At 57.3% G+C, this 57,671-nt stretch carries 47 protein-coding genes, 2 pseudogenes and 1 riboswitch (1 of these 50 running past the window's edge); of the genes and pseudogenes, 26 read left to right on the top strand and 23 right to left on the bottom strand.

What is annotated here, in order from left to right; all coding sequences use genetic code 11:
• The 8 genes from gtdA to ascB form a co-directional block, all read left to right on the top strand.
• On the top strand, positions 1-20 hold the 3' portion of the coding sequence (gene gtdA, locus ABLU80_RS11425; protein WP_348849985.1) for a gentisate 1,2-dioxygenase. Its footprint begins 1,018 nt before the window's first position; 20 of the gene's 1,038 nt are visible here — the last part of the coding sequence; the start codon falls outside the window, past its left edge; its stop codon occupies positions 18-20.
• 17 nt (positions 21-37) lie between these two features.
• The gene (locus ABLU80_RS11420; RefSeq protein WP_015365722.1) at positions 38-739 is read left to right on the top strand and encodes a fumarylacetoacetate hydrolase family protein; all 702 of its coding nucleotides are present in this window, start codon (positions 38-40) and stop codon (positions 737-739) included.
• Positions 740-747: 8 nt separating this feature from the next.
• Complete coding sequence (gene maiA, locus ABLU80_RS11415) at positions 748-1,392, top strand: maleylacetoacetate isomerase (protein WP_015706104.1); 645 nt, start codon at positions 748-750, stop codon at positions 1,390-1,392.
• A gap of 12 nt (positions 1,393-1,404) precedes the next feature.
• Positions 1,405-2,598, top strand: a complete 1,194-nt coding sequence (locus ABLU80_RS11410; RefSeq protein WP_348849984.1) for a 3-hydroxybenzoate 6-monooxygenase — start codon at positions 1,405-1,407, stop codon at positions 2,596-2,598.
• A gap of 74 nt (positions 2,599-2,672) precedes the next feature.
• The gene (gene dusC, locus ABLU80_RS11405; protein WP_032712036.1) at positions 2,673-3,605 is read left to right on the top strand and encodes a tRNA dihydrouridine(16) synthase DusC; all 933 of its coding nucleotides are present in this window, start codon (positions 2,673-2,675) and stop codon (positions 3,603-3,605) included.
• A 210-nt stretch (positions 3,606-3,815) separates the two neighbouring features.
• The gene (gene bglG / locus ABLU80_RS11400) at positions 3,816-4,649 is read left to right on the top strand and encodes a transcriptional antiterminator BglG (protein WP_032712035.1); all 834 of its coding nucleotides are present in this window, start codon (positions 3,816-3,818) and stop codon (positions 4,647-4,649) included.
• Positions 4,650-4,677: 28 nt separating this feature from the next.
• Positions 4,678-6,645, top strand: a complete 1,968-nt coding sequence (gene bglF / locus ABLU80_RS11395) for a PTS beta-glucoside transporter subunit IIABC (protein ID WP_196796937.1) — start codon at positions 4,678-4,680, stop codon at positions 6,643-6,645.
• Positions 6,646-6,660: 15 nt separating this feature from the next.
• A complete protein-coding gene (ascB, locus tag ABLU80_RS11390) occupies positions 6,661-8,055 on the top strand; it encodes a 6-phospho-beta-glucosidase (protein ID WP_020078295.1) in 1,395 nt (464 codons plus the stop codon).
• Between the two features lie 38 nt (positions 8,056-8,093).
• Here ascB and ABLU80_RS11385 read toward each other — a convergent pair whose 3' ends face one another.
• The gene (locus ABLU80_RS11385; protein ID WP_032712033.1) at positions 8,094-8,828 is read right to left on the bottom strand and encodes a class I SAM-dependent methyltransferase; all 735 of its coding nucleotides are present in this window, start codon (positions 8,826-8,828) and stop codon (positions 8,094-8,096) included.
• 124 nt (positions 8,829-8,952) lie between these two features.
• Between ABLU80_RS11385 and mdtQ the strand changes: the two genes are divergently transcribed.
• On the top strand, positions 8,953-10,392 hold the full coding sequence (mdtQ, locus tag ABLU80_RS11380) for a multidrug resistance outer membrane protein MdtQ (protein WP_049052209.1): 1,440 nt from the start codon (positions 8,953-8,955) through the stop codon (positions 10,390-10,392).
• A 27-nt stretch (positions 10,393-10,419) separates the two neighbouring features.
• Here mdtQ and ABLU80_RS11375 read toward each other — a convergent pair whose 3' ends face one another.
• Entirely contained in the window at positions 10,420-11,013 is a 594-nt protein-coding gene (locus ABLU80_RS11375) for a DedA family protein (RefSeq protein WP_015365732.1), read from the bottom strand.
• A gap of 154 nt (positions 11,014-11,167) precedes the next feature.
• On the opposite strand from ABLU80_RS11375, the gene ABLU80_RS11370 reads away from it, so the two are divergent.
• Positions 11,168-11,755 (top strand): Yip1 family protein, encoded by a 588-nt coding sequence (locus ABLU80_RS11370; protein WP_015365733.1) that lies wholly within the window; start codon positions 11,168-11,170, stop codon positions 11,753-11,755.
• A gap of 174 nt (positions 11,756-11,929) precedes the next feature.
• A complete protein-coding gene (gene pbpG, locus ABLU80_RS11365) occupies positions 11,930-12,880 on the top strand; it encodes a D-alanyl-D-alanine endopeptidase (protein ID WP_161798740.1) in 951 nt (316 codons plus the stop codon).
• A 44-nt stretch (positions 12,881-12,924) separates the two neighbouring features.
• Here the strand turns inward: pbpG and ABLU80_RS11360 are convergent, their stop codons facing one another.
• Both ABLU80_RS11360 and dld read right to left on the bottom strand, forming a co-directional pair.
• The gene (locus ABLU80_RS11360; RefSeq protein WP_015365736.1) at positions 12,925-13,479 is read right to left on the bottom strand and encodes a GNAT family N-acetyltransferase; all 555 of its coding nucleotides are present in this window, start codon (positions 13,477-13,479) and stop codon (positions 12,925-12,927) included.
• 92 nt (positions 13,480-13,571) lie between these two features.
• Positions 13,572-15,305 (bottom strand): D-lactate dehydrogenase, encoded by a 1,734-nt coding sequence (gene dld, locus ABLU80_RS11355; protein ID WP_032712031.1) that lies wholly within the window; start codon positions 15,303-15,305, stop codon positions 13,572-13,574.
• Between the two features lie 201 nt (positions 15,306-15,506).
• Here dld and bglX point away from each other — a divergent pair, with 201 nt between their 5' ends.
• The 5 genes from bglX (at position 15,507) to ABLU80_RS11330 (ending at position 21,691) form a co-directional block, all read left to right on the top strand.
• The gene (bglX, locus tag ABLU80_RS11350) at positions 15,507-17,804 is read left to right on the top strand and encodes a beta-glucosidase BglX (protein ID WP_015706093.1); all 2,298 of its coding nucleotides are present in this window, start codon (positions 15,507-15,509) and stop codon (positions 17,802-17,804) included.
• Positions 17,805-17,950: 146 nt separating this feature from the next.
• Complete coding sequence (locus ABLU80_RS11345; protein WP_348849983.1) at positions 17,951-18,865, top strand: ABC transporter substrate-binding protein; 915 nt, start codon at positions 17,951-17,953, stop codon at positions 18,863-18,865.
• 6 nt (positions 18,866-18,871) lie between these two features.
• Positions 18,872-20,029, top strand: coding sequence for an ABC transporter permease (locus ABLU80_RS11340; protein ID WP_348849982.1), 1,158 nt, complete (start codon positions 18,872-18,874; stop codon positions 20,027-20,029).
• Positions 20,022-20,957 (top strand): ABC transporter ATP-binding protein, encoded by a 936-nt coding sequence (locus tag ABLU80_RS11335; RefSeq protein WP_015706091.1) that lies wholly within the window; start codon positions 20,022-20,024, stop codon positions 20,955-20,957. The genes ABLU80_RS11340 and ABLU80_RS11335 overlap by 8 nt, the downstream gene beginning before the upstream one ends.
• Entirely contained in the window at positions 20,954-21,691 is a 738-nt protein-coding gene (locus ABLU80_RS11330; protein WP_047056714.1) for an ABC transporter permease, read from the top strand. Before ABLU80_RS11335 ends, ABLU80_RS11330 begins: the two co-directional genes overlap by 4 nt.
• Here the strand turns inward: ABLU80_RS11330 and ABLU80_RS11325 are convergent.
• Complete coding sequence (locus ABLU80_RS11325; RefSeq protein ID WP_015365743.1) at positions 21,666-21,779, bottom strand: protein YohO; 114 nt, start codon at positions 21,777-21,779, stop codon at positions 21,666-21,668. The two genes, ABLU80_RS11330 and ABLU80_RS11325, sit on opposite strands and share 26 nt — an antisense overlap.
• A gap of 59 nt (positions 21,780-21,838) precedes the next feature.
• On the bottom strand, positions 21,839-22,570 hold the full coding sequence (locus ABLU80_RS11320; RefSeq protein WP_015365744.1) for a MerR family transcriptional regulator: 732 nt from the start codon (positions 22,568-22,570) through the stop codon (positions 21,839-21,841).
• 199 nt (positions 22,571-22,769) lie between these two features.
• On the opposite strand from ABLU80_RS11320, the gene ABLU80_RS11315 reads away from it, so the two are divergent.
• Genes ABLU80_RS11315 through ABLU80_RS11305 form a run of 3 tightly spaced genes read left to right on the top strand, consistent with a single transcriptional unit; the run spans position 22,770 to position 25,692 of the window.
• On the top strand, positions 22,770-24,458 hold the full coding sequence (locus ABLU80_RS11315) for a sensor histidine kinase (protein WP_015365745.1): 1,689 nt from the start codon (positions 22,770-22,772) through the stop codon (positions 24,456-24,458).
• Entirely contained in the window at positions 24,452-25,171 is a 720-nt protein-coding gene (gene btsR, locus ABLU80_RS11310) for a two-component system response regulator BtsR (protein ID WP_015365746.1), read from the top strand. Before ABLU80_RS11315 ends, btsR begins: the two co-directional genes overlap by 7 nt.
• A 53-nt stretch (positions 25,172-25,224) precedes the next feature.
• Positions 25,225-25,692, top strand: coding sequence for a DUF1456 family protein (locus ABLU80_RS11305; RefSeq protein WP_015706088.1), 468 nt, complete (start codon positions 25,225-25,227; stop codon positions 25,690-25,692).
• Positions 25,693-25,735: 43 nt separating this feature from the next.
• Here the strand turns inward: ABLU80_RS11305 and ABLU80_RS11300 are convergent, their stop codons facing one another.
• From ABLU80_RS11300 to metG, 8 genes and pseudogenes are all read right to left on the bottom strand, one after another.
• Positions 25,736-26,200 carry a YehR family lipoprotein gene (locus tag ABLU80_RS11300; protein WP_015365748.1) on the bottom strand — a complete coding sequence of 155 codons (465 nt, stop codon included), beginning with the start codon at positions 26,198-26,200 and terminating at the stop codon, positions 25,736-25,738.
• A 92-nt stretch (positions 26,201-26,292) separates the two neighbouring features.
• Complete coding sequence (locus tag ABLU80_RS11295; RefSeq protein WP_348849981.1) at positions 26,293-28,293, bottom strand: SWIM zinc finger family protein; 2,001 nt, start codon at positions 28,291-28,293, stop codon at positions 26,293-26,295.
• On the bottom strand, positions 28,290-29,426 hold the full coding sequence (locus ABLU80_RS11290) for a VWA domain-containing protein (RefSeq protein WP_348849980.1): 1,137 nt from the start codon (positions 29,424-29,426) through the stop codon (positions 28,290-28,292). The genes ABLU80_RS11295 and ABLU80_RS11290 overlap by 4 nt, the downstream gene beginning before the upstream one ends.
• On the bottom strand, positions 29,426-31,705 hold the full coding sequence (locus tag ABLU80_RS11285; RefSeq protein ID WP_348849979.1) for a DUF5682 family protein: 2,280 nt from the start codon (positions 31,703-31,705) through the stop codon (positions 29,426-29,428). The genes ABLU80_RS11290 and ABLU80_RS11285 overlap by 1 nt, the downstream gene beginning before the upstream one ends.
• Before the next feature lie 10 nt (positions 31,706-31,715).
• Positions 31,716-32,804 (bottom strand): MoxR family ATPase, encoded by a 1,089-nt coding sequence (locus ABLU80_RS11280; RefSeq protein ID WP_213796102.1) that lies wholly within the window; start codon positions 32,802-32,804, stop codon positions 31,716-31,718.
• Positions 32,805-32,829: 25 nt separating this feature from the next.
• Positions 32,830-35,184, bottom strand: coding sequence for a DUF4132 domain-containing protein (locus tag ABLU80_RS11275; protein ID WP_348849978.1), 2,355 nt, complete (start codon positions 35,182-35,184; stop codon positions 32,830-32,832).
• A gap of 15 nt (positions 35,185-35,199) precedes the next feature.
• Positions 35,200-38,580, bottom strand: a pseudogene (locus tag ABLU80_RS11270) (DUF4132 domain-containing protein); the annotation flags it as partial.
• Positions 38,581-38,809: 229 nt separating this feature from the next.
• Complete coding sequence (gene metG / locus ABLU80_RS11265) at positions 38,810-40,843, bottom strand: methionine--tRNA ligase (RefSeq protein WP_047080766.1); 2,034 nt, start codon at positions 40,841-40,843, stop codon at positions 38,810-38,812.
• A gap of 151 nt (positions 40,844-40,994) precedes the next feature.
• On the opposite strand from metG, the gene apbC reads away from it, so the two are divergent.
• Positions 40,995-42,104: an iron-sulfur cluster carrier protein ApbC gene (gene apbC / locus ABLU80_RS11260; RefSeq protein WP_015365751.1), complete on the top strand. Its 1,110-nt coding sequence runs from the start codon at positions 40,995-40,997 to the stop codon at positions 42,102-42,104.
• Here the strand turns inward: apbC and ABLU80_RS11255 are convergent.
• Positions 42,101-42,574 carry a GNAT family N-acetyltransferase gene (locus ABLU80_RS11255; protein ID WP_348849977.1) on the bottom strand — a complete coding sequence of 158 codons (474 nt, stop codon included), beginning with the start codon at positions 42,572-42,574 and terminating at the stop codon, positions 42,101-42,103. The genes apbC and ABLU80_RS11255 overlap by 4 nt on opposite strands.
• Positions 42,546-42,863, bottom strand: coding sequence for an RcnB family protein (locus ABLU80_RS11250; protein ID WP_015365753.1), 318 nt, complete (start codon positions 42,861-42,863; stop codon positions 42,546-42,548). The genes ABLU80_RS11255 and ABLU80_RS11250 overlap by 29 nt, the downstream gene beginning before the upstream one ends.
• A gap of 183 nt (positions 42,864-43,046) precedes the next feature.
• On the opposite strand from ABLU80_RS11250, the gene ABLU80_RS11245 reads away from it, so the two are divergent.
• Positions 43,047-43,946 (top strand): LysR family transcriptional regulator, encoded by a 900-nt coding sequence (locus tag ABLU80_RS11245; protein ID WP_047080681.1) that lies wholly within the window; start codon positions 43,047-43,049, stop codon positions 43,944-43,946.
• Here the strand turns inward: ABLU80_RS11245 and ABLU80_RS11240 are convergent.
• Complete coding sequence (locus tag ABLU80_RS11240; RefSeq protein ID WP_032708742.1) at positions 43,936-45,279, bottom strand: NCS2 family permease; 1,344 nt, start codon at positions 45,277-45,279, stop codon at positions 43,936-43,938. The genes ABLU80_RS11245 and ABLU80_RS11240 overlap by 11 nt on opposite strands.
• A gap of 2 nt (positions 45,280-45,281) precedes the next feature.
• Positions 45,282-47,093, bottom strand: coding sequence for an adenine deaminase C-terminal domain-containing protein (locus tag ABLU80_RS11235; protein WP_348849976.1), 1,812 nt, complete (start codon positions 47,091-47,093; stop codon positions 45,282-45,284).
• 124 nt (positions 47,094-47,217) lie between these two features.
• On the opposite strand from ABLU80_RS11235, the gene ABLU80_RS11230 reads away from it, so the two are divergent.
• Entirely contained in the window at positions 47,218-48,129 is a 912-nt protein-coding gene (locus ABLU80_RS11230) for a LysR family transcriptional regulator (protein WP_032712026.1), read from the top strand.
• Here the strand turns inward: ABLU80_RS11230 and ABLU80_RS11225 are convergent.
• Positions 48,126-48,548 carry a universal stress protein gene (locus ABLU80_RS11225; RefSeq protein WP_015365758.1) on the bottom strand — a complete coding sequence of 141 codons (423 nt, stop codon included), beginning with the start codon at positions 48,546-48,548 and terminating at the stop codon, positions 48,126-48,128. The genes ABLU80_RS11230 and ABLU80_RS11225 overlap by 4 nt on opposite strands.
• A gap of 141 nt (positions 48,549-48,689) precedes the next feature.
• Positions 48,690-50,666 (bottom strand): alkyl sulfatase dimerization domain-containing protein, encoded by a 1,977-nt coding sequence (locus tag ABLU80_RS11220; protein WP_015365759.1) that lies wholly within the window; start codon positions 50,664-50,666, stop codon positions 48,690-48,692.
• 215 nt (positions 50,667-50,881) lie between these two features.
• Here ABLU80_RS11220 and ABLU80_RS11215 point away from each other — a divergent pair, with 215 nt between their 5' ends.
• Positions 50,882-51,517 carry a helix-turn-helix domain-containing protein gene (locus ABLU80_RS11215; RefSeq protein ID WP_313902842.1) on the top strand — a complete coding sequence of 212 codons (636 nt, stop codon included), beginning with the start codon at positions 50,882-50,884 and terminating at the stop codon, positions 51,515-51,517.
• Positions 51,518-51,562: 45 nt separating this feature from the next.
• On the opposite strand, the gene ABLU80_RS11210 is transcribed toward ABLU80_RS11215, so the two are convergent.
• Positions 51,563-53,539 carry an alkyl sulfatase dimerization domain-containing protein gene (locus ABLU80_RS11210; RefSeq protein ID WP_047058055.1) on the bottom strand — a complete coding sequence of 659 codons (1,977 nt, stop codon included), beginning with the start codon at positions 53,537-53,539 and terminating at the stop codon, positions 51,563-51,565.
• A 285-nt stretch (positions 53,540-53,824) separates the two neighbouring features.
• Positions 53,825-54,250 carry a hypothetical protein gene (locus ABLU80_RS11205; RefSeq protein ID WP_348850014.1) on the bottom strand — a complete coding sequence of 142 codons (426 nt, stop codon included), beginning with the start codon at positions 54,248-54,250 and terminating at the stop codon, positions 53,825-53,827.
• 291 nt (positions 54,251-54,541) lie between these two features.
• Positions 54,542-54,638: riboswitch (TPP riboswitch) on the top strand.
• A 34-nt stretch (positions 54,639-54,672) separates the two neighbouring features.
• Between ABLU80_RS11205 and thiM the strand changes: the two genes are divergently transcribed.
• The 3 genes from thiM to fbaB all read left to right on the top strand — a co-directional run bounded on the left by thiM (position 54,673) and on the right by fbaB (position 57,444).
• A complete protein-coding gene (gene thiM / locus ABLU80_RS11200; RefSeq protein ID WP_015365766.1) occupies positions 54,673-55,446 on the top strand; it encodes a hydroxyethylthiazole kinase in 774 nt (257 codons plus the stop codon).
• The gene (thiD, locus tag ABLU80_RS11195; RefSeq protein ID WP_015706078.1) at positions 55,443-56,243 is read left to right on the top strand and encodes a bifunctional hydroxymethylpyrimidine kinase/phosphomethylpyrimidine kinase; all 801 of its coding nucleotides are present in this window, start codon (positions 55,443-55,445) and stop codon (positions 56,241-56,243) included. Before thiM ends, thiD begins: the two co-directional genes overlap by 4 nt.
• Before the next feature lie 148 nt (positions 56,244-56,391).
• Positions 56,392-57,444 carry a class I fructose-bisphosphate aldolase gene (gene fbaB, locus ABLU80_RS11190; protein WP_015365768.1) on the top strand — a complete coding sequence of 351 codons (1,053 nt, stop codon included), beginning with the start codon at positions 56,392-56,394 and terminating at the stop codon, positions 57,442-57,444.
• A 63-nt stretch (positions 57,445-57,507) separates the two neighbouring features.
• Here the strand turns inward: fbaB and ABLU80_RS11185 are convergent.
• A pseudogene (locus tag ABLU80_RS11185) lies at positions 57,508-57,671 on the bottom strand (cytochrome C biogenesis protein CcdA); the annotation flags it as partial.

Genomic DNA, 57,671 nt, shown 5'->3' with positions numbered 1-57,671 from the left:
TCCGCGAAGCGCGTTATTAATAAGAAGGAAAACCATCATGACTCAATATGTTTTTGCACCCCAGGCGCCGATTAGCATCCCGGTTGTTGGCAGCGATGAGCAGTTCCCGGTACGCCGCGTTTACTGTGTTGGCCGTAACTATGCCGCCCACGCTCGTGAAATGGGCTTCGATCCGGATCGCGAACCGCCGTTCTTCTTTTGCAAACCGGCGGATGCGGTTGTGCCGGTGGCGGCTGGCGAAACGCTGGATCTGCCGTATCCGGCGCAGACCGACAACTATCACTACGAGATTGAGCTGGTGGTCGCCATCGGCAAGGCGGGACGCGACATCCCGCTGGAGCAGGCGCAGGAATATATCTGGGGCTATGCCACCGGACTCGATATGACCCGCCGCGACCGCCAGATGGAGATGCGCCAGATGGGGCGCCCGTGGGAGATAGGTAAAGCGTTCGATCTTTCTGCTCCTGTCGCGCCGCTGCATAAAGCCGCCGAGGCGCGCGAGGTGAATCAGGCGGGAATCTGGCTGCAGGTGAATGGTGAAGATCATCAGCGTAGCGATATACGCCACCTCATCTGGTCGGTAAATGAAACTATCAGCTATCTCTCGGGCTTTTTTGAACTACAGCCCGGCGATCTGATTTTCACCGGCACGCCGGAGGGCGTCGGCGCGGTGGTAAAGGGGGATGTGATTACCGGCAACGTAGACGGACTGACGCCTATCGCCGTTCGCGTGGTGTGAGGTGAACAATGAAGCTGTACAGTTTTTTTAATAGCTCTGCCTCATATCGGGTGCGCATCGCGCTGGCCCTCAAGGGCATCGATTATCAGAGCGTTGGGGTGAATATCCGCATCGGGGCGCAGAATGCGCTGGAGTACCGGCGGCTCAATCCGGTTGGGCTGGTGCCGACGCTTATCACCGATGACGGTGAATCGCTGGGTCAGTCGCTGGCGATTGTTGACTGGCTTGACCGCCACTACCCACAAATGCCGCTGCTGCCGCAGGAGGATCCCGCGCGGATGCGGGTGCTGGAGATGGTCTACGCCATCGCCTGCGATATTCATCCGATTAATAACATGCGGGTCTTGCGCTACCTTAGCGATGAGTTGAAGGTCAGCGAAGCGGACAAAAAACGCTGGTACGCCCACTGGATCCAGCAGGGGCTGAGCGCGCTGGAGCAACTGCTGCGACAATCGAAATCCGGCGCTTTCTGCGTCGGCGATAGACCAACGCTCGCCGACTGTTGTCTGGTGCCGCAATGGGCCAACGCGCAGCGGATGGGGTGTGATTTGAGCCATTATCCGCGCTGCCAGGCGGTTTACGACGCCTGTACCCGGCTACCGGCCTTTATTGCCGCCGCGCCGGAAAATCAACAAGACAAAATTCCGGCCTAGGGAGGAGGGAAAATGGCGAAAGTGACGCGAGCAATTATCGTTGGCGGCGGCATTGGCGGCGCGGCGACGGCGCTCTCTCTGGCGCGCCAGGGGATCAAAGTGATGCTGCTGGAAAAGGCGCATGAAATCGGCGAAATCGGCGCCGGTATTCAACTGGGGCCGAATGCGTTTTCAGCGCTGGATAGTCTGGGCGTCGGCGAAGTGGCGCGCCAGCGTGCGGTGTTTACCGACCATATCACGATGATGGATGCGGTGAATGGGGAAGAGGTGGTGCGTATCGAGACCGGGCAGGCCTTCCGTGACCATTTCGGCGGCCCGTATGCGGTGATCCATCGGGTGGACATTCACGCCACCGTCTGGGAAGCCGCGCTGACCCATCCCGGCGTGGAATACCGGACTTCAACTCAGGTGGTGGATATCCGCCAGACCGCCGATGACGTGACGGTCTTTGATGACAAAGGCAACAGCTGGACCGCCGATATTCTGCTGGGCTGCGACGGCGTGAAGTCAGTGGTGCGCCAGAGTCTGCTCGGCGATGCGCCGCGGGTCACCGGCCACGTGGTGTACCGCGCGGTGATAGAGGCCGCCGACATGCCGGAAGACCTGCGTATTAACGCGCCGGTACTGTGGGCCGGGCCGCATTGTCATTTGGTGCATTATCCGCTGCGCGGCGGCAAACAGTACAACCTTGTGGTCACCTTCCATAGCCGCGAAAGCGAAGAGTGGGGCGTGCGCGACGGTAGTAAAGAAGAGGTGCTCTCTTACTTTAAAGGGATTCATCCGCGCCCGTGGCAGATGCTCGACAAGCCGACTTCCTGGCGCCGCTGGTCCACCGCCGACCGCGAGCCGGTTGCAAAGTGGGGCAACGATCGTATTACCCTGGTCGGGGATGCCGCCCATCCGGTGGCGCAATATATGGCGCAGGGCGCCTGCATGGCGCTGGAAGATGCGGTAACGATAGGTAAAGCGCTGCAGCAGTGCGACGGCGACGCCGCTCGTGCCTTCGCGCTGTACGAGTCGGTGCGTATTCCGCGTACCGCGCGAATTGTCTGGTCAACCCGTGAAATGGGGCGGATTTATCACGCGGCGGGGGTCGAACGTCAGGTACGTAATCTTCTCTGGAAGGGCAAAACGCAGGATGAATTTTACCGCGGTATCGAGTGGCTTTACGGCTGGAAAGAGGATAACTGCCTCGAACCACGCTAAGGTCTGGTACTGAGGTCTTTCAACCGACGCACAGAGGCGCTACCATAGCGCCTCTTTTTTTTCCGGGTAACGATATGCGTGTATTACTGGCGCCAATGGAAGGCGTGCTCGATTCGCTGGTGCGCGAGCTGCTGACCGAGGTTAACGATTACGATCTGTGCATCACCGAATTTCTGCGCGTGGTGGACCAACTGCTGCCGGTTAAATCGTTCTATAGACTGTGCCCGGAACTGCACCATCAAAGCCGTACTCCGTCCGGCACCCGCGTGCGCGTGCAATTGTTGGGGCAATACCCGCAATGGCTGGCGGAAAACGCCGCCCGCGCGGTGGAGCTTGGCTCTTGGGGCGTGGATTTAAACTGCGGCTGCCCATCGAAGCTGGTGAACGGCAGCGGCGGCGGCGCGACGTTACTGAAAGATCCCGAGCTTATCTATCGCGGGGCGAAAGCCATGCGCGAAGCGGTTCCCGATCACCTGCCGGTGACGGTGAAAGTTCGCCTCGGCTGGGACAGCGGCGAACGGCGCTTTGAAATCGCCGACGCGGTACAGCAGGCGGGCGCCAGCGAGCTGGTGGTGCATGGCCGCACGAAAGAGGATGGTTACAAAGCTGAACGCATCAACTGGCAGGCCATCGGCGAAATCCGCCAGCGCCTGACTATTCCGGTGGTTGCTAACGGCGAAATCTGGGACTGGCAAAGCGCGCAGGAGTGTATGGCCGTCACCGGCTGCGATTCAGTGATGATTGGCCGCGGCGCGCTCAACGTGCCGAATCTCAGCCGGGTAATTAAATACAATGAACCGCGTATGCCGTGGCCGCAGGTTGTTGAGTTACTCAAAAAATATACCCAGCTGGAAAAGCAGGGGGATACCGGTTTATATCACGTGGCGCGCATTAAGCAGTGGCTGGGCTATTTACGCAAAGAATATAGTGAAGCGCTTGGCGTCTTTAATGAAATTCGTACCTTGCAAACCTCAGCAGAGATAGCGAACGCCATTGCACGTTATTAGATAAGGTGGTGTTATTCCGTACGCACTTTATTAATTAGCACTCATTCCTGCACGATACGACGCGAGCTGTATCACGTTTTTATTCCCTCGCGCTTGAGTCGTCACAAGAAGTTGATACAGTGCAATAGTTGGATTGCTACTGCTTCGGCAGGCGAAACCTGATTACCTGGCATTTGTCGGGGGTCAGGTTTTTTTGTTTCTGGGGTTCATATGCTAATCGCCAAAGTACTTAATAATAACGTGGTGGTAGTGGTCAACGAGCAGCAGCGCGAACAGGTGGTGATGGGGCGAGGGCTGGCCTTTCAAAAGCGCGTGGGCGACTCGTTGGACGAAAGTAAAATTGAAAAAGTCTTCGCCTTACAAAGCGATGAACTGGTTGGCCGCTTAGGCGAATTACTCAGTCAGATACCGTTAGAAGTGATGACCACCTGCGATCGTATCATCGAGCTGGCCCGCGGGCGGTTGGGAAAGTTACAGGAAAGTTTGTACATCACATTAACTGACCACTGTCACTTTGCCATCGAGCGGCAGAAAAACGGCGTCGCGATTCGCAACGTGCTGCTGTGGGAGATTAAACGGCTGTATCCGAAGGAGTTCGAACTGGGTCAGGAGGCGAGGGCCATTATCGCCCGCCGGCTGGGCGTCGAGCTTGCCGAGGATGAAGCCGGGTTTATCGCTTTGCATCTGGTGACGGCGCAGCTCAACAGCGAAATGCCGGAAGTGATGCACGTGACGCGGGTGATGCAGGAGATCCTGCAACTGGTGAAGTATCAACTGCAGCTTAACTATGACGAAGAGTCGCTCAGCTACCAGCGCTTTGTGACCCATCTGAAGTTTTTCGCCCAGCGCATGTTAACGCGAACGGTAGTGCAGGATGACGACGTCACGCTGCACAGCGCGGTGAAAGATAACTACGCCAAAGCGTGGAAGTGCGCGGAAACGGTGGCGAAGCACTTGCAAAAGAATTATCAACGGGCGCTGACCACCGAAGAGATTATGTTTCTTGCCATTCATATTGAACGGGTAAGAAAAGAGGGGCGTTAATTCCCCCACAAAACTGGATTGTTACTGCATGATGCAGGCAAAACCTGAGCGCGACGCCAACCGGCGTGGTTCTCGGGTTTTTTTATTTTTAATACTCAGTCGCCGGTTGTCTGCGGGCAGCGGCAGTAAGGAAAAGAGCATGGAATATAAAGCACTCGCGCAGGATATTCTTCACCGCGTCGGCGGCAAAGAGAATATTGTGAGTCTGGTTCACTGCGCGACACGTCTGCGTTTCAAATTGAAGGATAATGCGAAGGCCGATGCCGAAGGGCTGAAGGCGAACCCCGGTGTGATCATGGTGGTAGAAAGCGGCGGCCAGTTTCAGGTGGTCATCGGTAACCATGTTCACGATGTCTGGCTGGCAGTGCGCCAGCAGGCGGGGTTAAGCGACGACAGCGAACCGGTAACACAGGAGAAAGCGGCAAAAAGCTCGGTATTAAGTCAACTCATCGACATCATCTCCGGCATCTTTACCCCTTTTATTGGCGTGATGGCGGCGACGGGGCTGCTGAAAGGTCTGCTGGCGCTGGCGCTAACCTGCGGATGGCTCACGCCGCAGCAGGGGACCTATAAAATCTGGTTTGCCGCCAGCGATGCGCTGTTCTTTTTCTTCCCGCTGTTTCTTGGCTACACCGCTGGCAAAAAGTTTGGCGGCAACCCGTTTATCTCAATGGTGATCGGCGGGGCATTAACCCACCCGCTGATGATTCAGGCCTTTGAAGCCAGTCAGACGGGGGCGCCCGTGGAGCACTTCCTCGGTATACCGGTGACCTATATCAATTATAGCTCCTCGGTGATCCCGATTATCCTCGCCTCCTGGGTCTGCTGCTGGCTGGAACGGAAGAGTAACGCGGTGCTGCCGTCCGCGATGAAGAACTTTTTTACCCCGGCAATCTGCCTGGCGGTGGTCGTGCCGCTGACCTTTCTGGTGATAGGCCCGCTGGCGACCTGGCTGAGCCACATGATTGCCAATGGCTATCAGGTTATCTACGTTTTTGCCCCATGGCTGGCAGGCGCAGTGCTGGGCGCGCTATGGCAGGTATGCGTTATTTTCGGCCTGCACTGGGGGCTGATACCGTTGATGATCAATAACATGACCGTGTTGGGGCATGATTCTATGCTGCCAATTATTCTGCCGGCGGTGATAGCCCAGGTGGGCGCCGTGCTGGGGATACTGCTGGCCACGCGCGATTCGCGTCAGCGGATGCTGGCCGGTTCCGCGTTTTCCGCCGGGCTGTTTGGCATCACGGAGCCTGCCATTTATGGCCTGACGCTGCCGTTACGTCGCCCGTTTATCTTCGGGTGTATCGCCGGCGCGATTGGCGGCGCGATCACCGCCTTCAGTAATAGCTACGCCTATTCCTTTGGGGTGCCGAACATTTTCTTTCCGGCGCAGATGATCCCGCCCGGCGGTATTGATTTTAGCGTGTGGGGCGGATTAATCGGCACCGGTGTGGCTTTCATTCTCGCCTGCGTATTGACCTTCTTCGCCGGCATGCCGCGCAGCCAGGCTGAACAGGCGATCGTCGTCGCGCCTGCGGCGGAAAACGATATTCTGGCGCCGATGTCCGGCAGCGTACTGGCCCTCGACCAGGTGCCGGATAGCACCTTCGCCAGCGGACTGCTGGGTAAAGGCGTGGCCATTATTCCAGCGGTGGGCAAGGTCATTGCCCCGTTTTCTGGCGAGGTCGCCTCGCTGTTTCAGACTAAACACGCCATCGGCCTGCTGAGCGACAGCGGCATTGAGCTACTGATCCATGTCGGCATTGATACCGTCAAACTCGACGGCGTACCGTTTACCGCCCATGTCAAAGAAGGGGATAAAGTTCAGGCCGGCGATTTGCTGCTGGAGTTCGACCGTCAGGCTATTCTGGACGCCGGTTACGACCTGGCGACCCCAATTATTATCAGCAACAGCGATGATTACCGTAGCGTTGAAATTGTATCCACGAGCGTCGTGGATGCCGGCCAGCCGCTGTTGTCCGTCAGCCATTAATCACAGGAGAGAGCGATGAAAACATTCCCACAGGGCTTTTTATGGGGCGGCGCCACCGCGGCAAATCAGGTCGAAGGGGCGTATCTGGAAGATGGCAAAGGTTTATCCACCTCCGACGTGCAGCCGCAGGGGGTATTCGGCGACGTCGTGGAGCGCGTTGCGGGCGACAGCGGTATTAAAGATGTGGCGATCGATTTTTACCATCGTTACCCGCAGGATATCGCGCTGTTCGCTGAGATGGGCTTCAACTGTCTGCGGGTATCGATCGCCTGGACGCGTATCTTCCCGAACGGTGATGACGCCGAGCCGAACGAAGCCGGGCTGGCCTTCTACGACAAGCTGTTTGCCGAGATGGCCGCGCATAATATCACTCCGCTGGTGACGCTATCGCACTATGAGATGCCGTGGGCGCTGGTAAAAAACTATGGCGGCTGGGGCAGTCGCAAGGTGATTGGCTTTTTCGAACGCTATGCCAGGACGGTATTCAGCCGCTATAAAAATCAGGTCAAACTGTGGCTCACCTTTAACGAAATTAATATGTCGCTACATGCGCCAATGACCGGCGTCGGCCTGCCGGCCGGTAGCAGCAAAGGCGAAGTTTATCAGGCTATCCACCACCAGCTGGTGGCCAGCGCGCTGGCGGTCAAAGCCTGTCATGAACTGGTACCGCAAGGGAAGATTGGCAATATGCTGCTCGGCGGGCTGATGTATCCGCTGAGCTGCAAGCCGGAAGATGTCTTTGAAACGCTGCAGCAAAACCGCAGCTGGCAGTTCTTCGGCGATGTGCAGTGCCGTGGCGCCTATCCGGGCTACATGCAGCGCTATTTCCGCGAAAACGATATTACGCTGACCATCACCGACGGTGACCGGGAAGCGCTGAAAGAGACCGTCGATTTTATCTCCTTTAGCTACTATATGACCGGCTGCGTCACCGCCGATGAAGCGCTGAACCAGCAGGCGCGCGGTAACATTCTCAGCATGGTGCCGAATCCGCATCTGGCAAGCTCGGAGTGGGGCTGGCAGATAGACCCGCTGGGGCTGCGTACCCTGTTAAACGTCCTGTGGGACCGCTATCAGAAGCCGTTGTTTATCGTTGAAAATGGTCTGGGGGCGAAAGATAAAATCGAAGCCGACGGCAGCATCAACGATGACTATCGCATCAGCTATCTCAACGATCACCTGGTGCAGGCGCGCGAAGCCATTGCTGACGGCGTTGAACTGATGGGCTTTACCAGTTGGGGGCCAATCGATCTGGTTAGCGCATCGAAGGCCGAGATGTCCAAGCGCTACGGTTTTATCTATGTCGATCGTGACGATCGCGGGCAGGGAACGCTTGAACGGCGTAAGAAGAAAAGCTTCGCCTGGTATCAGGCGGTGATTGCCAGTAACGGCGGTAGCCTGCAGGAATAAGCTGTTCGGCGGCCCGGTTTTCCGGGGCGGCATGCCGTTTAAGCCGGTTTACCGGCGCGTAGTAAAAAGATCATCGGACGCTCTTTCTCTTCCTCCAGCGCCGGTTGGGCGGCGATTTGCTCGGCGCTCGGGCCCCACTCATCAAGCTGCTCCAGCACAAAACCGGCGGCGATGAGCGCGTTAATCCAGCTTGAGAGTTTGCGATGCTGTTTAATCACCCCCTCGGCAAACCAGTTGCTGATACGTTCGCCTTCCTGCTGATAGTGGCTGACCGGCCAGCGTTTCTGCCCCTGTTCATCCACCTGCCAGCCCTGCTGCAGCGGTGCGGTATAGATGGGATGTTCGGCGGAGAAGACCAGCGTACCGCCGGGAACCAGCGCCTGGTAGAGCGTGGCGAACAGCGGCGCGATATCCGGCAGATAGTGCAGCGCCAGCGAACTGTAGACCAGATCGCAGCTATCGGCGGGCAGCGTCAGGGTTTGCAGGTCGGCGCAGCGATATTCGATAGTTTCGCCGGTGGTCATCTCACGCGCCCGCTCCAGCATCCGGCTGGAGAGATCGAAACCGATTATCTGTTTTGCCCCCTGTTGCTGCGCCCAGCGGCAAAACCAGCCGTATCCGCAGCCGAGATCGACTACTCGCAGGCCGTCTAACGCTGGCAGCAGGCGCTGAATTGCCGGCCACTCCGGCGCGCCGTCAAGCCCCTTCACCGAACGATCAAGGGTGGCGTAACCGGCAAAGAAACCGGGATCGTCATAAATGTTCTGACTCATTGCAACTCCAATAATAACTTTGTTTATTTTTAGCTGACTCATTGTCAATGCACACGCTTTACTTAACGAACGTCATTCAATTAATTTATGATGACCAACCTTTATAAGTAACCCGACCTGAAGAATGAACCTTACACTGAGCAAAAGCGTGCTGGCGGCACTGCCACTGGCCATCGCGCTGGCTGGCTGCGCGCCATCCCATGACATTGGCGGCCCTTTAAAGCAGCAAACCCCGGCATCTCATGTTTCTATGGATCTTCCCGCCGCCGTAAAAAATGGCTGGCCGCACACCGACTGGTGGAAAGACTACCACGATGCCCAGCTGGATAATCTGATTCAGCGCGCGTTAGCCAATGCCCCGGACATGCAAATTGCCGCGCAGCGCATCAAACTGGCCGAAGCGCAGGCGCGAATGTCGCAGGCGAATCTTGGTCCGGAGATGGATTTCTCCGCCGATATCGAACGGCAGAAAATGTCCGCGGAAGGCCTGATGGGACCGTTCGCTACCGATACCGACGGCAACACCGGGCCCTGGTACACCAATGGTACCTTTGGCCTGACTGCCGGTTGGGATCTGGATCTGTGGGGGAAAAACCGTGCGTTGGTGAAAGCGCGTATCGGCGAAGTGAAAGCCCAGGTCGCCGAGCAGGCGCAGACCCGCGAGCTGCTGGCCAGCAGCGTGGCGCGCCTGTACTGGCAGTGGCAGACCGAAGCAGCGGTGAAAACGGTGCTGCAGCAGGTCAAAAGCGAACAGAATAATATTGTTAGCGTCGATACCGCGCTCTATCAGCGTGGTATCACCAACTCTGCCGAAGGGGCGGAGAACGACATTAACGTCAGCAAAACCGATCAGCAGCTGGCCGACGTGGCGGGTAATATGAAAGAGATTGAAGCGCGGCTGATGGCGTTAACCAACAGCCAGAGCCAGTCGCTCAATCTGCGAGCGGCGCCGCTGCCCGCGGTCAGCGCGCAGATGCCGAGCGAACTGGGTTATGAACTGCTGGCCCGCCGTCCGGATCTGCAGGAAGCCCACTGGTATATTGAATCCTCGCTAAGCGAAATTGATGCGGCGAAAGCGGCGTTTTATCCGGATATCAACCTGATGGCGTTCCTGCAACAGGATGCGCTGCATTTAAGCGATCTGTTCCGCCATTCGGCGCAGCAGATGGGCGTCACCGCCGGGCTGACGCTGCCTATCTTTGATAGCGGCAGGCTGAATGCCAATCTCGACATCGCCAGCGCGCAGAACGGCCTGTCGATCGCTAAATACAACAAAGCCGTGGTCGATGCGGTGAACCAGGTAGCGAAAACCGCAAGCCAGGTAGAGACGCTGATGGAGAAAAACCAGCAGCAGCAGCAGGTGGAGAAAGACGCGCAGCGGGTGGTCAATCTCGCCCAGGCGCGGATGAATGCGGGAATCTTATCCGGTTCCCGTGTGAGCATGGCGAAGCTGCCTGCGCTACAGGAGCGAATCACCGCCCTGCGTCTGCACGGCCAATGGCTGGATGCCAGCATTCAGCTGACTTCCGCACTGGGCGGCGGTTATCACCAGACGACAAAATAACGGCATCAATAGCGGCGCGCGGCGCCGCTATTGATTATCATCTTCTGTATCTTCCTCTTTTCTTTTCGCTTCCCGGCGTTTCAGCCACAGATGAACCCCGACCACCAGCGCCACTACGAGGATCAGCCAGATCCAGTGTTTAACGTGCTGATCGAGATGGTGCAGCCACGGGCCGATCGCCTCGCCGCCAAGATAGCCAAGGGTAGTAAAAATCAGCGCCCAAACGATGGCGCCAAAAATATTCAGCGGTAGAAATATTTTTGGCGGCAAGCGGCTGGCGCCGATCAAGACCGGGCCGATAACCCGAAAGCCGTACATAAAGCGGGTGCCGATAACGAACAGATAGGGATGGCGCTGAATCAGGCGCTGCGCTTTACGGATGCGCGCCTTCTGCCGCGAGAAGCGGCGCAGTAGCTTACCGCCGAACTGACGTCCAAGGAAATACAACAGCTGATCGCCGATCATGCCGCCTAAGGCCACGGCGATGACCACCAAAGGAAACTTCAATAGACCCTGATGTGCCGCCACGCCGCCAAGGATGGTGATGGTTTCACCTTCTGCGATGCTGCCAATAACCAGCGCCGCGTAGCCGTATTGGGAAATCAGGTGATTGATATCCATATAAACATAAACTCCTACTCTTACCAGTCCCTTAATCATACACCCTGATGATTAAAACGCGCTGAAGCGGATTTTTATCGCTGTACACAAAATAATCTACAGAGTGAATTATACTTGGATCAGTGCTGTACGAAGCCGTGACAAGGGGGACGCTATGAACCATGTCTGGGGACTCTTCGCTCATCCTAATCAAGAGATGAGCGTGATCAAGAGTGAAAATGAGACCGTTTCGCACCACTACACGCACCATGTGCTGGTGATGGCGGCGGTTCCGGTTATCTGCGCCTTTATCGGTACGACGCAGCTCGGCTGGAACTTCGGCGACGGTACGGTGATTAAGCTCTCGCTGATGACCGGGTTGGTATTAGCGGTACTGTTTTACGCCGTGATGTTAGCGGGGGTGGCGGTGATGGGGCGGGTGATCTGGTGGATGGCCAGAAGCTATCCGCAGCAGCCGTCGCTGAAACGCTGTATGGTCTTTGCCGGCTACGTCGCGACGCCGCTATTTTTAAGCGGGATCGTGGCGCTCTATCCGCTGGTATGGCTGTGCGCGCTGATAGGCACCATCGCGCTGTTTTACACCGGTTATCTGTTGTATCTGGGTATTCCGACCTTCCTGAGTATTAATAAGGAAGAGGGGCTCAGCTTCGCCAGCTCAACCCTGGCTATCGGGGTGCTGGTGCTGGAAGTGCTGCTGGCGATCACCGTCGTGCTGTGGGGCTACGGGTACCGACTCTTCTAATCAAATGCATTGCCGGCAGAAATGAATAATTATGTCGGCAATGCAGCATTTACTCACGATTCTTATTGGCCTCAGGGCGTTATGACGCGGTATGATGGCGTTTGCCAGCGGCGTAGCTCACTTTACGCCGCGGCGTACGTTCTATAACGTGCAAAAATACTTTTCAGAATGCCCATGATGCCGAATTTTCGAATTTCTTTGCTCAGCCTGACTTTGCTGCTGGCTGTGCCTTTTGCGCCCCAGGCGATAGCAAAAACCACTGCGGTAACCGCCGCTTCACAGCCGGATATCGCTTCCGGTAGCGCGATGATCGTCGATCTGGCGACCAAGAAAATCATTTACGCCAGCCAGCCCGATTTGGTGCGCCCGATGGCGTCTATTACCAAAGTGATGACCGCTATGGTAGTGCTGGATGCGCATTTACCGCTGGACGAAATGCTGACCGTTGATATCAGCCAGACGCCGGAGATGAAAGGTATCTATTCCCGCGTACGACTTAACAGCCAAATCAGCCGCCGCAATATGCTGCTGCTGGCGCTGATGTCTTCGGAAAACCGTGCCGCCGCCAGCCTGGCGCACCACTATCCTGGCGGTTATAACGCTTTTATCCGCGCGATGAACGCCAAAGCGCAGGCGCTGGGTATGACCCATACACGCTATGTTGAGCCGACCGGCCTGTCGGTGCATAACGTCTCCACGGCGCGCGATCTGACTAAGCTGCTGATCGCCAGCGAACAATATCCGCTGATTGGCCAGCTAAGCACCACCAAAGAAGATACCGCCACTTTTGCGCATCCGGCTTATACCTTGCCGTTCCGCAATACCAACCACCTGGTGTATCGCGATAACTGGAATATTCAGTTGACCAAAACCGGCTTTACCAACGCCGCCGGCCACTGCCTGATTATGCGCACGGTGATTAATCAACGCCCGGTGGCGCTGGTGGTAATGGACGCGTTTGGCAAATATACCCACTTTGCCGACGCCAGCCGTTTACGGACCTGGATTGAAACCGGCAAGGTGATGCCGGTTCCGGCGTCAGCATTGAGCTATAAAAAGCAGCGTGAAGCGCAGATGGCGGAAGCGATGCTGAAAGGCGGCACGCAGACCGCGCAGAACGATTAATTTGTCCTTCCCCCGGATTGCGCCGCAATCCGGGAATTTTGATATCACTCCGGTAACGTCCAGTCGCCGTCGCCAAGCTGGCGCTGCATGATTAGGGTATCGCGCCAGTCGCCCATCTTATAGCCGACGCTGCGCAGCTGTCCGGCAACGGTAAAGCCAAATTTCTTATGGATGGCAATCGAGCCGGCGTTGTTATGTCCGTCGCCGATAATCGCCAGCATCTGCCGCCACGGCCCCTGTTCACATTGCGCGATGAGGCGTGTCAGCAGCGCGCTGCCGATGCCGCGCCCGCCCATGCCGGACTCAACGTATATGGACTCTTCCAGCGTATAGCGATAGGCCGGGCGAGGGCGGTAAAAGGTGGCGTAGCAGTAGCCGACAATGGTGCCGCGCCACAGCGCGACCAGCCACGGAAGCCCGTTATCGCGCACGGTTTTGATTCGCTTGCGCATTTCGTCGACGGTAGGCGGGATCTCTTCAAACGAGGCGCGGCCATTAAGCACGTGCCAGACGTACAGCGCGGCAATCGCATGCGCGTCATCAGGCAACGCTTCGCGGATCTCTAAGTCGGCGTCTTGTAACTTATCCTTGGCGGACATGGGGGCTCCTCAAGCTAATTGGCCGGAGAGTCTTTTTCTCCGGCATGCAGCGTAATACAGAAGCCCCGCGGCTGAACAGTCCTGGTTGACGATTATTGTGCTTCCGTCGGCTTCTGCGCCTCGCCCCAGTATTTTTGTTTGCTGGTTTTGCCGATCCCCGGATTCATGCTGTTGGTGGGATCGTTCTGGCGATAGAAGCGTTTTAAACTCTCCGCCGCTTCATACAGATGGCCGACGTTGTGCTCCGCCGGGTACTGCGCGCCGCGCGCTTTCAACAGATCCAGCATTTTTTCCTTCAGTTCGTGCGCGTCTACCCCTTTCTTCACGATGTAATCCTGGTGGAAGACGTGACACATAAAGTGGCCATAGTAGAGCTTGTAGACCAACTGGCTGTCGATTTCCGCCGGCAGATGTTCGAACCATTCGGTGTCATTGCGGCGCAGGGCGATGTCCAGCGCCAGAATATCTTCCACTTCGTCGGCATGTACCGCCTGATAGCGGATCGCCGCGCCGGCGGCGGCGAAGCGGTGCAGGAATGCCTTGCTGCCTTCTTCCGCGGTACAGACAAAGAAATCGCCTTCGGCCTGCTGGAAATACTCCGTAAGCCACTTCTGCGCTTCTTCGATGCCGTCGCCGGCCATTTTCAGCAGCAGATGATGTTCGTACTTATCGCGCCAGGTTTTCATGCGCTCCGGCAGGTGCGCCGGGAAGGCGTGACCGAGCTTCTGCATAAAGCGGTCGGTGAAGTGCGGCTTGAACAGGGAGACTTTTTCCAGCATCGCGTCGGTGCGCCCCTTCATGGTGAAGAAGAACGGCATTTTGTCGGTGCCGAGCTTATCGATCATCAGGAAAGTGTCTTTGCCATATTTTTCGGCGATATCGTAAATATCGCGGTGCATATATTCACCGGCCACCGGCAGATTATTGAATTCAGCGAGGATGTGGCGGCGGATTTCGGTGAGCACTTCCGGCTGATTGGTGCCGATATAGAACACCTGCTGGCGTTTTTCCGCCGGAAAAGTATCGAGACGGACGGCGAAGACCGCCAGCTTGCCGGCGCAGCCGGAGGATTCGAACAGGCGGTCCGGGTCGGCGTTATAGCGAGCCGGAGTATCGGCGTTGACGTCGCGCACGCGGGTGACGTAATCGTGATCGTGGGCGTGGCGGCCATCGTGCTGCACGTCGGCATCGTTGATACGGTCATCGTCGAGGCGGCTTAGGATTTGCTCCGGCGTTGAGCCAAGATCGATTCCCAGATGGTTGACTAATTTCAGTTTGCCGTCGGCGTCAATCTGCGCGAACAGCGACATTTCGGTATAGGCCGGTCCGCGTTGCACCAGCGATCCGCCGGAGTTGTTACAGATACCGCCGATGACGGATGCGCCGATGCAGGAAGAGCCGATCACCGAGTGCGGTTCGCGGCCCAGCGGTTTTAGCGCTTTTTCCAGTGAATAGAGGGTGGTGCCAGGGTAGGCCAGCACCTGCTCACCCTTATCCAGCAGGTGCAGCTTATCCAGACGCAGCGTGCTGATAATGACGATTTCGCGATCGTAATCATTGCCGCTTGGGGTGGAGCCTTCGGTGAGGCCGGTATTCGCCGCCTGCATCAGGATAATTTTGTCAGCCTGGACGCAGGCGCTGAGCACTCGCCATAATTCAAGCAGGGTACCGGGGAACACCACCGCCAGCGCATCGCCGTGGCCGGAGCGGAAACCTTTCCGGTAACGCTGGGTTTTCGCCGGATCGGTTAACAGATGCGAGGAGCCAACCAGCCGCGCCAGTTCCGCCAAAAAGGGAGGGTTATTTATTGTTGTTGCAGATGACATGATTCACTCCTTGTGGGCACAGAAAAGCTATATCGCTGTTAGCATACCGCTTTGTATGACAATTTGGTGTATGAATGTTTCTATAAATCAGATAAGAACCTTAGCATTCTACGGGCGCGTTGTTTATATATATGGCAAACTGCGGTTTTTGCTGCGTTTTCGCTGGGCTATTAGCACCGAATCAAAGAGGGATACATAATAATGAAATGGTTGTGTACTGTTGGCGTCGCCGTGAGCCTGGCGCTGCAACCCGCGCTGGCGGATGAACTGTTTGGTAACCATCCGCTGACGCCTGAGGCGCGAGATGCGTTTGTTAGCGAACTGCTGAAAAAAATGACGGTCGATGAAAAAATTGGTCAGCTGCGCCTAATCAGCGTCGGTCCCGATAACCCGAAAGAGGCGATCCGGGAAATGATCAAAGACGGTCAGGTAGGGGCGATTTTTAATACCGTGACCCGGCCTGATATCCGCGTGATGCAGGATCAGGTGATGCAGCTAAGCCGCCTGAAGATCCCGCTGTTTTTCGCCTACGATGTGCTGCACGGCCAGCGTACCGTCTTTCCGATAAGCCTCGGCCTGGCCTCCTCTTTTAATCTCGACGCGGTGAATACCGTCGGGCGTATCTCGGCCTACGAAGCGGCTGACGATGGTCTCAATATGACCTGGGCGCCGATGGTCGACGTCTCTCGCGACCCGCGCTGGGGCCGCGCCTCCGAAGGTTTTGGCGAGGATACTTACCTGACCACCGTGATGGGTAAAGCGATGGTGGAGTCGATGCAGGGTAAGAGCCCGGCAGACCGCTATTCGGTGATGACCAGTGTTAAACACTTCGCCGCCTACGGCGCAGTTGAAGGCGGCAAAGAGTACAACACCGTCGATATGAGCCCGCAGCGCCTGTTCAACGACTACATGCCGCCGTATAAAGCCGGTCTCGATGCCGGCAGCGGCGCGGTGATGGTGGCGCTAAACTCGCTCAACGGTACCCCGGCCACTTCCGATTCCTGGCTGCTGAAAGACGTCCTGCGCGACCAGTGGGGCTTTAAAGGCATCACCGTTTCCGACCATGGCGCCATCAAAGAGCTGATTAAACACGGCGTCGCCTCAGACCCGGAAGACGCGGTGCGCGTCGCGCTGAAGTCCGGTATCAACATGAGCATGAGCGATGAGTACTACAGCAAATATCTGCCGGGGCTGGTGAAATCCGGCAAGGTGACGATGGCTGAACTGGATGACGCTACCCGCCACGTGCTCAACGTCAAGTATGATATGGGGCTGTTCAACGATCCGTACAGCCATCTGGGGCCGAAAGCATCCGACCCGCAGGACACCAACGCCGAAAGCCGTCTGCATCGTAAAGAGGCGCGTGAAGTGGCGCGAGAAAGCCTGGTGCTGCTGAAAAATCGTCTCGATACGCTGCCGCTGAAAAAATCCGGCACGATCGCCGTAGTAGGCGCGCTGGCGGATAGCAAGCGCGACATGATGGGCAGCTGGTCGGCGGCGGGCGTGGCCGATCAGTCGGTCACCGTGCTGACCGGCATTAAAGAAGCGCTGGGCGATAAAGGCAAAGTGATTTATGCCAAAGGCGCTAACGTTACCGACGATAAAGGCATTGTCGATTTCCTTAACCTGTATGAGAAAGCGGTGCAGGTCGATCCGCGCTCGCCGCAGGAGATGATCGATGAAGCCGTGGCGGCGGCGAAACAGTCCGACGTGGTTGTTGCGGTAGTGGGTGAAGCGCAGGGCATGGCGCATGAGGCTTCCAGCCGGACCGATATCACCCTGCCGCAAAGCCAACGCGATCTGATTAGCGCGCTGAAAGCGACCGGTAAGCCGCTGGTGCTGGTGCTGATGAACGGGCGTCCGCTGGCGCTGGTGAAAGAGGATCAGCAGGCGGATGCGCTGCTGGAGACCTGGTTTGCCGGTACTGAAGGCGGCCATGCAATCGCCGATGTGCTGTTTGGCGATTACAACCCTTCCGGTAAGCTGCCGATGTCTTTCCCACGTTCGGTGGGGCAGATCCCGACCTACTACAGCCATCTGAATACCGGCCGTCCGTATAATCCGGAAAAGCCCAATAAATACACCTCGCGTTATTTTGATCAAGCGAATGGTCCGCTGTATCCATTTGGTTATGGCCTGAGCTACACCACCTTCAGCGTTTCGGATGTTAAAATGTCGGCGCCAACGATGCCGCGCGACGGCAGCGTGACCGCCAGCGTGCAGGTGACCAACACCGGCAAGCGCGAAGGGGCGACGGTGATCCAGCTTTATTTGCAGGACGTGACCGCGTCGATGAGCCGCCCGGTGAAAATGCTGCGCGGCTTTAAGAAGGTGAATCTTAAGCCGGGTGAGACGCAAACCGTCAGCTTCCCGATTGATGTTGAAGCGCTGAAATTCTGGAACCAGCAGATGAAATACGTTGCTGAACCGGGCAAATTCAACGTCTTTATTGGGGTGGATTCCGCTCGCGTTAAGCAGAGCGAATTTGAGTTGCTGTAATCGATAGCCCTGTCAAAGGGGATAAACCGGGTATTACTCCTGAAAGGCCGATTAATCGGCCTTTTTTTTTCGTTCGCCGGCCAAATGGACTACGCTTTTCTCTTAAGCTTCTGTAAACGGAGCGCAAAAGAAGAGAAGGAAGCAGGATGATGGCAACGAAATGGTCAGGCGCGTTGGCGCTAGTGGCGCTGGTCAGCCTGCCGCTGCAGGCGGCGGAACCGGTGAAGGTGGGCTCGAAAATTGATACAGAAGGGGCGCTGCTCGGAAATATCATTTTACAGGTACTGGAAAACCACGGCGTGAAAACGGTCAATAAAGTCCAGCTTGGCACCACGCCGGTGGTTCGCGGAGCGATTACCGCCGGTGAGCTGGATATCTATCCGGAATACACCGGCAACGGGGCTTTCTTCTTTAAAGATGAAAATGACCCGGCGTGGAAAAACGCCAAACAGGGCTATGAAAAAGTTAAAAAGCTGGACGCGGAAAAAAACAAGCTGGTCTGGCTGACCCCGGCTCCCGCCAATAATACCTGGACTATCGCGGTGCGACAGGAAGTGGCGGAGCAAAATCATCTTGCTTCATTGGCCGATCTTAGCGCCTATCTACAGAAGGGCGGCGATTTTAAACTGGCGGCTTCCGCGGAGTTTATCGAGCGCGCCGATGCTCTCCCGGCGTTCGAAAAAGCCTATGGCTTTAAGCTCAATCAGAATCAGCTGTTGTCGCTGGCGGGCGGCGATACCGCGGTGACCATTAAAGCGGCGGCGCAGCAAACCTCCGGCGTAAACGCGGCGATGGCCTATGGCACCGATGGCCCGGTAGCGGCTTTGGGGCTGCAAACCCTGAGCGATCCAAAAGGCGTACAGCCAATTTACGCCCCGACGCCGGTTGTGCGTGAAGCGGTGCTGAAGGCGTATCCGCAGATGGCGCAGTGGCTGGAACCGGTGTTTGCCAGCCTCGATGAAAAAACGTTGCAGAAATTAAACGCCAGCATTGCCGTTGAAGGGCGAGATGCGAAGAGCGTAGCCGCCGATTACCTGCAACAAAAAGGGCTGCTGAAGTAAATACGAGTGACTATTCGTTGTTATAACCGCGTGGCGCTGCTGCTCACGCTACTGCTGTTGGCCGTGACGGCGCTGCCATTCGTCACTTATGCCCCTAATCGTCTGCTTTCCGGTGAAGCGCGCTGGCTATGGACGCAGAAGCCGTGGCTGGCGGCGGTGCAGCTGGCAGGCGCGCTGCTGTTGTTGTTATTGTGCTGGATCCCAGGCCGTCTGGCGCTGCTCGGTAGCCTGCTTATTGCCGATTTGTTCCTGCCACTACTAATGTGGGGCGCCGGAGACATTGCGCTACAGCTGGTGCAACAGGGCTCCCCGCTGGCGCGTACCTCTCCCGGCAGCGGATTATGGCTTTCGCTGGCGCTATGTCTGCTACTCGCCAGCGATACTATCCGCCGCCTGACTCCGCATGCTTTATGGCGTTGGCTGCTGAATGCGCAGCTTTGGCTGCTACCGTGCCTGCTGCTGTGGCATGGGTCGCTCGATCAACTCTCATTGCTGAAAGAATATGCTAACCGTGAGGATGTCTTTAATGACGCGCTGCGTCAGCACCTGTGGTTGTTGTTCGGGACGTTGCTGCCCGGATTATTATTGGGTCTATCGATAGGCTTCGCCCTCTGGCGGCGACCGCACTGGCAGGCGCCGGTATTCACCTTCCTTAATGTGATTCAAACTATTCCTTCGGTGGCGCTCTTCGGTTTGTTGATCGCGCCGCTGGCCGGGTTGACGCGCCATTTCCCGCTACTGGGCAAAATTGGCATTTCCGGAACCGGCCTGGCTCCGGCGCTAATCGCACTGGTGCTGTATGCGTTATTGCCGCTGGTACGCGGGGTGGTGACCGGGCTGCAACAGGTACCACGCGAGGCGCTGGAAAGCGCAACCGCAATGGGAATGAACGGCTCCCAGCGTTTTCGCCAGGTTCAGTTACCGTTGGCGCTGCCGGTCCTGTTGCGCAGCCTGCGGGTGGTCAGCGTACAGACTGTCGGTATGGCAGTGGTAGCGGCGTTGATAGGCGCGGGCGGCTTCGGCGCTTTAGTGTTTCAGGGGCTGCTCAGCAGCGCGCTGGATTTGGTGCTGCTGGGTGTCATTCCGACGATTGCGTTGGCGGTAGTCGTGGATGCCGTGTTTGCACTGTGGAGCGCGTTACTAAAAGGAGAAACGCATGATTGAGTTCGACGGGGTGAATAAAGCCTTTGCCGGGCAACCCGCGGTGAAAGATCTCAACCTGCATCTGCGCGAGGGGGCGTTTTCGGTGCTGATTGGTACTTCCGGCTCCGGAAAATCAACCACCCTGAAGATGATTAACCAACTGGTGGAACAGGATAGCGGAGTGATACGCTTCGCCGGCGAGGATATCCGTCGACAGCCATTGCTGGCGCTGCGCCGCCGTATGGGGTACGCCATTCAGTCAATTGGCCTGTTTCCACACTGGACGGTGGCGCAAAATATCGCCACCGTGCCGCAGTTGCAAAAGTGGCCGCGCGCAAAAATTACCGAGCGGGTTGATGAATTGATGGCGTTATTAGGCCTGGAGCCTCTACTACGCGATCGCTACCCGCATCAGCTTTCCGGGGGGCAGCAGCAGCGCGTCGGCGTGGCGCGGGCGCTGGCGGCCAACCCGGAGGTGCTGTTAATGGATGAGCCGTTCGGCGCGCTGGATCCGGTGACCCGCGAAGCGCTGCAGCAGGAGATGCTGCGCATTCATCGTCTGTTTGGGCGCACGATTGTGCTCGTCACCCATGATATCGATGAAGCGCTACGCCTGGCGGATCATCTGGTGCTGATGGACGGCGGCGAAGTGGTGCAGCAGGGAGAGCCGTTACAGATGTTGCTGGAGCCAAAGAACGCCTTTGTCGAAACCTTCTTTGGCCGCAGTGAACTAGGGGTGCGGCTGCTCTCGCTACGCGGCGTCGGGGATTATCTACGCCGGGATGAGCGGCTGGCGGGCGATGCGCTAAACGTCTCAATGACGTTGCGCGAGGCGCTGTCGCAGTTTGTCGCTCACCGTCGCGACGTTTTGCCGGTGGTTGATGAACAGGGCGAAGCGTGCGGTACGTTGCACTTTGCTGATTTGTTACGTGATGGAGGTGGGGCGTGAAGACGCTTCGCGATCCGCTGCTGTGGTTGGTGGCGCTGTTTATCGCGCTGCTGCTGGTGTTGCCCCATAGCGCGCCGCTGTTTAGCTGGCTATTTCCGGAACTGCCGCGCCCGGTTTATCAGCAGGAGAGTTTTCTGGCGCTGACGCTGGCCCACTTTTGGCTGGTGGCGTTATCAAGCCTTGTCGCAACGGTTATCGGTATCGGGGCCGGGGTTATCGTCACCCGGCCCGCCGGACGAGAGTTTCGTCCACTGGTGGAGACCATTGCCGCCATGGGACAGACATTTCCGCCGGTGGCGGTACTGGCGATTGCGGTACCGGTGATGGGCTTCGGCTGGCAACCGGCGCTTATCGCGCTGGCGCTGTACGGAATATTGCCCGTGCTGCAGGGGACGTTGGCTGGATTAAGTTCGATATCGCCTGGGGTATTGAACATTGCCGAGGGGATGGGGATGAGCGGCTGGCAGCGGTTGTGCAAAGTGGAGCTGCCGCTGGCGGCCCCGGTCATGCTGGCCGGGATCCGCACTTCGGCCATCGTCAATATTGGTACGGCAACCATTGCCTCAACGGTGGGCGCCAACACGCTCGGCACGCCAATTATTATCGGCCTCAGCGGCTTTAATACCGCTTACGTGCTGCAGGGGGCGCTGCTGGTAGCGCTGGCGGCGATCATCATCGATCGCTTTTTCGAACGGCTAAACCAGTGGGTCAGCCGACACCACCGCGAACAATAAACGAGTAACCCGCTAGCATCACGCCGCCGATCCCGCCGATGGCCATGCATAAGAAGAGGGTAATGACCGCGATTTTCGCAGGCTTCATGATAGGCTCCTTTTGTTAACGGAGGGATTATACGGTGAAGCGCTGGTGTTAACGAAACATTAATTGCTATTTAGCCAGATCAGGTTTTCCCGCTGTTCCCAATCGCGAAGCTGTGCTGCCTGTGGACTACCTGGCGGTGTGGGGCACCACACCAGTAGGGTGCTGTCGGGAAACAGTTGCGGACGGATCTGGTTCAGGGAATGTGCGACAACGTCGACCCGCCAACCTTGCTCGCAGGCTTTCCAGCCCTCCAGCCACAGTCGGGTGGTGTCATCGGTATTCCAGCCAACCACCACCGCGTGATGGCCGGGGCGTTTCCAGGCATGGGCGAGACATTGGGCGATATGATTGATCAAGATGCCGTCGAGCAGGCTGCGCAGCGCCAGTAGCGTTGGCTGCGGGCTTAACAGGCGGTGGCGGAGCGGATTAATCAGGTAATGGACCAGCGTTTGCGCGGAATAGCTGTGGCTGCGCTCTTTTAGCCATAGGCGCAAGCGTTGGTAATGACCTTCTTGTAGAAAACCGAGCAATATCTCCTGCTGTTCGCGCCAGCCGTCTTCAGCATCCTCTTCGCGGTCAGGTAGCAGGTTTTTTACCTTGCTGACCTGTACGCCGGCATCAATCCAGCGCTTAATTTCGCGAATACGCTCAATTTCATTGTCATTGAATAATCGATGACCGCCATCGGTGCGCTGCGGTTTAATAAGTTCATAACGTCGCTGCCAGGCTCGCAGCGTCACGGGATTGATATCACAAAGCTGAGCCACTTCGCCTATCGTATACAGCGCCATTTTCCCCTCCCGCCGTGTTCTCCTGATTTAACTGTAGAAGGGGTTTATCAATTGTTCATTTTTTGTTCTTTTTGGCCGCGACGAGACGGTGAGAAGTGTGATCGTCGCCGTGATTTAGCATTTTCTTGTATCGCTTCAAAGAAAGTTATCGGCGGTCAGTGTATGTTACGCGCTTTCAAAGGTTGTGTGGTTTGCGGGTATGTACGAGTTCGATCTGGTATTGCTGCTGCTCCAGCAGATGTGCGTGTTTCTGGTCATCGCCTGGCTGATGAGTAAAACGCGGCTGTTCATTCCCCTGATGCAGGTCACCGTGCGTTTGCCGCATAAATTGCTGTGCTATGTCACCTTCTCGATTTTTTGCATTATGGGGACCTATTTCGGTCTGCATATCGAAGATTCTATTGCAAATACCCGCGCTATTGGCGCAGTGATGGGCGGCCTGCTCGGCGGCCCGGTGGTCGGCGGCCTGGTGGGGCTGACCGGGGGCCTGCATCGTTATTCGCTGGGCGGAATGACGGCGTTAAGCTGTATGGTGTCGACCATTGTCGAAGGGCTGCTCGGTGGTCTGGTGCACAGCATTCTAATCAGGCGCGGCCGCCCGGATAAAGTGTTCAGCCCGCTTACCGCCGGGGCTATTACCTTTTTCGCCGAACTGGTGCAGATGCTGATTATCCTGCTCATTGCGCGACCCTTTCAGGATGCGCTGCACCTGGTACAGAGTATTGCCGCGCCGATGATGGTTACCAATACCGTCGGCGCCGCGCTATTTATGCGTATCCTGCTGGATAAGCGGGCGATGTTTGAAAAATACACCTCGGCTTTTTCCGCCACCGCGCTGAAAGTGGCGGCCTCTACCGAGGGGATCCTGCGTCAGGGATTCAACGAAGAGAATAGTATGAAGGTGGCTCAGGTGCTGATTCAGGAACTGGATATCGGCGCTGTAGCCATTACCGACCGCGAGCGGCTGCTGGCGTTTACCGGCATCGGGGATGACCACCATCTACCAGGTAAGCCGATCTCATCATCCTATACGCAAAGGGCGATTGATACCGGCGAAGTGGTTTATGCCGACGGCAACGAGGTGCCGTACCGCTGTTCAATTCACCCTGGATGCAAACTGGGCTCGACGCTGGTCATTCCGCTGCGCGGTGAGAATCAACGGGTTATTGGCACCATTAAGCTATATGAAGCGAAAAACCGCTTGTTCAGCTCGATTAACCGTACGCTGGGGGAGGGGATCGCCCAGCTACTGTCGGCGCAGATCCTTGCCGGCCAGTATGAACGGCAGAAGGCGTTGCTGACCCAGTCGGAAATTAAACTGCTGCACGCGCAGGTTAACCCGCACTTTCTGTTCAACGCCCTGAACACGCTGAAGGCAGTGATTCGCCGCGATAGCGATCAGGCCGGACAACTGGTGCAGTATCTATCAACCTTCTTTCGCAAAAATCTGAAGCGACCAACGGAGATCGTCACCCTGGCGGACGAAATTGAACATGTGAATGCCTATCTGCAAATTGAGAAGGCGCGATTCCAGGATAATTTACAGATACGTATGCAGGTTCCTGCATCGCTTGAACATCTGCAGCTACCGGCGTTTACGTTACAGCCGATAGTCGAAAACGCGATCAAGCACGGCACTTCTCAGCATCTTGGCGTGGGCGAAATTACCATTCGCGCCAGTCAGCATGAGCGTTGGTTACAGCTGGATGTGGAAGATAATGCCGGGCTGTATCGGGATAACCCTAACGCCAGCGGGCTCGGAATGAGCCTGGTGGACAGAAGACTGCGTACGCGCTTCGGCGCCGACTGCGGAATTAGCGTCGCTTGCGAAGCGGAACATTTTACCCGCATTACGCTGCGACTGCCTCTGGAGGAGAATGCATGCTAAAAGTTTTAATCGTCGATGATGAGCCGCTGGCGCGGGAAAATCTGCGCATTCTGCTGGAGGCGCAAAGCGATATTGATATCGTCGGCGAATGCGGCAACGCCGTCGAGGCGATTGGCGCGGTGCATAAGCTGCGTCCCGACGTGCTGTTTCTGGACATTCAAATGCCGCGCATCAGTGGGTTGGAGATGGTTGGTATGCTCGATCCAGAGCACCGCCCCTATATCGTCTTTTTAACCGCCTTCGATGAATATGCGGTGAAGGCCTTTGAAGAGCACGCCTTTGATTATCTGCTCAAGCCGATCGAAAACGCCCGGCTGGAGAAAACCCTGAGCCGCCTGCGCCAGGAGCGCAGCCTGCAGGATGTATCCCTGTTGGATGATGCCCGGCAGGCGCTGAAGTACATTCCCTGCACCGGTCACAGCCGCATCTGGTTGCTGCAGATGGAAGATGTGGCTTTTGTGAGTAGCCGGATGAGCGGGATTTACGTCACTGATAGCGAAGGCAAAGAAGGGTTTACCGAACTGACTTTGCGTACGCTTGAAAGCCGTACGCCGCTGTTGCGCTGCCACCGTCAATATCTCGTTAACATGGCGCATTTGAAGGAGATCCGCCTTGAGGAGAATGGGCAGGCGGAATTGTTAATGCGCGCCGGGCAAACGGTGCCGGTCAGCCGCCGCTATCTGAAAAGCCTGAAGGAGGCGATTGGGCTGTAAAAACGCGGAATCATGGTAGACTTAGCGCCAGCATTTTTCATCATGAAGGCATTATGATCAGTAACGATATTTTACGTAGCCTGCGCTACACCCTGAAAACCAACAATAACGGCCTGGTACGCATCTTTGCGTTGGCGGATGCGCCGGTGAGTGCGGAACAGCTGGTACCCTGGCTGAAAAAAGAAGACGAAGAAGGGTTTGCGCGTTGCCCGGATGTCGTGCTGTCGAATTTTCTCAATGGCCTGATTTACGATAAGCGCGGCAAAGACGAATCAGCGCCGCCGCTGGCGGTTGAACGCCGGGTGAATAACAATATCGTACTGAAAAAATTGCGTATCGCTTTCTCGCTGAAGACCGACGATATTCTGGCGATCCTGACTCAGCAAAAATTCCGCGTGTCGATGCCGGAAATCACCGCCATGATGCGCGCGCCGGACCACAAAAACTACCGCGAATGCGGCGATCAGTTTTTGCGCTATTTCCTGCGCGGTCTTACCGAACGCGAGCACGCCAAAGGCTAAGCGCCTGACTTGACCCGGGCCTGCGCCCGGGCCCTGCACCTCTTTACTTCTTCACCTCTTTAAAACCCTGCGATTCCAGCAATTTAGTTGACACCGATAGTGAAACAAACTGCTGTGAGCAGTCGGTGAACATCGAGCCCGGCAGTTTGCACAGCTCGCTGATTTTCGCTTTGCTAAAATCCACGGTCAGATGCTCAAGCGCATAGGAATCTTTATAGTCGATGGTCTGTTCTACGCCCTGTAGATTACGATACACGCTGCTAATCGGCTCAATAATGGCCCGCGCCTGTTCTTTATTTTCGGCGCCGATCGATTTATAGGGAATGGTGTTGTCGGCATCCTGACGCAATACTTTGTCGCCGTCATAGTGGTAGGTAAAGCTGAGTTCGACGCCGTTGGTATTCAGCGCAAAGGTTTTACTCTCTTCTTTTTTATTATCGCAGCCGGCGAGGGCCGCCAGCAGAACAGATACGGCCAGCACGCCAGCCATCTTGCGGTTAAATTTCATCACGATTCCCTATGTTGAGTGGTATTGCGCCCCAGAGCGGCGGCTATCAATACTATAGCCAGCGCAACGATTATGTTACGGCCTTTTTGCAATTAATCGAGTTTCATCGCCAGTTGTTCACTGAGGTGGATTATTGTATTAAGCGTCTCGCTGGTGGTTGCCGTGCCGTTCTCAATCAGCTGCCGGTACAGGCGGGCTAGCTGTTGAAAGCCGCTATTTGCCAGCTCGCCGCTGAGCCTTTGCGCCTCGCAAAACAGATTTTGCTGCTGATAGCGCAGGCCGTTATGTAGGATCTGTATAAGCAGCTCCTGGCCGCGCAGCAGCAGGCTTTGCGCCGCGGATAGAGCAGGCTGTAGGCCGGCTGATGGTAGCGGTCCGACCGCGCTCGCTTCGCCGTCCAGCGCCCAGGCGCGAGTACGGGTTATCATCGTTAAAGGCACAAGCGTTAACGTACCGCTATTGAAGGAGACCAACCCAGAGACCAGACAGACCGGATCGTCCTGCTGCTGCAGTAACGCGGCCATGCGTTCGACAGCGAAAGGCGCGCTGGCGGAGGCCGGTAGCGACAAATGCAGAATATCGTCGTTGTTGTCGCCGCTCTGCACTTGCGCATCCAGCGTTTGCCGCGAAGCATCCCAGCCGAGTGCAAGGCATTCTCCCACCGGCAGTATAAATAAATTATCGACCTGGCTGAGTGGGCGCACGCAGGCGGGCGGACGATCTCGTAGATGTTGACGTAATGCGCTCACTCCCGGCTGGCGCAGCGGCGGTGCGAGCAAACGCCAGGCATCCGCCGTCAGCGGAACATTGCTGCTGAGACGCTGGCGGCTACCGAGCAGCAGCTCGCCGTTGGCGGTTCGACGCGCCGCTTGCGAGATGATTTGCCCACCCGCCAGCGCGCTGGCCTGAAAACTAAAGATTCGCCGCTGCCAGGCAGGGATCTGCATACGCTCCGCTAGCGGCCAGCTGCGCGACAGCTGCAGGATGTTACCGGTGTCCGGATCGCAATACCAAATTCGTAGCCCGTACCGTTGGCTATCCTGCCAGCAGCGCATACCCAATGACACGAGCCGCAGATGGTCAAGTTGGGTTTCACCAGCCACCCCGAGACCGACGATATTGCGCCACGGTAATGGCGGCACGACCTTATCCCGATCGAGTTGCGCCATCCAGCCCGCGCTTCGCAGGCGGCCATCGAGCGCGGCCAGTTGCGCCAGGAATGATGCGGGGTGGTAGTCGCTGGCCCGCTGTTGAAAGGCATCTACGCCAGAACGGATCTGCGCCAGCGCGCTTTCCACCCAGCGCCAGCCGACGCTTTGCGCCGCTTTTTGCGCCTGGCTGAATGCGGCATCGTAGCTGATGGGGGGCTGGCTGAGGCCGCCTTGCCACAGGATATCGATAAGTCGCTGTAACGCCCGCCGGCAGGCTTCGCCCTGGGAGGTGGCGAATGGTCCGCCGTCAGGCTCAGATTTCTGACGATGAGATTGCCACATCAGGTGGTGAAAACCGGGTTGCCGTGACTCGGCATCGGCAAAGGCCTGCACCGCCAGCGCGACGTGTTCGCATAGCGTGCCTTCCACGCAGTCACAGCGAGCAAAACGCAGACTGCTGCGGGAATAGAAACGGACATCGCTCATGGGTAATTTAGCGGCAGGCGGTTCGCCGGGGAGGCAGAACAGTTCTAGCGTCAACCCTTGAGCCGCCAGCAGTTGCGCACGCCGCCGCGTAGCATCAGGCAGCGTAGCGAGTTCAGGCAGCCACCGCGAAGGGCTCCAGCGCTGTGCGCTTTCATCTGCTCCTGCATTTGCGCTGGCGTTAGCGCGCTGGTAGCTCAATACCAGCATGACCCGATGGCGACACATACCGCTGGCGCCGCAGCTACAGATAGCCTGTTTGAGCGATTGTCCCCGCGCCAGCCGGGTGTGGACGCCGTCGCTAAAGTGGGCGGTCAATGTACCGTCGCTTTGCTGCGCCAGTTCGGGAATATTTCCGCCATCCAGTTCTTTGAGGCTGCGTTTGACGAAACCTGCGTTGCTGAGCGCAGTCAGCGCCTGCGGGGTGAGTTCAAGTAGTTCCGCGCGTACCAGGGTCATGATTGTAAATTCTCCGCCAGCCACGCCGCCAGCTCGCCGGGCGTCATGGCGGCAATCTGCGCCCCGGCATTCACCAGAGCCTGCGCGGTATCATGGTCATAGCTCGGGAAAGCATTGCTATCAAGCGCTGCCAGCCCCAGCACTTTGCTGCCGTTTCGTACGCACTGTTTCACCTGGCGGATCAGTTGCAATCGCGTGCCGCCCTCGAAGAAATCGCTTACCAGCACGATAACGCTTTTTGCCGGTTGTTCGATGAGCTGGCTCGCGTACTCCACCGCACGGGCGATATGCGTGCCGCCGCCAAGCTGGACTTTCATCAACAGTTCCACCGGGTCGGCTACGTCGGCGGTCAGATCAACGACTTCGGTATCGAAGGCCACCAGATGGGTGCGAATGCCCGGCAACTGCCACAGACAGGCAGCCATCACCGCGGAATGAATCACCGAATCCACCATCGACCCGCTCTGATCCACCAGCAGGATAAGCTGCCATTGTTCGCTGTGACGTTTAATGCGGCTGATAAAGCGTGGCGATTCAATGTACAGCCTGCCGCGCTGCGGATCCCAGTGTTTGAGGTTGGCGCGCAGCGTGTTTTTAAAATCAAAATTACGCGCCAGCGGTTGCCGTGATGGGCGGCGGCGATCGCGGGCGCCGGAAAACGCCTGACGTACCGCTTTAGCCAGCCGGGTCATGATCTGTTCAACGACCTGACGTACCAGCTGGCGAGCAGCATGTAATACTTCCGGGTTCATCAGATGTTTGGTGTGTAACACCGCGCGCAGCAGGCTTTCGGAAGGGGGGATACGTTGCAGTACATCCAGATTGGTCACGACATCGTCAATGCCGTAGCGCAACACGGCGTCGCTCTCCAGGCGTTCGATAACCTGCTGCGGAAAGAGGGTATGAACAGCGTTGATCCACTCCGGGGTGGTCAGGTTTGAACTGTCCAGCGTGCCGCAACGCTCGCCGCGCGCCAACCGTTGCGGATCGCGACCGTATAGCCACTCCAGCGTGTGATCAATCTGGCGCGCCTGCTCGCTCAGGCCGCCAAGGCTGCTTTCGGCGGCCTCGCCCAGCACCAGCCGCCAGCGCTGAAGTTCGGTGGAGGTCAGTAAATCGGCAAGAGAGTGCATTAGTAAATTCCCCAGTGAGCCAGCGTTTCCCGCGCCTGCTGTTCTTGTTGGTGGTGACGGGCGATGACTTCCGGCGAGCTGCTTAGCGTTTGTAACGCCTGTGCCGGCAGCGCCGTCAGGTGATAGTGCGCGAGCACCTGCTGCGCCAGCGCGCCGCGTTCGCGCGGCGGCAACCAGGCCATCGCCGCACGTAAATCGGGGAGGGCGAGAATAAACTCCTCCTCGGCAAGCTGTGCTAACAGCGCGCTGAAACCAACGATGAATGTGGGTTGACTGGCAAGGTGATGGCGCGCCAGCGCCAGCATGCCGTGCAGGGTTTCGCCGAGCCGTTGCGCAGGGAGTTGCGCCAGTAGCTCCAGCGCCGTCTGCGCGTTAGCTGAGGGGTGTTCAAGACGGATAAGCGCGCCCAGCGCCGCGCCCCGGTCAACAGGGGCGGCATCGACGGCGGCAAGACGGCGCTGCAGTAGCGCGAGCGCGGCGTCTGGTGTCAGTCCAGAAAGCGCGTTCACGCAGCGAAGATCGCGCAGAATATGGCACAGCGTCTGCCAACTGTACAGATGGGCGTGGAACTGGGCTTCGTCGGGTTGACAACGGGTTTCGCATAGCCACAGCGCGCGATCCAGCGCCGCGCTCAGGGTGGTTTGCAGCACCGCTGAACCCTGCATGCCGCTGGCGTCGTCCAGCCGCCATAGAGCATATAAGATTTCCAGCGCCGGGCCCATTTCGGCAAAACGGCTCTCTTCGGCAATCAATTGCGCCAGCTGTGCCAGTAGCTGATGGCTGAAGGCGGAAAGCCCCGCCAGCGCCGCCTGGCTCAGACACTCGGCGAGGCGGCGAATGCCGACGGCTTCCAGCATTTCCGCTTCAAGATAGTGACGGGCGGCTTCCATTAGGGTGCCGCCGTAGCGGGCGCTCTCAATGAGCGCGGCATGTTGTTCCAGCGGATGGGTTAGCGACCAGATTTCCACGCCGTCGCCGGATAACGAAGTGGCATTACCCTGGAGGCGCTGAATACCTGGGATACGCAGGATAGCGAGACGGTGTAGCACCTGGCTTTGCGCCAACCCGTTGTTCTCATAGCGGTCGAGATGCAACTGGCCGGGCAGGGGAATCGCGAGGCGGGCCAGTTCGCGACTGACGTCCTGCGGCAACGGCGGCTGCGGAGTGCCTGACGCCAACTGACCGAAACCGCTTCCCGCCAGCGTATCAATTATTGTCAGCAGCAGCGGATCGGTGTTGGGGAGAATCACGCCGCGGTAGCTCCAGGGAAGCGGGGCGTCGAGCGCCTCTTTGAGCAATGCTCCGGCAAGCGCATCCAACCAGTCGCTGCGCAGCGGCAGACGATGCCCGCGCAGTTGCGCCAGCGCCATTGCGCGTAGGTGCGCGGCGGCCAGATCGGCGGTGGAAGCTGGCAGGCGGCGCTGGCGCAGATTGCCAAGTATGGCCTGCAGCAGTTTTTCGCCAGCGTGCTGTAGCCCAAACCGCCAGCACCAGCCTTGCCAGACCGGAGCCGGCATACCGGAAAGATAGCCGCTTAAGACGTCGAGGCGTTTTTCGCTGTAGGGTGTCAGATAACAACCGGTGACGATGTCGGCGCCTGGTTGCGGGAGTGCGGGTTCCTGCGCCTGAGCCGGGCAATCGCGCCAGCTGGCGACCAGCGCCGGGGCGTGCCAACCCCCGCATACCACCACCACCGGCCCATCGTTTTGTTGCATCGCCCACGCCAGCCAGCGCGCCATATACGCTTCACGCTGACGGCTGTTTTCGCCGCCGGGCTCACCGCCGCGCAAGCGGAAAAAATAGTGTTCCAGCGCTGACGCCAGGGTGGTTCGCTGGGTCTCATCTTCGAACAGATGATCCCATAGCGTGTCGCTATTCTCCATGCCGCTTGCCTGTAGCAAGCGTTGCCGATCGGCGCGCTGGCGGATCTGAGAATCATCGTCATCGTTCTCGGTTTGCGCCCACGCCGGGAGATCGATAAAACGCGTTTGCGCGCCGATCTCTTTTGCCGCCATCAGAGCTTGCCACTCGGGCGAGAACTCGGCAAAAGGCGTCCAGGCGCCGCGGCCTGGGGAGGTATCATTCGTGGACTGGCTGTAGCTGTAGATCGCCACCGGTAACTGATGAGGCAAAAAAAGCTCCTCAATGCGGCTGTTAAAATCCGCCGGGCCTTCAATCAGCACACACCGGGGGCGGACGGCGAGTATGCTCTCTTTGACCAGCGCCGCGCAGGCCGGACTATGGTGACGAATACCGATGATTAACGGCTGCTCAGACATAGCGCTTCCCTCAAGGCAGCCGGTGACGAGCCTGATAATAGGCCTGCCAGTGGGCTTCTTTATGTTTGCCGACGCGTTGTTCAAAATATCGGCGCAGGCGGGCGCGATCGTCCTCGTTGTCTTTAACGATGGTGCCGGCGATGCAGTCCACCAGGTCGGTAGGCTCGCCAGCGCGGTTGGCAAGGAACCAGGCGCGAACGCCGACGGCATGGGCGACGTTGACCGCTTCAGCGGTGGACATTATCGCGCTGAGGGTATCCATGGAGGTTTTTTTGTCACCGTCGGCGCGCAGGTCGCGAAAGGTATGGACCAGTAGTTCGAGTACCGCATCTGGAATCTTATGCGGAATCCCGCTATGCGCCAGTAACCGGGCGGATGCGCTGGCGACCAGCTCCAGCTCCTGCTGGAAATCCATGATTGGAAAGACGGTTTCAAAGTCGAAGCGGCGCTTCAACGCCGCGCTCATCTCGTTGACGCCGCGGTCGCGGGTGTTGGCAGTAGCAATAATGTTAAAGCCCGCACGGGCATACAGCTGGCTCTCGTCGCCGGTGAGTTCCGGTATCGCCATCACCCGATCGGAGAGCATCCCTAACAGGCAGTCCTGCACCTCCAGCGGCGTGCGGGTGATCTCTTCGAAGCGAACGATTTTACCGTCGCGCATGCCCTGGTAAAGCGGAGCAGGGACCAGCGCCTGCGGCGACGGACCCTGGTTAATCAGCAGCGCGTAGTTCCAGCCGTACTTGATTTGATCCTCTGTTACCGATGCCCCGCCCTGAATGGTCAGCCCGGCATCGCCACAAATGGCGGTGGCCAGTAGCTCTGAGAGCAGTGATTTCGCCGTTCCTGGCTCGCCAACCAACATCAGGCCGCGCCCGGTGGCGAGCGTCACCAGCATGCGTTCGACGGCGGCGGGGCCGATCACGATTTTACGGCTAATACCCCGTGTATCATCGCCGAGGATAAAGGCTCGCGCCGCTGGCAGGCTTAACAACCAGCCTGGCGGGCAGGGGGCGTCATCACTCTGTTTTAGTCGGGCGAGTTCCTCGGCGTAGCGCGTGGCGGCCGGTGGGCGCTGAAGAGGGTTTTCCTGGTGTGACATTCCTTTTCCTTTTGCGCGTGTTGATTTAGCGGAAGATGGCATCGATGGCGCTCAGCGCCTCGCTGAGTATGCATTGGTCAAGCTGCGAAAATGCGGCAGGTGATTCGCCGCCGTACAGCGTGATTTCGGCAAACTGATGGCGGGCGTTGGCATCGATGCCATAGGGCGCAAATCCCGGAGAAATCGTCAGCATTAATCGGTAAGGCGGAAGCGAGTAGCAAAAGTTGGTATCGCTCTCCTGCTGCCAGCCGCGATAGCGTATTCCCAATAGCTGGCCGCAGGTAGCGCTTTTCCCCTGCCAGCGCGTGAGCAACCTCGTCGAGCCCTCTTCTGGCGTCAATTGCACAATCGGGCGTAAGAGCTGAGGGAAGGGCGGCGTTAGCTGGTAGTCGGTTGTGACTTGCTCAAACGTTGAGCGTAGTTCGGCGCTCATCGCCAGCGGATGGGCGATGCCGATAAGCGCCTGTGCCGGAAGGTCAATGGAATTGTCTTGCGCATCGCAGTAATCGCCTTCCGCCGCGACGCGAAAAGCATTTAGCAAATGGTTGGGCTCTTGCGTCGTGTAGATTCCCCATAGTAGCCGCCGGGTTAAATGGCAGGTGAGCGGGTGGTTAACGAACAGGGTCTGAAATTCGGCAACTGTCCAGCGTCTGGCCAGCCGAAAGGCATTCTCCAGATGCGGTAGTAGCTGTTTCGCCGCCTGGGCGGCATCTTTCTTCAGCCCTTTGAGGCGGGCCAGCGCTTCTGGCGCTTTTAGCGGATCGTCATCCTCGCGTAGGCGCGGCATGGTTTTTTGTCGGACGCCCTGCCGATCGGTAATGATTAACTGGAGATGTTCGTCAAAGCGTACGCTGAACTGCCGGGGGCCAAAATCAAAGACCAGCGGTTGCGACGCGTTCAGCCCCAGCATGGGGACCATCCGGTCTTTTAACTGCTCCTCGCTAAGGCATCGGGCCTCGGCGATGACTTTTAGCTGCTGCTCTGCGTTTTCATATAACGGGCGGGATTTCGCGCGTTGGGCGATGTGATACAAGTGCATGAGCGCCGTATCGTTGCCAATGCGGCTAAGCAGCGTCAACCCTCTGGAGGCGCGGGCTGATTTTCCTTCCTGAGGCCAGCTGAGAATCAGCGGTGTTAATTCGCGGACCGTACTTTCGTCACCCAATATTCCTAAAGCCTGGAAAGCCCAATTCTCTTTCGCCGGGGCCCCCGCGTTTTGCCAGGCACTGAACAAATCCCAGGCGAAGGCGGCCAACGTCTGCGGCTGACAGACGGCTTTGATGATATTCAGCCCGCAGTATACCGGGCCCGCCTGCGACATACGCAACATTTCGCCGAGGACCTCTAATGCGTCGTCGGTTAGCGGTTGGTCGTTTACGATAAGCCGCGGCCTGCGCCACCGCGCGGGCTGCCAGAAATCGGGCGCTTTCGCGATTCGCGCCGGGTAGTTTTCCAGCGGATTCTGAGTGAGCAATTGTTCCAGCACAGGCCATAGCTGCGGCTCATCCCAGCGTAAGGCGACGGATTTCAACCGTTCGAGGTGACCTTGTTGAGACAGCAAACGTAGGGCGTTAATGGCTGCCTCCCGATGATCGCCAGCTTTGCCGAAGGCGACTGGGATTAATGCGGCGGCGGCATGTTCCGGCCACTGTAGCAGCCACTGGCGAGCGAGCTGACTCTGCGCCTGCAAGCGGTGCCAGGCTCGGGCGATTGGTAGCGCCAGTTCAGCGGCGCCGATATGGATCAGTAGGGGGAAGATCTCTTTGGGCCGCTGCTGTAGCGCCAGCAGCAGGCCGGGCAGCGCGTCGACGCCGAGAATGCTTAGCACATAGTCTGCGCCAACGTAGCGGAATTTCTCCTCATTTATTCGTTGCCATAGCGTTAGCAGTTGTTCGCGCGGCAGCTGTGCTAGCAGGTATAGATTCCAGCAGTCGTTAGGCTTATAGTCGCCTTCCTGGTAGCGCCGCCAGGCGAGGAGCAGGCCTTCGCTATCAGCGTTGTTAAGTGCGCTAATCGCTTCTTGTTGCCAGTCAGGTTGCGTAAAACTGACCCATGAGTCCAGATGATCCTGACAGCCTGCCAGGGTGTATTGATGGAACAGATAATCCATGACCTCAAAACCCAGTTCACGCAACACGATGTCGCTACCCCGTTTGGCGATCCGCTCCGTCAATGGCTGGCGATTAAAGAAACATGCCGGTTCCGCTGCCGCCAGCGCCTCTTTTTCTCCAGGTAACCACTGTTCTTGCGGTGGAATACACAGCACCGCCAGCTCAAGGCGCAGGCTGGTTTTTTTGGTTTTTTTGCTGCGCCACGGTGGCGACAGCAAAATTTTCGGCAACCCAGAATGATTATTATTTTCTCTTGCGGTATGGCTCATGTTCCTTCCTTATGCTTAATCAAACAGCGCCTGGATATCGTTGACGGCTTCGCTGAGGGTGATGCGATCCAGCACCGAGAACGGTTTTTTCTGCGGCGTTTGAGTGCCCCAGCCAAAGTTGCTCGCCTCGCCGTGCCACAGCCAGATATCGTCCAGCTGTTGTTCGGCGCTGTACTCATCAGGTGATGCGCCAACCGCAAAGCCTTCTTTAAGTTCAACGACCAGCGTCCACGGCCCCAGCGGTTTCAGCATCCAGCCGATCCAGCCGCCGTCCAGCGGCTGGCCGCGCAGCCAGCCTTTGTTGGCCAGCCCCGCGATGCGGCCACCCGGCGCTTTGCGTCCGGCCCAGCGGCTGAGCGAAGTGGCTGTGAGCTCCGCGTCGCTCAGCGCCCAGACGTGGCGGTCAAGCTGGCGGAACGGCGCCAGCAACTGGTAGTCGGCGAACAGCTGGCCGAAGGCGGCGGCATCTGCGGCGTCGATTTCCAGCGCGTGCGGCAGGCCGATGGTGATATTGCCCTGCGGCAGGGTGAACAGGTCGTCACCGGCGGTGCTGTAGCTGTTATCTTCCGCCACCCGGAAGCAGGCCTGCAGGGCGTCGTCGTCGCCATAAACGCCCCATACCAGCCGACGGATGAGATGGCGGACCAGCGGATGTTCGACGAGGAACAGGCGGAAGTTTTCCGCCGTCCAGCGCCGGCGCTGGCACATGGCCGACTCGAGGCGGGCAATCTGCTGCGCCGCCGCGGTGCGGGCATCCTTTTTCAGCGCCTTGTAGCGCCCGACGGCTTCGGCGCTGAGGGTTGCATCATCGCTTTTGTTCGGTTTCGGCAGGTCCTTAAGGCGGCTGCCCTTTTCATCGCGCACGAAGGGTTTGAGGGCTTCATCGAAGCTGACGCTGAAGCGGCGGGGGCCAAAATCGAGCGTCAGCGAGCCCTGTTCGTCAAGGCCTAAATCCGGCGCCAGGCGGTCTTCCAGTTCGGCGACGGTCAGCTGGCGGCTGTCGGCAATGTGCTGAATCTTTTCCCGCGCCCGGGTCTGCAGGGCCTTGAATTTGAGCTTCTGCGCGATGCCGTTGAGATGCATCAGGGCGATATCGCTGCCGATGGCGGCGAGAATATCCAGCCCGGCGGTGGCGCGTTTGTGCTGTGACTGCCCGGGCCAGGCACGGATAAGGGGCGTCAGCTTACGGGCGGTATCATCATCGCCCAATACGCCCAGCGCGCTGAAGGCCCAGCTCTCTTTCGACGGCGCGCCGGCAGCCTCCCAGGCGAGGTACAGGTCCCAGGCGAAGGCGGCCAGCGAGGCCGGGGTGCAGGCGGCTTTGACCTGCAGCAGGCCGGGATACAGCCCCTCATCCTGCGGAAAACGCAGCATCGCGCCGAGATGCTTTAAGGCATCGTCGGAGAGCGGCAGGTCGTTCTCGCGCAGCCGCGGACGGGCCCACAGCGTGGGCAGCCAGAAACCAGGCAGGGAGGGGATTTTACTCGGGTGGTTGTCCAGCGGGTCAAGTGCCTGTAGGGCGGCGAGTGCGACCATCACTTCGGGCTGTTGGTAACGCCCGGCGATCTGTTCCATCAGCGCTTGATGGCCATTATCAACCAGCAGCCGTAGCGCCTGACGGGCGCAGTCTCGGGCTTCGCCGGCTTTGCCGAAGGCGGCGGGCAGCAGACCGGTAATGGCGTGCTGCGGGTAGGCCAGCAGCCACAGGCGGGCTTCGTCGCGCATGCTTTTCAGCTTGCTGAAGGCGCGGGCGATGGCCGGCGCCAGTTCGCTGGCGCCAAACCACTGTGCAAGCGGGACGTTTATCTCCGGGTAGCGCGAGAGGGAATGGGTGAAGCCCGGTAACCCGGCGAGGCCCAGGTACAGCATCACTCGCCTTGCGCCGTGATGAGGCTGCTGGCTTAAGTAATTCCAGACCCGGAGTGCTTTTTCTGGTTCGAGTACCGAGAGTCTGTAGAGATTCCATTCGCCCCGATAGGGATGATGGAACGTTTTAAATGCTTCAATTAACGCGGGATAATCTTCACCCTGCCAGGCATCCAATGCTGAATCTATGACTTTCTTAACGCTAAAGCCATCCCAACGTCTGAAGCCCAGCGTGGAGAGGAAATCTGCTGCGCTGTCTTCAATATCTGTTGGATCCCAGTTCTCTTTCTTCAGCAGAACTTCGCGTTCTTCCTCCGATAGTGAACAGACAGGATCCAGCGAGAGCGGTACAAGTGCCAGTACCGGAACCGTCACCTTTTTCTTCTTCGCCGCCCACGGCGGAGAGACCAGTACAGCCGGGAGCTGGTCGTTGCTGGCGCTCTCAGTGCGCTGATTTAGCTGCTGCTGGCCGTGTTCTACGACGGCCAGCGCCTGCGCCGACAGCCATGGCGTCACCCGCGTGACGATTTCAGGCTGGCTGTTAAGCAGAACGACCAGCAGGGTTTGCCAGCGTGAATCGTTCTTTTGCGCTAACCGCTCCGCCAGCGCCGCCAGCATGGCGTGCGGGAAGCGCTCGCTGGCTTTATTCATTCGCTCAAAGGCGCGTTTGCTCTGCCCGCTGGCGTCAATCAGCAGGCCCAGGGCCTGCGGATGGTTGATATGAGTCAGCGCCTCACCGCAGATATCGCCGTGGGCGTAAGGTGCGAGGCGGGCGAGAGCAGGGAGCCCCTGCTCCTGTAACAGTGTGGCGCAGCAAGTTTTGCCAACGTAATAATCATTAAAGATATCTAAATGCGGATAGTTATCTAATATCGCCAGCGTTGGCGCATCAGTAGCCGCCAGCTTCAGCCATTCCAGCATACCGAGAGTGGGCTGTCCGTGAAGGCGTGCGGCAGTATCGCGAGCGATATCGGGTTTTTCCGGCAACAGAAGAGAAACCAGCGGCTGGCGCCAGGCTGGCATGGCGGGCTGGGCGGTAATCAGTTTATCAGCGCAGCGTTGCCATAGCGCTTCATCCGCGAGAGAAAGGTGCTTCCGCAGTCGCCATTCGAAAACGGAATACGAATGCAGATAATTTGGAGGCTGATTTGATGGCAAGAAGTTGACCCGATCGTCGCCATAATCGTATACGGGGTGAATAAACTGCAGCGCAATAACTACCTCGGTGGCATATTCCAGCCCGCCTTGTTCAACGATATGATCCTGTAAATCCTGAGTGCCTTGCGGATTATTATCATTTTTTAGCGCAACCAGAACCGCTAGAACTTGCGGCGGTAAGGTGGTGTTAAGTTCGGTGTCAATGAGCGACAGCGCCTCGGCGATGACCTGCTGCCATTCCGGCGAACAGTCACTGTAATCAAAGGAAACGGTTTTTTTGTATGGCCGGTTTAAACCGTGAGCGAGGCCGTTCAGCCTGTTGACGTCTTTAGCATTGGATACCGCTTCACCCGGCCAGCGGCGATGGCTCAGCGCTTCTTTGGCAAGCTTTTTCGGTAGCGTTATCTGCGCATCATCGGCCAGCCACGGGCGGCAAGGGGTATCCGGCGAGGTATCTGTTGTCATGCAACGTCCCTGTGTTTTTATCCAGTTTCGTTGATGCTATCAGTTAATCACCTAATCTAAGAGTGGGTTTAGCAGTTGGAAGGGCATTTTCGGAATTCATAAAAAAAGCGCTGCCGGAGCAGCGCTTTTACGGAGGTTATTTAACCTGCTGACCCGGCTGTGCGCCGCTGTCAGGGCTTAACAGGAAGATATCTTTCCCGCCAGGGCCGGCGGCCATCACCATCCCTTCGGAGATGCCGAAGCGCATTTTACGCGGCGCCAGGTTGGCGACCATCACCGTCAGGCGGCCAATGAGCGCCTGCGGGTCCGGGTAGGCGGAGCGGATGCCGGAGAAGACGTTACGCTTCTCGCCGCCGAGATCGAGAGTCAGGCGCAGCAGCTTATCGGAACCGTCGACGAACTCGGCGTTTTCAATCAGCGCGATACGCATATCCACCTTGGCGAAATCGTCAAAGGCGATAGTTTCCTGAATCGGATCATCGGCCAGCGGGCCAGTCACCGGCGCGGCGGCGGCTTTCACTTCTTCTTTAGAGGCCTCCACCAGCGCTTCGACTTGTTTCATCTCAATGCGGTTGTACAGCGCTTTGAAGGCGTTAACCTTGTGCGCCAGCAGCGGCTGCTGGATGGCGTCCCAGCTCAGCTCGGTGTTGAGGAACGCTTCAGCGCGCGCGCTCAGACCCGGCAGAACTGGCTTCAGCCAGGTCATCAGCACGCGGAACATGTTCAGCCCCATGGTGCAGATTGCCTGCAGATCGGCGTCGCGGCCTTCCTGTTTTGCCACCACCCACGGCGCCTGCTCGTCAACATAGCGGTTAGCGACGTCGGCCAGCGCCATAATTTCGCGGATGGCTTTACCGAATTCGCGGCTTTCCCACGCTTCGCCGATAGCGGCAGCCGCATCGGTGAAGGTTTTATACAGCGCCGGGTCAGCCAGTTCGGCGGAGAGCATGCCGTCGAAGCGCTTATTGATAAAGCCGGCGTTACGCGAAGCCAGGTTCACCACTTTGTTAACGATATCGGCGTTAACGCGCTGGATAAAGTCTTCCAGGTTCAGGTCGATATCATCAATGCGCGAAGAGAGCTTAGCGGTGTAGTAGTAGCGCAGGCTGTCGGCGTCGAAATGGTTCAGCCAGGTGCTGGCTTTGATAAAGGTGCCGCGCGATTTGGACATCTTGGCGCCGTTTACCGTGACATAGCCGTGAACGAACAGGTTGGTCGGCTTACGGAAATTGCTGCCTTCCAGCATGGCCGGCCAGAACAGGCTGTGGAAGTAAACAATGTCTTTACCGATGAAGTGATACAGCTCGGCGCTGGAATCTTTCTTCCAGTATTCATCGAAGCTGGCCGTGTCGCCGCGTTTATCGCACAGATTCTTAAAGGAACCCATATAACCGATCGGCGCATCCAGCCAGACGTAGAAGTATTTGCCCGGCGCGTTGGGAATTTCAAAGCCAAAGTACGGCGCGTCACGGGAAATATCCCACTGTTGCAGACCGGATTCGAACCACTCCTGCATTTTGTTCGCCACCTGCTCCTGCAGCGCGCCGCTGCGGGTCCACGCCTGCAGCATTTCGCTAAAGGACGGCAGGTCGAAGAAGAAGTGCTCGGATTCACGCATCACCGGCGTCGCGCCGGATACTACAGATTTCGGATCGATGAGCTCAGTTGGGCTGTAGGTCGCGCCGCAGACTTCGCAGTTATCGCCATACTGGTCCGGAGATTTACACTTCGGACAGGTGCCTTTGACGAAACGGTCAGGCAGGAACATGCCTTTTTCCGGATCGTAGAGCTGAGAGATGGTGCGGTTTTTAATAAAACCGTTTTCTTTCAGACGGGTATAGATAAGCTCCGACAGCTCGCGGTTCTCGTCGCTGTGCGTCGAGTGATAGTTGTCGTAGCTGATATCGAAACCGGCAAAATCGGTCTGATGCTCCTGACTCATCTCGCCAATCATCTGCTCCGGGGTGATGCCAAGCTGCTGCGCTTTCAGCATAATCGGGGTGCCGTGGGCGTCGTCGGCGCAGATGAAGTTGACTTCGTGGCCGCGCATTCGCTGGTAACGGACCCAGACATCAGCCTGGATGTGCTCCAGCATGTGGCCGAGGTGGATAGAGCCGTTGGCGTACGGCAGCGCGCACGTTACCAGAATTTTTTTCGCGACTTGAGTCATAGTGGGCATTACATCTTCTGTTGTAAAAAGGGCTTTTGATGTTACCTGAAAGGCAATAATTTGGTAAGCCCAAAGCTTATTGTGGGGGAATTATTCCCTTTCAGGTAAACTTAACGGACAAGAATCAACTCACAATAACAAAGGAGTCGGGATGAGTTCGCAATCCCAGGCCAAATCCCCCGAACGTCTACGCGCGATGGTCGCCGGGACTCTGGCTAATTTCCAGCACCCAACCTTGAAACATAACCTCACCACGCTAAAGGCGCTGCACCATGTCGCCTGGCTTGACGATACCGTGCATATCGAGATCCAAATGCCGTTCGTCTGGACCCGCGCGTTTGAGGCGTTGAAGGAGCAATGCAGCGCCGAGCTGCTGCGTATCACCGGCGCGAAAGCCATCGACTGGAAGCTCTCTCACAGTATCGCCACCCTGAAGCGGGTGAAAAACCAGCCGGGTATTAATGGCGTGAAAAACATCATCGCCGTCAGTTCCGGTAAAGGCGGGGTGGGCAAATCCTCTACCGCCGTCAACCTCGCGCTGGCGCTGGCGGCGGAAGGGGCCAAAGTGGGTATCCTTGATGCCGACATCTATGGTCCGTCGATTCCGACCATGCTTGGCGCGGAAGACAGCCGCCCGACATCACCGGATGGCACCCATATGGCGCCGATTATGAAGTATGGCCTGGCGACGAACTCCATCGGATATCTGGTGACCGATGACAACGCCATGGTGTGGCGCGGCCCGATGGCCAGCAAGGCGCTGATGCAGATGCTGCAGGAGACGCTGTGGCCGGATCTGGATTACCTGGTGCTGGATATGCCGCCGGGAACTGGCGACATCCAGCTGACCCTGGCGCAGAACATTCCGGTAACCGGCGCGGTGGTGGTGACGACGCCGCAGGACATCGCGCTGATCGACGCCAAAAAAGGCATCGTGATGTTTGAGAAAGTAGAAGTGCCGGTCGTTGGGATCGTGGAAAACATGAGCATGCATATCTGCAGCAACTGTGGCCACCACGAGCCTATCTTCGGCACCGGCGGCGCCGAGAAGCTGGCGGCGAAGTACCACACTCAGTTGCTAGGCCAGTTGCCATTGCATATCACGCTGCGTGAAGATCTGGATAAAGGCACGCCGACGGTTATTGCGCGTCCGGAAAGCGAGTTTACCGATATCTACCGCCAGCTGGCGGGACGCGTGGCGGCGCAGATGTACTGGCAGGGCGAGGTTATCCCGAGCGAGATTGCCTTCCGCGCCGTTTAAGGCTGGGTGTAACGCATCAGCCAATAATCTCCGTCAGGAGACGCGCCCTGTGCTTCGAGTTTCCAGCCGTGATGCTGGTAGAAGCGTAGGGCGTTTTCATTTCGCGACAGACACTTCAGCGTACCACTGTGCTTGAATGAGCGCTGAACCTGTTCCAGCAGCAGGCTACCGACGCCTTTTCCCTGCCACTGCGGATCCACAAACAGGTTATGCAGGAAGTTGTCGATAACCCACACCGAGGCGAATCCTGCCAGCACATCGCCGCATTCGGCGACCCATAGCTGTTCGTCTTGCACCACGGCATCAAAATCTTCCAGCCGCCATTGATCGCCGTTAAGCCATGTCCATGAGGCAAGACGCGCGTCAAGAAACAGCTGACGCAGGCGAGGGTAGTCGCTGTCGCGACCGGGGCGAATGCGCAATTGCGCCTGCGTCGAGGACTTAGCGATGGTAGAAGATCTCGCCGTCATACACTTTCAGGATCTTGCCTTCGGTGTCGGTGATCAGAACGTAGTTGCCGCCCATATAGGTCCAGTGACTGCCGGCATCCGGCGCGGGCAGGTTACGCAATTGCCACTGTTTGATGTTGTACTCAGGAGTGAGGTACATCGCCGGCACGGTATCGCCAATATGAAATTGGGTAAAATCAGCGGTGAATTCTTTCATCGCATACTGTTCAATCCCGGAGGCCGGCGCCGCCCAGCTTGCGCTGGCGCTGGCAAGAAGTACGCCCAGAAGCATCATTTTTGTTTTACGCATATTTTCCTCAATATTACCTGGACTCAAAATAGCAGCCTCGTATCATTCCTGAAGCGCTGCTGAAATGGCAAGCACTGGTTTTTTAAAAAGTGTAAGCAAAACACGGCTGAAGTCTTGTCCCGCTTGCGTTGTTAGGCGGTAAATCGCTATTTTGGGAGCATTCTGAAGCAGGGGAGACTTGGCATGTTCAGGCTGGAAGATCTGACCTTATTTGTCCGCGCGGCGGCGTTAGGCAGTTTTAGCGAGGCGGCGCGGGAGGCGGGGCAGCAGCCAGCGCAGGTGAGCGCGGCGATCAAACGCCTGGAGACGACGCTCAACATTCGTCTTTTTGCCCGTTCGACCCGTAGCCTGCGCCTGACCCCGGAGGGCGAAACCTGGCTGCCCTACGCCACCCAGATGCTTGATACCCTTCAGGCCGGACTACAGAAAATTCAGACGCCAGGAGATGAAGTACGCGGCACGCTGCAAATCGCCGTGCCATCCGATCTAGGGCGTAACCTGCTGCTCAAGGTATTTTGCGCTTTTCGCGAACGTCACCCGGCGCTGCGCCTGCGGCTGCACTTTTCCGATCATCTGACCGACGTGTTTAAAGATCCGGTGGATGTCGCTTTTCGCTACGGCTACCACGAAGACGCTTCGTTTATCTCGCTGCCCGTCGCGCCGGAAAACCGTCGGGTGTTGGTGGCTTCACCGCACTGGGTTGCCCGCCACGGTCAAATCAGTAGTCTGGAGGAGTTATCCCGGCACAGCGCGCTGTTGTACGTATTACGCGGCCGCCCTTTTGACCGCTGGCCGCTGATTTCAGGTAATGAAGTGCATACCGTGGAGATGAACGGCGCGATTATGAGCGATGATGCGGAGGTGATCCGTCGGCTGGCGGTAGCCGGAGAGGGGATCGCTTATAAATCATTTCTTGATGTCAGCGACGACCTGCGGGAAGGGCGTCTGGTGCGGTTGCTGCCGGACTTTCAGGGCGATTTAACGCCGCTGAACATGATTTGTCCGCACCGCAAACAGCTCTCTGCCGCGGTGCGTTTGTTATATCAAGAGGTGAAATCACATTGTGAAGCGCTTAGTGCTTAACTAAGGTCGCGAAGTAATAGATTAGCGGGATCGCCAGCACCCACAGGCCAATCGGAATTTCACGCCACTTGCCGGCGATCGCTTTAATGACAATGTAAAACAGCAGCCCGCCGGCAATACCGGTGCCGAAGCTGTTGGCGATTAGCGTAATCATCACCATCATTAACACCGGCAGTCCGTCGGTAAAGTTTCCCAGATCGACTTTGCGCAGGCCGCTAAACATGTTCAGGCCTATCAAAATTAACGCCGGCGCGGTGGCCTCTTTCGGGATCATGAGCGCCACCGGCGTAAACAGCAACATCAGCAGGAACATCACCGCCGCCGCCAGCGCGGTGAGGCCGGTCTTGCCGCCGGCTTCCGCCGCCGCGGAGGATTCAATCAGCGCCGTGGCCGCCGGTATACCAACCCACGGGCCCAGCGCGGCGGCAATCGAATCGACCATAAACGGGCGATTAATCTGCGGCATGTTGCCTTCTTCATCCAGTAAGCCCGCCTCGCCGCCGACCGCCAGGGTCGTACCCATGGTCGAGAAAAACTCGGACGCAAAAAAGACGAACAGGAACGGCAGGAAGGCGATATTTAATGCCCCCAACAGATCGATTTGCCCGAACACCGGAGCCAGCGAGTGCGGAACATCAATAAAGCTGCCCGGTAGCTTTGTCACGCCGAATGGAATACCCACCAGGGTGGCAAAAAGAATAGCCCACAATATCGCGCCTGGCACTTTACGCGCCTGTAGCGCTATCGCCAAAAACAGGCCGCACAGCGCCACCAGCGCGCCGGGGGCAAGAAAATCACCGAGCATCAGGGCGTTGGTTTTGGCATTCGCCAGCACCAGCCCGGCATTACGAAAGCCGAGCACCGCGACGAATAACCCGATCGAGGCCGTGAGCCCCAGCTTAATTGATTGCGGTACCGAGCGGGTGACCACTTCGCGCAGGCCGAATTGGGTCAACAGGAAGAAGAGGATCCCCGACCAGCAGGCAATCCCGAGGCCAATCTGCCAGCCAATACCTTCGCTGCCCGCCAGCGTCACCCCCACCAGTACCGAGCCGCCAATGCCCGGACCGACGATAAACGGCAGGTTGGCATAAAACGCCATTAATAACGAACCGGCGACAAAGACCAGGATGGTGCCGGTGGTGGCGGCGCCTTTATCCATTCCGCCAATCGCCAGCAGCCCTGGAATGACCACCAGTAAATAGGCGGCGGCGAGAAAGCCGGTGATCCCGGCCAGGCATTCGGTGCGTAGCGAACCGCCCCGTGAGTGCAGCGCAAAGCGGCGCTCCAGCCAGTGGCTACGGGCAGAAGTATGAAGTGTGTTATCGGCCATGCTCAGGCTCCCTGAGGATTATTGTTGTGATGAGTTGGCGCCGGAGTCTCCCGGCAGGCTATCAACGGGTCAACTATCTGGCGACTGCCGCCGTCGGTGAGACCCAAATCGGTTAGATGCGGCCCGGCATTACAGGCGAGGCAGGTGCCTTCAATCGCTTTAAATACCCGGTATGGCGGCTCCCAGTCGGCGACTTTACTGCTTAAATCTCGCAGCTCGCGGAACTGCCGCGCCAGCTCGGCGGCGGGAAGATCGGAGAGCATGCCGGCAATCGGCATCGCCACATGGGCCAGGATCTCGCCCTGTTGCGCCAGCGCCATTCCGCCGCCGGAAGCGATCAACTGATTTGCCGCCAGCGCCATATCATTCGCATCGCGCCCGAGCACCACCAGGTTATGTGAGTCATGCGAGTAGCTGGTGGCAATGGCGCCACGCAGCTCGCCCCAGCCTTCGAGCAGGGCGATTTGCGGCGTTGCCTGATGGCGGCCATGGCGGTGCTTCACCCAAATCAGGCTAAAGCCCGCGGGCAGTTGTACTTCGCCGTCGCGGATCTGTACTTCTACTTCACCCCATTTCGTGAAGCGCGCGCCGCTGATGTGGCGCAGGCGGGCGACGCCATGGCGAATGCCCTTAATTCGCAGAATAAAATCTTCTGCATCGAGGGGGGCTAACTGCAAGGTATCACGCGGCGGCGTCACGCCGGGCGCGGCGGCAAGGGGGGTTAGCAGGTGACCGTTACGAGCGATAAGTTTGCCGCCGACATAGACCTCCTGAGCCTCGAGTTTCTCCAGCGAATCAAACACCACCAGATCCGCGCGCCGTCCTGCGGCAATCAGCCCAAGATCGTTACGCTGCAGGCGAATAGCCGCATTGAGGGTGGCGAAACGCAGTACATCGACCGTTGGCAAACCGTGTGCAATCAGCAGGTTGAGCAGGGCGATAACGCCGCCTTTCTCCAGCAGCATATCCGGCGGTACGTCATCGGTGCAGACGGTGATTTGCGATGAGAGATGCGGCAGCGTTTTTAACGCCGCAACGATATCGGGCAGTAGATAGGGGTGCGAGCCGCGAATTTCGATAGTCAGCCCGGCGCGCAGTTTTTCCAGCGCATCGGCCGCTGAAGTCAGTTCGTGATCGGAGGTGACGCCGGCGGCGAGATACGCCTGTAAATCGGCGCCGCTGAGTCCACGGGCATGGCCCTCAATCAGTTTGCCGCTGTTAAGCCCGGCCTGGACAATCTCCTGCATCCGTTCGCTGCCGTTTAGCACGCCATGCATGTCCATCACTTCCGCCACGCCGCGTACTTCCGGCCAGCCGAGCATGGTTTCCATTTCAGCGCCGGCGAAATCAGCGCCGGACATTTCGAGACCTGGCGTAGAGGGGACGCTGGATGGCGCGGCCACCATCACCTGTAGCGGCAGGTGGCGGCTGGCATCAACCGCGTAGCGCACGCCATCGACGCCGAGCACGTTGGCCAGTTCATGCGGGTCCCAGAACACCGCGGTGGTACCCTGCGTCAGGACGATTTCGGCGTAGCGCTCGGGCGGTAGATGCGAACTTTCAAGGTGTACGTGGGTGTCCATCAAGCCAGGCGACAGATAGCCGCCCTGCAGCGAGCGCACTTCATGGGCGTCGGCGCGGCTGCCGCGCGGATGCACGCTGGCAATCATGTCGCCAACGATGCCAACGTCGGCGTCGCGGATTTCGCCAGTGGCCATATCGACGATCTGCGCATCGACGAGCAACAGATCAAACGGGGATTCGCCGCGTGCGGCCTGCACCGCGCGACGACGGACTTCAGCATTGCTGGACATAACAACTCCACCACAAGGATAATGCGGATACTCTAGGGGCACAGCAAACGTTTGCCCAGATGAATAAATTTATCGCCCGATAAGCTCGGGTTATTCTGTATGACCATTGGTAGCGAACCTGACAATGAACGAACCCTGGCAACGTTTGCCCGCGCTCTCGCTGAAGCAGCTGCAGTATTTTGTGACCCTGGCTCAGTTGCGCCATTTTACCGATACCGCCAATCGGCTGGCGATTAGCCAACCGGCGCTCAGCAGCGCGCTGCGGCAGATTGAAACCGTGATCGGCGGCAAGCTGGTCAATCGTACCGCCTCGGCGGTGACCCTGACGGAACTGGGGTCGGCGATTTTACCCCATGCCCAGCGGATACTGAGCGTGGCCCAGGCTTCTTTTTTTGATATGCAGCAGATTGTGGAAGCGGGCGGCGATGGTACGGTGCGTATCGGGCTGGTGCCATCGGTGAGCTCGCTGCTGTTTCCGCTGCTGCCGCAAACCCTGGCGCAGGCCTTTCCGCGTCTGCGCATCGAATTTCATGACCAGACCAACGATGCGTTAATGCGGGCGCTGCAAAGCGGTGAGATTGATTTTGGTATCGGCGCGATCGACAGTTCGCTACCAGCTGAGCTACTGGTTTATCCACTGCGCGAGGATCCGTTCGTGGCGGTACTGCACCGCGACGATCCGCTCGCTGCACAGCCAAATTTACCGTGGAAGCAGTTGGTAGGCCGTGATATTGCCGTTTTCTCAAAGGGGAATATTCAGCGGCTGGTGGCGGCGCTGGTGGAAAGCCAACGTTTGACCTTAACGACGCGTTACCAGGTAGACTATATCGAAACCCTTTATGGGCTGGTACGTTCGCGGCTGGCGGTGGCCATTCTCCCGGCGCTGTATACGACCTATTTGCACGATCCGGCGTTAAAGGTGGCGCAACTGCAGCAGCCGGCGCTCACGCGGACGGTGGCCCTGATGCGTGGGCCGCAGGCGCTTGCACCGTTAATCGAAGAGTGTTTTTCTCTGCTACAGTCCGCATTGCGCTAGGGCAGGTGTTTTATCAGTACGTCCACCGTCAAATGGTTGATGTACTCCAGCGAGTGCGAGGAGAGCACCCCCAGTAGCCGGTTATGGTGTCCGGCGATAATTAAATCGATATGGCGTTGTTGTACGCACTCTTCGACATCAGCAAAACGGCGGGTCGTCACCAGCGATAGCGTCTGTACCGGCAGGGCGACGGTCGTCGCCAGCTCGTTGAGCAGGGCTTTGGCCTGAATGACCTCTTGCGATACTTCATCATTCTGCAGGCTGTCAGACACGTAATTAAGCGCCCGGTAGTCGGTGCTGATGTGGGCGATGGTAATCCGCATCCCGTTTTCCTGCGCCATCCTGGCGGCGTGTTGTAGCAACGGAACACCATCAAGGCTGCTATTAATCAGTACCAGCGCATGGTGATAAACGGTCATATATACCTCCGCGCAATAAAACAGTCCTGAACTCATTTTGGGCCTGCGGCGAGGGGAACGCAAATCAGAACATGCGAGGCTAATGGATAAAAAAATCCCCCGCGGCCAGAAAGGGCGCGAGGGAGATTCAGCGATTATCGCTTACGGGGTGACAATGTTGAACCAGAATTCAAATTTGTCCATGTAGCTCAGCATTTCATCGAGCTTAGCGCCATTGCCGCTAATCTTGACGTCGCCCTTATCTTCAGCCTGCTTCAGCGTTTCCTGTTTCAAAATGATCTTGTTCAGGGTATCGCGGTTCAGAGTAATACTGGCGTCAGCGTTGTCTGCTACCGCATTAGCGGTGTGGTTAAGCACGCCATTTTCCAGTTCCAGCTTGTACTTACCGCCATCTTTACCAAGATCGATGTTGAAGACCGCTTTTGCTGCGCCAGCTTTCTGGCCGTTGATATGTACGCCCAGGTAGTCGAAGAACATCTCCGGAGTCATTGCACGCACGGTATCCGGGCTGGCGGTGTTAGGCGTCGGGAGCTTCTGTACGCCGTTACGCAGTTCCTGCGCGCCGGTCAGGTAGAAGTTGCGCCAGGTACCGGCTTCCGCCTGGTAGCCTAACTGCTCCAGGGCATCCGCTTCGAGGTTACGCGCATCGGCATTCTGCGGGTCGGCGAAGACGATTTTACTGGTCACCTGCGCCACCCAGCGGTAGTTCCCCTGCTGATAGTCGGCTTTGGCTTTCTGCATGATGGCATCGGCGCCGCCCATGTATTCAACGAACTTCTTCGCAGCCTGTTGCGGCGGCAGCTCGTCGAGGGTCGCCGGGTTGCCATCGAACCAGCCGAGGTAGTAAACGTAAGTCGCTTTCACATCGTGGCTGACGGAGCCGTAATAACCGCGGCTCGACCACTGTTTCTCCAGCGATTCCGGCAGCTTGAAGTTAGCGGCGATTTCATCGCGGGTCAGGCCTTCGTTGGCCATACGCAGGGTCTGGTCGTTGATGTAGCGATACATGTCGCGCTGACCTTTCATCAGCTTGATAATGTTGTCATTACCCCAGGTTGGCCAGTGGTGCTGAGCGATAATGACTTCAGCATCGTTGCCCCAGCGGTCGATCGCGGCGTTAATATATTTTGACCATGCCAGCGGATCGCGGATCTTCGCGCCGCGTAGCGAGTAAGTGTTGTGCAGGGTATGGGTAACATCCTCTGCCGCTTCAATCATTTTCTTCTCTTTGACATACCACAGCATTTCCGACGGTGCTTCGGAACCTGGCGCCATCATGAAGTCGTAGGTCAGGCCATCAATCACTTCCTGCTGGCCGGTTTTAGTGATGTAGTTGGTCGGCTGGAGCAGCGTCACGGTACCCGCAGAGGTGGTGGTGCCAAGACCAGCGCCGACCTGGCCTTTGGCGTCAGGCTTCAACAGGTTGCCGTACATATAGCTGGCGCGACGACTCATCGCGGTACCGGCCATAATGTTCTCGGAAACCGCTTCTTCCATGAATCCGGCCGGGGCGTAGATTTTTACTTTGCCGGCCTTCACGTCGGCTTCATCAACCACGCCGCGGATGCCGCCATAGTGGTCAACATGGCTGTGGGTGAACAGGACGGCGACAACCGGCTTTTTACCGCGGTTGGCGTAGTAGAGATCCATCGCTTCTTTCGCCGGCTCGGCGCTCAGCAGCGGGTCGATAACGGTGATCCCTTTCTCGCCTTCAATGATGGTCATGTTGGAGAGATCGAGATTACGGATCTGATAAACACCGTCGGTGACTTTAAACAGGCCGCCGATATTAATCAGCTGTGACTGGCGCCACAAGCTCGGGTTAACGGTATCCGGGGCTTTTTCACCTTCTTTGACGAAGTCATATTTTGCCGGGTTCCAGATAACGTTGCCTTGCTCGCCTTTAATCATGGTCTGCGGCAGCGCGGCGATAAAACCTTTATGCGCGTTATCGAAATCAGTTTTATCGGCAAACGGCAGTTTGTTGTACAGCGCGTTATTTGCCTGCTGAGTTGCCGGGGTGGCGTCCTGCTGCTGGGCGGCAGCGAAGGCGGAAAGCGACAGCGAAGTTAAAACACCGGCCAGAGCCAGATGTTTAGCGATCTGATTTAATTTCATTGCATGGCCTCTTAGATTATTTGTTCCGCTATCAATGTTTAATATCAGCGGATAATTCAAATGCGGACTAATTACTGGCCATTTTAAAGCGAATACTTTGCGTTGATAGTCCCATATGGGACTGGTCATTATCAAAGAAATAATCACCCTCGAATCTGCTATCACTTCGCTGCTATACTCGATACCACAGCAGACGGCGCAGCAAGGGGCATAGCGTGAATTTTCAGGATATCCATAGCTATTATCAGCAACTCAACATTGATGCCTTTTTTCCGCAAATAATTGCGCAAGGGGAAGCCCTGACGGTTGCGGCTAATAAAAAATTAGCAATTCAGCCAGGATATATTTATTTTTGCACTGAAGGTTCGCTGTCAATATTAATGCCGGATAGTGGCCTTCATATTGGTAATTCCATTGAGTATATGCCGATAGGGCTTATGGAGAGGTACTGCCCGCTGGCGAAGTTTGAATATATCAGCAGCGCGGCGGTGAAGCTGGTTAAAGTCACTTATGATGTCTTTGACCAAATCTTTTTACACGGCGGCCCTGAACGCGTGCAGGAGCTGGCGACCATTCTGACCTATATGTCGATTTTTACTATCGATCTTCATAACGAACGCCGGCAGATGACCAGCTATCAGACCATCAGGCCGATGCTGTTTCGTTATCTTTATCGCCAGAGTACCCATCAGGGGGAAAACGAAGGCCTGGCGCTGTTTATTATTAAGCGCACTAATCTGTCGCGCACGCATGTTTTTCGGGTGCTGGCGGATTTGAAAGCCGGGGGCTATATCACGATGAAGCACGGCAAACTGATTTCTATCGACCGACCATTGCCGGAAGCCTACTAGCAGAGAGGGAAAACTCCCACGACCGATCGCCGCGGGAGCAGGACATTATGGCGTAACGATGTCGAACCAGAATTCGAACTTGTCCATATAGCCCAGCATTTCATTGAGCTTATCGGCGTTACCGGTGATTTTCGCGTCGCCGTTATCGACGGCCTGCTTCAGCGTTTCCTCTTTGAGGATGATCTTATTCAGGGTGGCGCGGTTGAGGGCAATAGTGGTATCGGCATCTTTCGCTTCCGCATTGGCGGTATGGTTCAGTACGCCGTTTTCCAGCTCCAGCTTATACTTGCCGCCGTCGCTGCCGAGATCGATATTGAAGACCGATTTCGCGTTACCCGCTTTCTCGCCGTTGATATGTACCGCCAGATAGTCGAAGAACATTTCTGGTGTCATTGCGCGCACGGTATCCGGGCTGGCGGTGTTCGGAGTTGGTCCTTTCACCACGCCGTTACGCAGCTCCTGCGCGCCGGTGAGGTAGAAGTTACGCCACGGGCCGGATTCTGCCTGGTAGCCTAACTGTTCAAGGGCATCAGCTTCCAGATTACGCGCATCCTGGTTTTTCGGATCGGCGAAGACGATTTTACTGACCACCTGAGCTACCCAACGATAGTTACCCTGGTCGTAATCCTCTTTCGCTTTCTTCATGATGGCATCGGCGCCGCCCATGTAATCGACGAATTTCTTCGCCGCTTCTTCCGGCGGCAGTTCGTCGAGGGTGGCCGGGTTGCCGTCGAACCAGCCGAGATACAGCACGTAGGTGGCTTTCACGTCGTGGCTAACAGAGCCGTAGTAACCGCGGTTGGCCCAGGTGTTGGCAAGGCTATCCGGCAGTTTGAATTTAGCGGCAATTTCATCGCGGGTCAGCCCTTCGTTAGCCATGCGCAGGGTCTGGTCGTTAATGTAACGGTACAGGTCACGCTGGCTCTTAAGCAGGTTGACCACGTTTTCGTTGCCCCAGGTCGGCCAGTGGTGCTGAGCCATAATAATCTCGGCCTTGTCGCCCCAGCGTACAATCGCTTCGTTGATGTACTTCGACCACGGCAGCGGTTCGCGGATTTTCGCACCGCGCAGCGAATAGGTGTTGTGCAGGGTGTGTGTTACGTCTTCCGCGGATTCAATCAGTTTTTTCTCTTCGATGAACCACAGCATTTCCGATGGCGCTTCTGAACCTGGCGCCAGCATAAAGTCATAGGTCAAACCGTCAATAACTTCTTTCTGACCGTCTTTTTCAATGATATTAGTTGGGGCAATCAGGGTAACGGTACCCGCCGAGGTGGTGGTGCCCAGACCGGCGCCGACCTGTCCGGTGGCCGATGGTTTCAGCAGGTTGCCGTACATGTAGCTGGCGCGGCGGCTCATGACGTTACCGGCCATGATGTTTTCTGCTACCGCCGCTTCCATAAAGCCGGACGGTGCGTAAATTTTTACTTTGCCGGATTTCACATCCGCTTCATCAACCACGCCGCGTACCCCGCCGTAGTGGTCAACGTGGCTGTGGGTATAGATAACGGCGACGACCGGTTTCTTACCGCGGTTTTTGTAATACAGATCCATGCCCACTTTGGCGGTTTCTGCCGACACCAGCGGATCCACGACGGTAATGCCTTCTTTACCTTCGATGATGGTCATGTTGGAAAGGTCCAGATTGCGGATCTGGTAGACGCCGTCGGTCACCTCAAACAGGCCGCTGATGTTAATCAGCTGCGACTGTCGCCACAGGCTCGGGTTCACGGTATCCGGGGCTTTTTCACCTTCTTTGATGAAGGAGTACTGTTGCGGATCCCATACCACGTTACCTTGTTCGCCTTTAATGACCTCGGTAGGCAGGGCGGCAATAAAACCTTTATGGGCGTTGGTGAAATCAGTGTTATCTGAGAAGGGGAGTTGGTTATAGAGGGCGTCATTGGCTTGTTTGGTGGCAGCGGTCGCTTCTTTTGCGGCGACTTCCGCCCATGCTGACAAGCTAATCGATGATAGCAAGCCAGCAATGGCCAATCCTTTTACTATGGGGGTCAATTTCATTGGAATCCTCTTACCTTAATGGCGATTCACTCGTTAATTCCGATCTGACGTGGTGTTACAACTTGTAACGCTTTCTTGAACTATAACCGATTGTTTACATTGAGCAAGTTTGTGGTTACAAAAAAAATACATTAATTAAAAAACTACTCTCTCGTAGGTAAAATGAGATTTATCCAATGGGATTAATGTCGCTTATTTATCTCGGCGTTTGACGTGTCGGCTACTGCGGGGAAGGGGGGAAAAAAGCGGCCCTTAGGCCGCTTTTAAATTAACAAGGAAGCGGCGCTATTTGGCATAGCCTAAAAATTTACCGTCCTGCATGACGGCAATTTTTCCTGATTGGTAGACAATAAAAACGTATAAACCCTGAGAATAGGTTTTTGCGTCAGCATTGCTTTCGTCTAAGGCCGCGGGTTTGCCATCAACTGTCAGCCCGGTTGAGTTTGTGACCAGCTTCATACCATTGAAGATTTTCACTTTTTTGCTGGATTGCGCTTTCTGCACGGGATATAAAGCCTGTGCATTTTCCAGCGCCTGTTTCTCCGCTGCGGCGTTCACCGTAGCCTGTTTGTTTTGTTCCGCAATATAGCAGGCATCTTTACTGAGCCCCTGTGCTTCGCACTCGGCCATACGCTGCGCCGGTGAACTGCAACCGGTCGCGATGGCTGCGCTGAGTGCCAGCAGCATCATCGAGACGTGTTTCACTTTCATCATTAACGACCTTATCGTAGATATTATTTTATGCATGCGACGAACATTCATGACAGCGGCGATCGCCCGCGAATCGTAGGTGTGCTTATTTCGTAACTCATAGTGACTATGTCGTAGAGTGATTAAGTAAAGTGTGATCTACATCAATCGCCGGACGGATAGCTAAAAAATAGTGTAATCGTTTACAGTGAGTGGCGACATGTGCATGTCAGGAACCCTTCTGGATACATCATTCCTGCTTGCATCAACGACGCCGTTCCCTTACGCTCTCCTCATTACAGATATTTTTGTAATCATGACTCGGGGTGCCCTTCTTTGTGAAGGCTGAGAAATACCCGTACCACCTGATCTGGATAATGCCAGCGTAGGGAAGTCAGAGACCGCATGGTCTGCGCTGCTTCCTCATCTGGCGGGAGCAAACCATGCATCAACCGCTAAATCCGGCGCATATCGCGCACCTACAACAGCTTTTCCGCACCTCTTCGCCGCTTGTTCACTGTATGACCAACGATGTGGTCCAGACTTTCACCGCTAACGTCCTGCTGGCTATTGGCGCCTCGCCGGCGATGGTGATTGATCCTACGGAAGCCGCGCAGTTTGCCGCCATTGCCGATGCGCTATTGATTAATGTCGGGACCTTAACCACTGAGCGCGCCAATGCGATGCGAGCGGCGGCGCAGAGCGCCCGCCAGGCGGGAAAACCCTGGACGCTGGATCCGGTTGCCGTCGGCGCGCTGACGCTGCGTACCGATTTTTGTCGCGAATTACTGGAACTGCGGCCTGCGGCGATTCGCGGTAACGCCTCGGAAATCATGGCGCTGGCGGGGAGCAGCGGCGGCGGGCGCGGCGTGGACACGACCGATAGCGTAGCTGCGGCGTTACCCGCAGCCCAGGTGCTGGCGCGCAAGCTCAATACCGTGGTCGCGGTGACGGGCGAGGTGGATTACATCAGCGACGGTGAGCGCACGCTTGCCGTGAGCGGCGGTGATGTCCTGATGACGCGGGTGGTAGGGACGGGCTGCGCGTTATCCGCGGTGGTGGCGGCAAGCGCCGCGATGCCCGGCGATCGGCTGCAAAACGTGGCAGCCGCCTGCGGCCTGATGAAAATGGCGGGAGGTGAAGCGGCGCGACACGGCGGCCCCGGCAGTTTTATCCCGGCATTCCTCGACGCGTTATACGCGGAGGTGCCGGCATGAAGCGGATTAACGCCTTAACCATCGCCGGCACCGATCCCAGCGGCGGCGCCGGGATCCAGGCCGACCTCAAAACCTTCTCCGCACTCGGCGCTTACGGCTGCTCGGTGATCACCGCGCTGGTGGCGCAGAATACCCGCGGCGTGCAGTCGGTATACCGCATTGAGCCGGACTTCGTGGCGGCGCAGTTGGATTCGGTGTTTAGCGACGTGCGAATCGACACTACGAAAATCGGCATGCTGGCGGAAACCGATATCGTTGAAGCGGTGGCGGAACGTCTTGCTCGCTATCAAATTGCCAACGTGGTGCTGGATACCGTAATGCTGGCGAAAAGCGGCGATCCGCTGTTATCCCACTCGGCAATTGCGACGCTGCGCCAGCGCCTGCTGCCGCACGTTTCACTGATCACCCCGAATTTGCCGGAGGCCGCGGCGCTGCTCGATGCGCCGCATGCGCAAAGCGAGCGCGAGATGCTGGAACAGGGCAGGGCGCTGTTGGCGCTAGGCTGCGGGGCGGTATTAATGAAGGGCGGACATCTGGACGACGCCGAAAGCCCGGACTGGCTGTTTACCCGCGAAGGCGAACAGCGCTTTACCGCGCCGCGCGTGCAGACCAAAAATACCCACGGTACCGGCTGTACGTTATCTGCCGCGCTGGCGGCGCTGCGTCCGCGCTATGCCGATTGGGGACAAACGGTCGCCGAAGCGAAGGGCTGGCTGTCGGCGGCGCTGGCGCAGGCCGATTCGCTGGAAGTGGGGCACGGTATCGGCCCGGTACATCATTTCCACGCCTGGTGGTAAATGGCAGTGAAACGAGACAGCAGAATCTACTGAAAAAACGCGCTCCCGGCTGGAAAATATGCTAACTCGGTACCAGGCTTAACCTGCCCAAAATTTTTGGGTTGGGATAAAACATGCTGGCTGCGGCCAGCACTTACGGGAGATAGCTATGACTGATATTACGCAGTTGCTTGGCAAAGATGCCGACAGCCTTTTACAGCACCGTTGTATGACTATTCCAGCCGATCAACTCTATTTACCGGGAGCGGATTACGTCGACCGGGTGATGGTGGATAACAACCGCCCGCCTGCGGTGCTGCGTAATATGCAGACCCTCTACAACACCGGGCGTCTGGCGGGAACGGGGTACCTGTCCATTCTGCCGGTCGACCAGGGCGTAGAGCACTCGGCGGGCGCGTCGTTCGCCGCCAACCCGCTCTACTTCGATCCGAAGAATATCGTGGAACTCGCCATCGAAGCCGGCTGTAACTGCGTGGCTTCTACCTATGGCGTACTGGCCTCGGTATCGCGCCGTTACGCGCACCGCATTCCATTCCTTGTTAAGCTCAACCATAACGAAACGCTGAGCTACCCGACCGAGTATGACCAGACTCTGTACGCCAGCGTCGAGCAGGCGTTCAACATGGGGGCGGTCGCCGTTGGCGCGACGATCTATTTCGGCTCCGAACAGTCGCGTCGGCAGATTGAAGAGATCTCCGCCGCCTTTGAACGCGCGCACGAGCTCGGCCTGGTCACCGTGCTGTGGGCCTATCTGCGCAACCCGGCATTCAAAAAAGATGGTGTCGATTACCACGTTTCCGCTGACCTGACCGGCCAGGCCAACCATCTGGCCGCCACCATTGGCGCTGATATCGTGAAGCAGAAAATGGCCGAGAACAACGGCGGCTATAAAGCGGTGAACTTCGGTTATACCGATGATCGCGTCTACAGCAAGCTTACCAGCGATAACCCGATCGATCTGGTGCGCTATCAGCTGGCAAACTGCTATATGGGTCGTGCCGGGTTGATTAACTCCGGCGGGGCGGCGGGCGGCGAAACCGACCTTGCTGATGCGGTGCGCACGGCGGTGATCAATAAACGCGCCGGCGGTATGGGGCTGATCCTCGGTCGTAAAGCCTTTAAGAAATCGATGAGCGAAGGCGTGAAGCTGATCAATGCGGTACAGGATGTCTATCTGGACGGCAAAGTCACCATCGCATAAGGCAAAAATCCGGGCGCGAGGCCCGGATTGGCTATTTTACTTACCCCGGTCTCCGGGGTTTTTTTATGATTTTACTGTGCTGACGTTCAGCGGTTTAGCCGCTTCGCTGGTAGCAAAACCGGGCTGCTCAACGCGAATAAACGGGCACAGGAAGAAGGCCAGAATATAGAGCGCGGTATAGGCCACCACCACGCCGATGGTGCTGAAGTGCGGCAGCAGCACCACCG

The sequence above is a fragment of the Klebsiella sp. CN_Kp104 genome (genome assembly GCF_040064515.1).
Taxonomy (GTDB): Bacteria; Pseudomonadota; Gammaproteobacteria; order Enterobacterales; family Enterobacteriaceae; genus Klebsiella; species Klebsiella aerogenes.
This window is presented reverse-complemented; position numbering and strand designations above follow the sequence as displayed.

Coding starts and splice junctions, on each gene's coding strand:
- ABLU80_RS11420 (WP_015365722.1), top strand. CDS start 38: ATGACTCAATATGTTTTTGCACCCCAGGCGCCGATTAGCATCCCGGTT.
- maiA (WP_015706104.1), top strand. CDS start 748: ATGAAGCTGTACAGTTTTTTTAATAGCTCTGCCTCATATCGGGTGCGC.
- ABLU80_RS11410 (WP_348849984.1), top strand. CDS start 1,405: ATGGCGAAAGTGACGCGAGCAATTATCGTTGGCGGCGGCATTGGCGGC.
- dusC (WP_032712036.1), top strand. CDS start 2,673: ATGCGTGTATTACTGGCGCCAATGGAAGGCGTGCTCGATTCGCTGGTG.
- bglG (WP_032712035.1), top strand. CDS start 3,816: ATGCTAATCGCCAAAGTACTTAATAATAACGTGGTGGTAGTGGTCAAC.
- bglF (WP_196796937.1), top strand. CDS start 4,678: ATGATGCAGGCAAAACCTGAGCGCGACGCCAACCGGCGTGGTTCTCGG.
- ascB (WP_020078295.1), top strand. CDS start 6,661: ATGAAAACATTCCCACAGGGCTTTTTATGGGGCGGCGCCACCGCGGCA.
- ABLU80_RS11385 (WP_032712033.1), bottom strand. CDS start 8,828: ATGAGTCAGAACATTTATGACGATCCCGGTTTCTTTGCCGGTTACGCC.
- mdtQ (WP_049052209.1), top strand. CDS start 8,953: ATGAACCTTACACTGAGCAAAAGCGTGCTGGCGGCACTGCCACTGGCC.
- ABLU80_RS11375 (WP_015365732.1), bottom strand. CDS start 11,013: ATGGATATCAATCACCTGATTTCCCAATACGGCTACGCGGCGCTGGTT.
- ABLU80_RS11370 (WP_015365733.1), top strand. CDS start 11,168: ATGAACCATGTCTGGGGACTCTTCGCTCATCCTAATCAAGAGATGAGC.
- pbpG (WP_161798740.1), top strand. CDS start 11,930: ATGATGCCGAATTTTCGAATTTCTTTGCTCAGCCTGACTTTGCTGCTG.
- ABLU80_RS11360 (WP_015365736.1), bottom strand. CDS start 13,479: ATGTCCGCCAAGGATAAGTTACAAGACGCCGACTTAGAGATCCGCGAA.
- dld (WP_032712031.1), bottom strand. CDS start 15,305: ATGTCATCTGCAACAACAATAAATAACCCTCCCTTTTTGGCGGAACTG.
- bglX (WP_015706093.1), top strand. CDS start 15,507: ATGAAATGGTTGTGTACTGTTGGCGTCGCCGTGAGCCTGGCGCTGCAA.
- ABLU80_RS11345 (WP_348849983.1), top strand. CDS start 17,951: ATGATGGCAACGAAATGGTCAGGCGCGTTGGCGCTAGTGGCGCTGGTC.
- ABLU80_RS11335 (WP_015706091.1), top strand. CDS start 20,022: ATGATTGAGTTCGACGGGGTGAATAAAGCCTTTGCCGGGCAACCCGCG.
- ABLU80_RS11325 (WP_015365743.1), bottom strand. CDS start 21,779: ATGAAGCCTGCGAAAATCGCGGTCATTACCCTCTTCTTATGCATGGCC.
- ABLU80_RS11320 (WP_015365744.1), bottom strand. CDS start 22,570: ATGGCGCTGTATACGATAGGCGAAGTGGCTCAGCTTTGTGATATCAAT.
- ABLU80_RS11315 (WP_015365745.1), top strand. CDS start 22,770: ATGTACGAGTTCGATCTGGTATTGCTGCTGCTCCAGCAGATGTGCGTG.
- btsR (WP_015365746.1), top strand. CDS start 24,452: ATGCTAAAAGTTTTAATCGTCGATGATGAGCCGCTGGCGCGGGAAAAT.
- ABLU80_RS11305 (WP_015706088.1), top strand. CDS start 25,225: ATGATCAGTAACGATATTTTACGTAGCCTGCGCTACACCCTGAAAACC.
- ABLU80_RS11300 (WP_015365748.1), bottom strand. CDS start 26,200: ATGAAATTTAACCGCAAGATGGCTGGCGTGCTGGCCGTATCTGTTCTG.
- ABLU80_RS11295 (WP_348849981.1), bottom strand. CDS start 28,293: ATGACCCTGGTACGCGCGGAACTACTTGAACTCACCCCGCAGGCGCTG.
- ABLU80_RS11290 (WP_348849980.1), bottom strand. CDS start 29,426: ATGCACTCTCTTGCCGATTTACTGACCTCCACCGAACTTCAGCGCTGG.
- ABLU80_RS11285 (WP_348849979.1), bottom strand. CDS start 31,705: ATGTCTGAGCAGCCGTTAATCATCGGTATTCGTCACCATAGTCCGGCC.
- ABLU80_RS11280 (WP_213796102.1), bottom strand. CDS start 32,804: ATGTCACACCAGGAAAACCCTCTTCAGCGCCCACCGGCCGCCACGCGC.
- ABLU80_RS11275 (WP_348849978.1), bottom strand. CDS start 35,184: ATGAGCCATACCGCAAGAGAAAATAATAATCATTCTGGGTTGCCGAAA.
- metG (WP_047080766.1), bottom strand. CDS start 40,843: ATGACTCAAGTCGCGAAAAAAATTCTGGTAACGTGCGCGCTGCCGTAC.
- apbC (WP_015365751.1), top strand. CDS start 40,995: ATGAGTTCGCAATCCCAGGCCAAATCCCCCGAACGTCTACGCGCGATG.
- ABLU80_RS11255 (WP_348849977.1), bottom strand. CDS start 42,574: ATGACGGCGAGATCTTCTACCATCGCTAAGTCCTCGACGCAGGCGCAA.
- ABLU80_RS11250 (WP_015365753.1), bottom strand. CDS start 42,863: ATGCGTAAAACAAAAATGATGCTTCTGGGCGTACTTCTTGCCAGCGCC.
- ABLU80_RS11245 (WP_047080681.1), top strand. CDS start 43,047: ATGTTCAGGCTGGAAGATCTGACCTTATTTGTCCGCGCGGCGGCGTTA.
- ABLU80_RS11240 (WP_032708742.1), bottom strand. CDS start 45,279: ATGGCCGATAACACACTTCATACTTCTGCCCGTAGCCACTGGCTGGAG.
- ABLU80_RS11235 (WP_348849976.1), bottom strand. CDS start 47,093: ATGTCCAGCAATGCTGAAGTCCGTCGTCGCGCGGTGCAGGCCGCACGC.
- ABLU80_RS11230 (WP_032712026.1), top strand. CDS start 47,218: ATGAACGAACCCTGGCAACGTTTGCCCGCGCTCTCGCTGAAGCAGCTG.
- ABLU80_RS11225 (WP_015365758.1), bottom strand. CDS start 48,548: ATGACCGTTTATCACCATGCGCTGGTACTGATTAATAGCAGCCTTGAT.
- ABLU80_RS11220 (WP_015365759.1), bottom strand. CDS start 50,666: ATGAAATTAAATCAGATCGCTAAACATCTGGCTCTGGCCGGTGTTTTA.
- ABLU80_RS11210 (WP_047058055.1), bottom strand. CDS start 53,539: ATGAAATTGACCCCCATAGTAAAAGGATTGGCCATTGCTGGCTTGCTA.
- ABLU80_RS11205 (WP_348850014.1), bottom strand. CDS start 54,250: ATGAAAGTGAAACACGTCTCGATGATGCTGCTGGCACTCAGCGCAGCC.
- thiM (WP_015365766.1), top strand. CDS start 54,673: ATGCATCAACCGCTAAATCCGGCGCATATCGCGCACCTACAACAGCTT.
- thiD (WP_015706078.1), top strand. CDS start 55,443: ATGAAGCGGATTAACGCCTTAACCATCGCCGGCACCGATCCCAGCGGC.
- fbaB (WP_015365768.1), top strand. CDS start 56,392: ATGACTGATATTACGCAGTTGCTTGGCAAAGATGCCGACAGCCTTTTA.